Source organism: Streptomyces sp. 351MFTsu5.1 (assembly GCF_000383655.1).
GTDB classification, from domain to species: Bacteria; Actinomycetota; Actinomycetes; order Streptomycetales; family Streptomycetaceae; genus Streptomyces; species Streptomyces griseorubiginosus.
Genome location: NZ_KB911778.1, coordinates 340551 through 396868, shown reverse-complemented (window position 1 = coordinate 396868; position 56318 = coordinate 340551). Strand labels below are relative to the sequence as shown.

General features: G+C 72.1%; 48 protein-coding genes, 4 tRNA genes and 1 pseudogene (2 of these 53 cut by a window edge). 28 read left to right on the top strand and 25 right to left on the bottom strand.

What is annotated here, in order from left to right:
* Positions 1–2548: the 3' portion of an ATP-binding protein gene (locus H295_RS0111425; protein WP_020135494.1), read on the top strand. It extends 122 nt beyond the left edge of the window; 2548 of the gene's 2670 nt are visible here — the last part of the coding sequence; its start codon lies beyond the left edge, outside the window; its stop codon occupies positions 2546–2548.
* Positions 2549–2603: 55 nt separating this feature from the next.
* Here the strand turns inward: H295_RS0111425 and H295_RS0111420 are convergent, their stop codons facing one another.
* From H295_RS0111420 to H295_RS0111385, 8 genes are read right to left on the bottom strand one after another with little or no spacing between them, the layout of a single operon-like run.
* On the bottom strand, positions 2604–3395 hold the full coding sequence (locus tag H295_RS0111420) for an SDR family NAD(P)-dependent oxidoreductase (protein WP_020135493.1): 792 nt from the start codon (positions 3393–3395) through the stop codon (positions 2604–2606).
* Positions 3396–3444: 49 nt separating this feature from the next.
* Complete coding sequence (gene pcaD, locus H295_RS0111415; protein ID WP_020135492.1) at positions 3445–4584, bottom strand: 3-oxoadipate enol-lactonase; 1140 nt, start codon at positions 4582–4584, stop codon at positions 3445–3447.
* On the bottom strand, positions 4581–5912 hold the full coding sequence (pcaB, locus tag H295_RS0111410) for a 3-carboxy-cis,cis-muconate cycloisomerase (protein ID WP_020135491.1): 1332 nt from the start codon (positions 5910–5912) through the stop codon (positions 4581–4583). The genes pcaD and pcaB overlap by 4 nt, the downstream gene beginning before the upstream one ends.
* Positions 5909–6514: a protocatechuate 3,4-dioxygenase subunit alpha gene (gene pcaG, locus H295_RS0111405; RefSeq protein ID WP_020135490.1), complete on the bottom strand. Its 606-nt coding sequence runs from the start codon at positions 6512–6514 to the stop codon at positions 5909–5911. The genes pcaB and pcaG overlap by 4 nt, the downstream gene beginning before the upstream one ends.
* Positions 6515–6520: 6 nt before the next feature.
* Positions 6521–7294: a protocatechuate 3,4-dioxygenase subunit beta gene (gene pcaH / locus H295_RS0111400; RefSeq protein ID WP_020135489.1), complete on the bottom strand. Its 774-nt coding sequence runs from the start codon at positions 7292–7294 to the stop codon at positions 6521–6523.
* 18 nt (positions 7295–7312) lie between these two features.
* A complete protein-coding gene (locus tag H295_RS0111395) occupies positions 7313–8515 on the bottom strand; it encodes a thiolase family protein (protein WP_020135488.1) in 1203 nt (400 codons plus the stop codon).
* The gene (locus H295_RS0111390) at positions 8512–9156 is read right to left on the bottom strand and encodes a CoA transferase subunit B (RefSeq protein ID WP_020135487.1); all 645 of its coding nucleotides are present in this window, start codon (positions 9154–9156) and stop codon (positions 8512–8514) included. Before H295_RS0111390 ends, H295_RS0111395 begins: the two co-directional genes overlap by 4 nt.
* Positions 9156–9938, bottom strand: a complete 783-nt coding sequence (locus H295_RS0111385; RefSeq protein ID WP_020135486.1) for a CoA transferase subunit A — start codon at positions 9936–9938, stop codon at positions 9156–9158. The genes H295_RS0111390 and H295_RS0111385 overlap by 1 nt, the downstream gene beginning before the upstream one ends.
* A gap of 135 nt (positions 9939–10073) precedes the next feature.
* On the opposite strand from H295_RS0111385, the gene H295_RS0111380 reads away from it, so the two are divergent.
* The gene (locus H295_RS0111380; RefSeq protein ID WP_020135485.1) at positions 10074–10538 is read left to right on the top strand and encodes a MarR family winged helix-turn-helix transcriptional regulator; all 465 of its coding nucleotides are present in this window, start codon (positions 10074–10076) and stop codon (positions 10536–10538) included.
* A gap of 17 nt (positions 10539–10555) precedes the next feature.
* Here the strand turns inward: H295_RS0111380 and H295_RS0111375 are convergent, their stop codons facing one another.
* Positions 10556–11602, bottom strand: coding sequence for a DUF3048 domain-containing protein (locus tag H295_RS0111375; protein WP_051135537.1), 1047 nt, complete (start codon positions 11600–11602; stop codon positions 10556–10558).
* A gap of 229 nt (positions 11603–11831) precedes the next feature.
* Between H295_RS0111375 and H295_RS0111370 the strand changes: the two genes are divergently transcribed.
* Positions 11832–13022, top strand: a complete 1191-nt coding sequence (locus tag H295_RS0111370; RefSeq protein ID WP_020135483.1) for a zinc-dependent alcohol dehydrogenase — start codon at positions 11832–11834, stop codon at positions 13020–13022.
* A 42-nt stretch (positions 13023–13064) separates the two neighbouring features.
* Here the strand turns inward: H295_RS0111370 and H295_RS0111365 are convergent, their stop codons facing one another.
* Positions 13065–14126 carry an ATP-dependent DNA ligase gene (locus tag H295_RS0111365; RefSeq protein WP_020135482.1) on the bottom strand — a complete coding sequence of 354 codons (1062 nt, stop codon included), beginning with the start codon at positions 14124–14126 and terminating at the stop codon, positions 13065–13067.
* 74 nt (positions 14127–14200) lie between these two features.
* Here H295_RS0111365 and ligD point away from each other — a divergent pair, with 74 nt between their 5' ends.
* Entirely contained in the window at positions 14201–15226 is a 1026-nt protein-coding gene (gene ligD, locus H295_RS0111360) for a non-homologous end-joining DNA ligase (RefSeq protein ID WP_020135481.1), read from the top strand.
* Here the strand turns inward: ligD and H295_RS0111355 are convergent.
* Together H295_RS0111355 and H295_RS0111350 are read right to left on the bottom strand one after the other, a co-directional pair.
* Entirely contained in the window at positions 15213–17408 is a 2196-nt protein-coding gene (locus H295_RS0111355) for an OmpL47-type beta-barrel domain-containing protein (protein ID WP_020135480.1), read from the bottom strand. The genes ligD and H295_RS0111355 overlap by 14 nt on opposite strands.
* Complete coding sequence (locus H295_RS0111350) at positions 17408–19906, bottom strand: ThuA domain-containing protein (RefSeq protein WP_199788575.1); 2499 nt, start codon at positions 19904–19906, stop codon at positions 17408–17410. Before H295_RS0111350 ends, H295_RS0111355 begins: the two co-directional genes overlap by 1 nt.
* 189 nt (positions 19907–20095) lie before the next feature.
* Here H295_RS0111350 and H295_RS0111345 point away from each other — a divergent pair, with 189 nt between their 5' ends.
* The 3 genes from H295_RS0111345 (at position 20096) to H295_RS0111335 (ending at position 23159) form a co-directional block, all read left to right on the top strand.
* Positions 20096–21073: a multicopper oxidase domain-containing protein gene (locus tag H295_RS0111345; RefSeq protein ID WP_020135478.1), complete on the top strand. Its 978-nt coding sequence runs from the start codon at positions 20096–20098 to the stop codon at positions 21071–21073.
* A 14-nt stretch (positions 21074–21087) separates the two neighbouring features.
* Entirely contained in the window at positions 21088–22002 is a 915-nt protein-coding gene (locus H295_RS0111340; protein WP_028809261.1) for an ornithine cyclodeaminase family protein, read from the top strand.
* Positions 22003–22106: 104 nt separating this feature from the next.
* Positions 22107–23159, top strand: coding sequence for a LacI family DNA-binding transcriptional regulator (locus H295_RS0111335; protein WP_020135476.1), 1053 nt, complete (start codon positions 22107–22109; stop codon positions 23157–23159).
* Between the two features lie 15 nt (positions 23160–23174).
* Here H295_RS0111335 and H295_RS0111330 read toward each other — a convergent pair whose 3' ends face one another.
* Complete coding sequence (locus H295_RS0111330) at positions 23175–23969, bottom strand: VOC family protein (RefSeq protein ID WP_028809260.1); 795 nt, start codon at positions 23967–23969, stop codon at positions 23175–23177.
* Between the two features lie 168 nt (positions 23970–24137).
* Between H295_RS0111330 and H295_RS0111325 the strand changes: the two genes are divergently transcribed.
* From H295_RS0111325 to H295_RS0111300, 6 genes are all read left to right on the top strand, one after another.
* A complete protein-coding gene (locus tag H295_RS0111325) occupies positions 24138–24449 on the top strand; it encodes a WhiB family transcriptional regulator (protein ID WP_020135474.1) in 312 nt (103 codons plus the stop codon).
* 39 nt (positions 24450–24488) lie between these two features.
* Positions 24489–24562 (top strand) — tRNA-Ser (locus tag H295_RS0111320).
* A gap of 11 nt (positions 24563–24573) precedes the next feature.
* Positions 24574–24645: transfer RNA gene (locus H295_RS0111315), tRNA-Glu, on the top strand.
* A gap of 9 nt (positions 24646–24654) precedes the next feature.
* A tRNA-Ala gene (locus H295_RS0111310) sits at positions 24655–24726 on the top strand.
* 34 nt (positions 24727–24760) lie between these two features.
* A complete protein-coding gene (locus H295_RS0111305; RefSeq protein WP_020135473.1) occupies positions 24761–26080 on the top strand; it encodes an SDR family NAD(P)-dependent oxidoreductase in 1320 nt (439 codons plus the stop codon).
* Complete coding sequence (locus H295_RS0111300; RefSeq protein WP_199788574.1) at positions 26077–27288, top strand: ribonuclease inhibitor; 1212 nt, start codon at positions 26077–26079, stop codon at positions 27286–27288. The genes H295_RS0111305 and H295_RS0111300 overlap by 4 nt, the downstream gene beginning before the upstream one ends.
* Before the next feature lie 32 nt (positions 27289–27320).
* Here H295_RS0111300 and H295_RS0111295 read toward each other — a convergent pair whose 3' ends face one another.
* Positions 27321–29114 (bottom strand): AAA family ATPase, encoded by a 1794-nt coding sequence (locus H295_RS0111295; protein WP_020135471.1) that lies wholly within the window; start codon positions 29112–29114, stop codon positions 27321–27323.
* On the bottom strand, positions 29115–30518 hold the full coding sequence (locus H295_RS0111290; RefSeq protein ID WP_020135470.1) for a DUF2201 family putative metallopeptidase: 1404 nt from the start codon (positions 30516–30518) through the stop codon (positions 29115–29117). It abuts the gene before it with no gap.
* Between the two features lie 117 nt (positions 30519–30635).
* On the opposite strand from H295_RS0111290, the gene H295_RS0111285 reads away from it, so the two are divergent.
* A tRNA-Trp gene (locus tag H295_RS0111285) sits at positions 30636–30711 on the top strand.
* Positions 30712–30728: 17 nt separating this feature from the next.
* On the opposite strand, the gene H295_RS0111280 is transcribed toward H295_RS0111285, so the two are convergent.
* Positions 30729–31565 (bottom strand): hypothetical protein, encoded by an 837-nt coding sequence (locus H295_RS0111280; protein ID WP_020135469.1) that lies wholly within the window; start codon positions 31563–31565, stop codon positions 30729–30731.
* A gap of 85 nt (positions 31566–31650) precedes the next feature.
* Here H295_RS0111280 and H295_RS45385 point away from each other — a divergent pair.
* Positions 31651–31812: pseudogene (locus tag H295_RS45385) on the top strand (DUF1990 family protein); the annotation flags it as partial.
* Positions 31813–31923: 111 nt separating this feature from the next.
* Here the strand turns inward: H295_RS45385 and H295_RS0111275 are convergent.
* The 3 genes from H295_RS0111275 to H295_RS0111265 all read right to left on the bottom strand — a co-directional run bounded on the left by H295_RS0111275 (position 31924) and on the right by H295_RS0111265 (position 35828).
* On the bottom strand, positions 31924–32901 hold the full coding sequence (locus H295_RS0111275) for an acyl-ACP desaturase (RefSeq protein ID WP_020135468.1): 978 nt from the start codon (positions 32899–32901) through the stop codon (positions 31924–31926).
* Positions 32902–33107: 206 nt separating this feature from the next.
* Entirely contained in the window at positions 33108–33884 is a 777-nt protein-coding gene (gene ddaH / locus H295_RS0111270; protein ID WP_020135467.1) for a dimethylargininase, read from the bottom strand.
* Between the two features lie 321 nt (positions 33885–34205).
* The gene (locus tag H295_RS0111265; RefSeq protein WP_020135466.1) at positions 34206–35828 is read right to left on the bottom strand and encodes an ABC-F family ATP-binding cassette domain-containing protein; all 1623 of its coding nucleotides are present in this window, start codon (positions 35826–35828) and stop codon (positions 34206–34208) included.
* A 291-nt stretch (positions 35829–36119) separates the two neighbouring features.
* On the opposite strand from H295_RS0111265, the gene H295_RS0111260 reads away from it, so the two are divergent.
* On the top strand, positions 36120–36767 hold the full coding sequence (locus tag H295_RS0111260) for a GOLPH3/VPS74 family protein (RefSeq protein ID WP_020135465.1): 648 nt from the start codon (positions 36120–36122) through the stop codon (positions 36765–36767).
* A gap of 422 nt (positions 36768–37189) precedes the next feature.
* Here H295_RS0111260 and H295_RS0111255 read toward each other — a convergent pair whose 3' ends face one another.
* On the bottom strand, positions 37190–37606 hold the full coding sequence (locus tag H295_RS0111255) for an SsgA family sporulation/cell division regulator (RefSeq protein ID WP_020135464.1): 417 nt from the start codon (positions 37604–37606) through the stop codon (positions 37190–37192).
* A 253-nt stretch (positions 37607–37859) separates the two neighbouring features.
* Here H295_RS0111255 and H295_RS0111250 point away from each other — a divergent pair, with 253 nt between their 5' ends.
* From H295_RS0111250 to mmpA, 4 genes are all read left to right on the top strand, one after another.
* Positions 37860–38963: a WD40/YVTN/BNR-like repeat-containing protein gene (locus H295_RS0111250; protein WP_051135533.1), complete on the top strand. Its 1104-nt coding sequence runs from the start codon at positions 37860–37862 to the stop codon at positions 38961–38963.
* 50 nt (positions 38964–39013) lie between these two features.
* On the top strand, positions 39014–39343 hold the full coding sequence (locus H295_RS0111245) for a hypothetical protein (RefSeq protein ID WP_020135462.1): 330 nt from the start codon (positions 39014–39016) through the stop codon (positions 39341–39343).
* Between the two features lie 91 nt (positions 39344–39434).
* Positions 39435–40148 (top strand): endonuclease V, encoded by a 714-nt coding sequence (locus H295_RS0111240; protein ID WP_028809258.1) that lies wholly within the window; start codon positions 39435–39437, stop codon positions 40146–40148.
* Between the two features lie 87 nt (positions 40149–40235).
* The gene (mmpA, locus tag H295_RS47500) at positions 40236–40394 is read left to right on the top strand and encodes a morphogenic membrane protein MmpA (protein ID WP_167364504.1); all 159 of its coding nucleotides are present in this window, start codon (positions 40236–40238) and stop codon (positions 40392–40394) included.
* A 46-nt stretch (positions 40395–40440) separates the two neighbouring features.
* Here the strand turns inward: mmpA and H295_RS0111230 are convergent, their stop codons facing one another.
* Positions 40441–41619 carry a saccharopine dehydrogenase family protein gene (locus H295_RS0111230; protein WP_020135459.1) on the bottom strand — a complete coding sequence of 393 codons (1179 nt, stop codon included), beginning with the start codon at positions 41617–41619 and terminating at the stop codon, positions 40441–40443.
* A 235-nt stretch (positions 41620–41854) separates the two neighbouring features.
* Between H295_RS0111230 and H295_RS0111225 the strand changes: the two genes are divergently transcribed.
* The 6 genes from H295_RS0111225 to H295_RS0111200 all read left to right on the top strand — a co-directional run bounded on the left by H295_RS0111225 (position 41855) and on the right by H295_RS0111200 (position 50204).
* Positions 41855–42994 (top strand): CaiB/BaiF CoA transferase family protein, encoded by a 1140-nt coding sequence (locus H295_RS0111225; RefSeq protein ID WP_028809257.1) that lies wholly within the window; start codon positions 41855–41857, stop codon positions 42992–42994.
* A 22-nt stretch (positions 42995–43016) separates the two neighbouring features.
* The gene (locus H295_RS0111220; RefSeq protein ID WP_020135457.1) at positions 43017–44159 is read left to right on the top strand and encodes an acyl-CoA dehydrogenase family protein; all 1143 of its coding nucleotides are present in this window, start codon (positions 43017–43019) and stop codon (positions 44157–44159) included.
* A gap of 22 nt (positions 44160–44181) precedes the next feature.
* Positions 44182–45396 carry an acetyl-CoA C-acetyltransferase gene (locus H295_RS0111215; protein WP_020135456.1) on the top strand — a complete coding sequence of 405 codons (1215 nt, stop codon included), beginning with the start codon at positions 44182–44184 and terminating at the stop codon, positions 45394–45396.
* Positions 45397–45438: 42 nt separating this feature from the next.
* Positions 45439–47616 carry a 3-hydroxyacyl-CoA dehydrogenase NAD-binding domain-containing protein gene (locus H295_RS0111210; protein ID WP_020135455.1) on the top strand — a complete coding sequence of 726 codons (2178 nt, stop codon included), beginning with the start codon at positions 45439–45441 and terminating at the stop codon, positions 47614–47616.
* 161 nt (positions 47617–47777) lie between these two features.
* On the top strand, positions 47778–49406 hold the full coding sequence (locus H295_RS0111205; protein WP_020135454.1) for a thiamine pyrophosphate-binding protein: 1629 nt from the start codon (positions 47778–47780) through the stop codon (positions 49404–49406).
* 57 nt (positions 49407–49463) lie between these two features.
* Complete coding sequence (locus H295_RS0111200; RefSeq protein WP_028809256.1) at positions 49464–50204, top strand: IclR family transcriptional regulator; 741 nt, start codon at positions 49464–49466, stop codon at positions 50202–50204.
* 35 nt (positions 50205–50239) lie between these two features.
* On the opposite strand, the gene H295_RS0111195 is transcribed toward H295_RS0111200, so the two are convergent.
* Genes H295_RS0111195 through H295_RS0111185 form a run of 3 tightly spaced genes read right to left on the bottom strand, consistent with a single transcriptional unit; the run spans position 50240 to position 53842 of the window.
* Positions 50240–51712, bottom strand: coding sequence for a sugar ABC transporter ATP-binding protein (locus H295_RS0111195; RefSeq protein ID WP_020135452.1), 1473 nt, complete (start codon positions 51710–51712; stop codon positions 50240–50242).
* A gap of 1 nt (position 51713) precedes the next feature.
* Positions 51714–52775 (bottom strand): sugar ABC transporter substrate-binding protein, encoded by a 1062-nt coding sequence (locus H295_RS0111190; RefSeq protein ID WP_020135451.1) that lies wholly within the window; start codon positions 52773–52775, stop codon positions 51714–51716.
* 38 nt (positions 52776–52813) lie between these two features.
* Positions 52814–53842: an ABC transporter permease gene (locus H295_RS0111185; RefSeq protein WP_020135450.1), complete on the bottom strand. Its 1029-nt coding sequence runs from the start codon at positions 53840–53842 to the stop codon at positions 52814–52816.
* 158 nt (positions 53843–54000) lie between these two features.
* Here H295_RS0111185 and H295_RS0111180 point away from each other — a divergent pair, with 158 nt between their 5' ends.
* Positions 54001–54726 carry an SDR family NAD(P)-dependent oxidoreductase gene (locus H295_RS0111180; protein ID WP_020135449.1) on the top strand — a complete coding sequence of 242 codons (726 nt, stop codon included), beginning with the start codon at positions 54001–54003 and terminating at the stop codon, positions 54724–54726.
* On the opposite strand, the gene H295_RS0111175 is transcribed toward H295_RS0111180, so the two are convergent.
* Positions 54703–55422 carry a MerR family transcriptional regulator gene (locus H295_RS0111175; protein ID WP_020135448.1) on the bottom strand — a complete coding sequence of 240 codons (720 nt, stop codon included), beginning with the start codon at positions 55420–55422 and terminating at the stop codon, positions 54703–54705. The genes H295_RS0111180 and H295_RS0111175 overlap by 24 nt on opposite strands.
* A 218-nt stretch (positions 55423–55640) precedes the next feature.
* Between H295_RS0111175 and H295_RS0111170 the strand changes: the two genes are divergently transcribed.
* Positions 55641–56318, top strand: partial view of an amino acid permease gene (locus H295_RS0111170; RefSeq protein ID WP_020135447.1) — the start only. Its footprint extends 789 nt past the window's final position; only the first 678 of its 1467 coding nucleotides appear in the window; the start codon lies at positions 55641–55643; its stop codon lies off the right edge, out of view.

Genomic DNA, 56318 nt, shown 5'->3' with positions numbered 1-56318 from the left:
GCTGGTGATCCGCGGCGAGGCCGGCTTCGGCAAGACCGCCCTGCTGGCCGAGACCCGCAGGATCGCCGAGGCCCGCGGCTGCACCGTCTGGTCGGCCCGCGGCGGCGAGACCCTCAGGTCCGTCCCCTTCAACGTCGTACGCCAACTGCTCCAGCCCGCCCTCCTGTCGCTGATGCCCGAGGAGGCCCGCGAGTACCTCGGCGACTGGTACGACATCGCCGGCCCCGCCCTCGGCATCGCGGACCCGGGGGAGCGGCAGGCCGACCCGCAGGGCGTGTGCGACGGACTGGTCGCCGCGGTGCGCCGGCTGGCCCGCCGGGACTGGCCGCTGGTGCTGACGATCGACGACGCCCACTGGGCCGACCAGGAGACCCTGCGCTGGCTCGCCGCCTTCGCCGAGCGCCTCGACGACCTGTCCGTGCTGGTCGTGGTGGCCCGCCGCCCCGGTGACGCCGCCGGCGAGAGAGCCCGCCTCCTGGACGCGGTCGGCGCCACCGCCGACCGCCCCGTCACCAACCTGAGCGCCCTCACCCCGTCGGCAGCCGAGGGCCTCACCCGCGCCACCCTGGGCGAGCACGCCGACGCCCCGTTCTGCCGCGAGGTCTGGGCCGTCACCGGCGGCAACCCGTACGAGACCGTCGAACTCCTCGCCAAGGTCCGGGAGAGCGGGATGGAGCCGAGCGAGGACTCGGCGAGCGAACTGCGCGAGCTGAACCGCTCGGCCCGCGGCGGCGGACTCGTCGCCCGCCTGGAGGAACTCGGCATCGACGCCACCCGCTTCGCCTGGGCCGCCGCGATCCTCGGCACCGACATCTCCGTCGGTCTGGCGGCCCGGCTCGCCACCCTCAGTCCGCCGAAAGCCGCGCTCTGTGCCGAACTCCTGCGCAACGCCCGCATCCTCACCGCGGTCCAGGGCGAGGCCGGCGAGCTGGAGTTCGTCCACCCGCTGATCGCCACCGCCGTCTACGAGTCCATCCCCGACGCCCTGCGCACCGCCATGCACGGCATCGCCGCACAGCTCGTCACCGATTCCGGGCACGGCGCCGCGGCCGCCTCCCGGCACCTCCTCCAGGTCCACCCGGACGACGACGAGGAACTCGTCGAGCAGCTGCGCGAGGCAGCCCGCGAACACCTCGCCGTCGGCGCCCCGGACGCGGCCCGCCGCTGCCTGGAGCGCGCGCTGCTGGAACCCCCGCCGCCCGAGGTCCACGCGAGCGTGCTTTTCGAACTCGGCTGCGCCACCCTCCTGACCGCACCGGCCAAGACCATCGGCCACCTCCAGACCGCGCTCGCCATGCCCGGCCTGGAGGGCTCCGCCCGGGTCGACGCCGTCATCCGGCTCTCCCAGGCCCTCATGCACAACAACCAGCTGGAGGAGGCCGTCCGCACCGTCGAGGCGGAGGCCGCCCGGCACGAGGAGGGCCCGGCCCGGCTCCGTCTCCAGGCCGTGCAGTACACCTGGGAGAGCCTCTACCCGGGCGAGACCACCTCCCCGGGCCGCTCGGAGCGGCTCGCCGCCCTCGCCGCCACCTGCACCGGGCGGGACAACGCCGAGCGCGCCCTGCTCATCCTGCGCGGCTTCGACGCGATGGCCCACGGCGAGAGCGCCGAGGAGATCGCCGAGATCTGCGACCGCGCCCTGGTCAACGGCCGCCTCGCGCCCGGACTCGGCTGGACCGACACCGAGTGGGGCCTCGAACTGCCGCTGATGCTGGCCAGCGCGTACGCCTTCACGGACCGGCTGGACCGGGCCGAGACCCTGTTCTCCGACGCGCTGCGCACCTACGAGTCGGCCGGCTGGAGCGGCGGACATCTCGCGCTGGCCCACGCCTACGTCGGCCTCGGCCACCGCAGGCGCGGACGGCTGCGGGAGGCGGAGACGTCGCTGCGCGAGTCACTGCGGCTCGCCGAGCGGGTCGGGCGCGGACTGCCCCTGTACTGGTCGGCGACCTGCAACCTCGTCGACACGCTGCTCGCGCGCGGACATGTCGAGGAGGCCTGGGCGATCGCCGAGCAGTACGGGTTCGCGCCGCCCTATCCCTCCACGATCGTGCTGCCCGATCCGCGGTCCGTGCGCGGGCGGCTGCTGCTGGCGGTCGGCCGGACCAAGGAAGCCGTCAACGAACTGGAGGCCGCGGAGAAGGCGGCGCAGGTGCGGGGGCACTCCAACCCGGTCCTGGTGCCCTGGGCCGTCGACCTCGCCCGCGCTCTCGCCGTGGAGGATCCGGTGCGGGCGGCCCAACTGGTCAAGGAAGTCCGCCGGCATGCCGAGCGGCTCGGCACGGACACCGCCATAGGGGAGGCGCTGAGGTGTGCGGCCGCGCTGGAGACGGGGCAGCGGGCGGTGCGGCTCGCTGCGCAGGCTGTGGCGTATCTGGAGGCGTCGCCGTGTCAGTACGAGCATGCGGCAGCGCGGGTGGAGTACGGGATTCTGGCTCGGTCGGTGGCTGAGCTGAACCGTGGGGTGGCGTTGGCTCGGTCTTGTGGGGCGGACGGGTTGGTGACCCGGGCCCGGGAAGTGCTGGAAACGGGGCGGGGGTTGCGGTGATGGCGTCTGCGCGCCGGTGGGGGTCGGCCGCGCAGTTCCCCGCGCCCCTGGGGAGTTACAGCGCGAGGAGTTGATCCGTCAACGCCGTCAGACGCTTCTGCACCTCCCTGTCGTACGTCCCCTCGTGCGCCCGAGCCGGAGTCGTCCCGTCGAAGTAGCCACCCGACCCCACGTCCTTCGTGGCCAGAGCCAGCACCCCCGGCGCCCCGTCCGCCACCGTCGACCAAGGGGCCACCCCGCCCTCCCTGACCATCGCCGTGTCCATGAAGGTGGCCGGGTGGAGGACGTTCACCGAGACTCCCGTCCCCTTCAACTCCTCGGCCAGGGCGAAGGTATGGGCCGCCAGGGCGAACTTCGCGCGGCAGTAGGCGGCGAACCCGGCGTAGCCCCGGGTGAACTCGGGGTCGTCGAAGTCGAGTGGCTCCTGCCCCACCGAACCCACGTTGACGATCCGGGCCGGAGCGTTCGCCGTCAGGGTCGGCAGCACGGCCCGGGTCAACGCCACCGGTGCCAAGTAGTCGACCGCCAGGCGGAGTTCGTGGCCGTCGGCGCTCAGCTCCCGGCCCGAGCCCGATGAACCGGCGCCCACACCCGCGTTGTTGACCAGCACGTCGAGTCCGGGGCGGGCCTCGGCGACCCGTGCACCCAGGTCGCGCACCTCGGCCAGGGAGGCCAGGTCGGCCACGAACCCCTCGGCCTCGCCCTCCCGTCGCAGCTCCGCCACCAGGCTCTCCGTACCGGCCCGGTCGCGTCCGTGGGCCAGGACGACATGGCCGGCGCGGACCAGCTCGAAGGCGACGTAGCGGCCGAGACCCGAGGTGGCGCCGGTGATCAGGATGGTCGACATGCCCCCACGGTAGGCAGATGACAGCGCCTCGTGCCTGCCCCTGCCGGTGTCACCCTTCCGTTCCCGTCCCCGACTCGGCCTCCTCCGCCAGCACCCGCTGGGCCGTCGCGAACGCCGAGTTCGCCGCCGGCACCCCGCAGTACACGGCCGTCTGGAGCAGTACGGCCCCGATCTCGTCCGGCGTGAGCCCGTTGCGGCGGGCCGCGCGCACATGCATGGCCAGCTCGTCGTAGTGGCCGTGGGCGACCAGCGCGGTCAGCGTGATCATGCTGCGCTCGCGGCGGCTGAGCGTCGGGTCGGTCCAGATCTCACCCCACGCGTAGCGCGAGATGAAGTCCTGGAAGCGGGCGGTGAACGGGGTCTGGCGGGACTGCGCCCGGTCCACGTGGGTGTCCCCGAGGACCTCGCGCCGCACCTCCATGCCGCGCCGGGCGCCGCCGTCGAGGTGGGCCCGCAGGGCGGTGAGGACGGCCTCCGGGCACTGCGCCGGGGCCAGGTGGGAGGCGCCCGGCAGCTCGACGAGCGTGGCACCCCGCACCGCGTCGGCGATCTCCCGCAGGTGGGGCGGCGGGGTCGCCGGGTCCTCGCGGCCCGCGATCAGCAGGGTCGGGGCGGAGATCCCGGCCAGCCGGTCGCTCAGGTCGAAGGCGGCCAGCGCGTCACAGCAGGCCGCGTACGCCTGCGGGTCGGCCTCGGCGTGGTCCCGTACGAGCACCGGATCGGTGAAGTCACCGGCGAACCACCGGGCGTCGGCGCTCTCCAGCAGCCACTCCAGCCCCTCCCGCCGGACCCGCTCGGCCCGCTCCTGCCACGGCTTGGCGCCGTTGAAGTGCGCGGAGGAGCAGATGACCGCCAGTGACGCGATCCGTTCCGGGTGGTGCACGGCCAGGTGCAGTCCGACGGCACCGCCCAGGGACACCCCGGCGTACGCGAACCGCTCGATGCCCAGCGAGTCGGCGAGTTCCAGCACCAGGGCGGCGAGGTCGCCCACCGTGGCGCCGGGCCCGATCAGGTCGGCCGCCGAACCGCCGTGCCCGGGCAGGTCCCAGCGGACCACCCGGTGGGTGATGGACAGTTCGGGCGCCACCTTGTCCCACAGGGCGTACGACGTCCCGAGCGACGGCCCGAGCAGCAGCGGCGGCGCGGAAGCGGGGCCCTCGGCACGGTGGTTGAGGAGTTTGTCGGTCAACGTCGCTCCAGTGCGCGGTCGGTGAGGGCTCCGGCGGAGCCGGTGTAGCGGGCGGGGTCGGTGGGCTCCCCGAGGTCGACGTCCTTCAACTCGGGCTCCTGGGCGAGGAGTTCGCCCAGTGACCGACCCTCGGAGTAGGTCCGCCCGGCGAGTTCCGTCAGCAGTTCCCTGGCGCGGGCCCGGCCCAGCACGGCCGCCAGCTCGGCGGAGAGCCGCTCGGAGACGATCAACCCGTGGGTGAGGTCCAGGTGCCGGCGCATGGCGTCCGCGTTCACCCGCAGTCCCCCGGTGAGTTCGGCGGCGTCCCGGGCGCCGCCGCCGACCAGGCGCAGCAGATCCCTCAGCGGCTCCCACTCGGCGTGCCAGGCCCCGGCCGGCCGCTCGTCCTCGGCGGCCATCGAGCCGTACAGCGTCGCCGCGAGCTGGGGAGCGCGCCGGGCGGCGGCCGCGATCAGCGTGGCGCGGACGGGGTTCGCCTTGTGCGGCATGGCCGAGGAACCGCCGCCGCCGGCCTCGGCGACTTCGGCGATCTCGGTACGGCCCAGCACCAGCACATCGGCGGCGATCTTGCCCACGGCTCCGGCCGCGAAGGCCAGACACCCGGCGAGATCGGCGACCGGCGTGCGCAAGGTGTGCCAGGGCAGGAGGGGCGCCTCCAGGCCCAGTTCCCGGGCGTAAGCCGCCGTGAGGGCCACCGGATCCTGGACTCCGTACGCCGTGAAGGCCGCCAAGGTCCCGGCCGCACCGGCGAGTTGGGCAGGGAGACCGTCCCGTACCCCGATGATCCGGTCCCGTGCGTCCAGGACCAGCGAACGCCAGCCGGCCGCCTTCAGCCCGAACGTCGTCGGCACGGCGTGCTGGGTCAGCGTCCGGCCGGGCATGGCGGTGTCCCGGTGTTCGGCGGCGAGCCCGGCGAGGGCCCGCTGCACGCGGTCGAGGTCCGCCAGGACCAGGTCGAGGGTGCGGGCGGCCACCAGCATCAGGGCGGTGTCGAGGATGTCCTGGCTGGTCGCCCCCCGGTGCACGTACGGGCCGTACTCCTCGCCCACCGCCTTGGTGAGGTCGGCGACCAGAGGGATGACGGGGTTGCCGCCGGCCCGCGCACGGTCGGCGAGGGACCGCACGTCGAAGCGGTCCGCCTGGGCCGCGCCGGTCACCGCCTCGGCCGCCCCGGCCGGGGCGAGACCCAGCCGGGCCTGCACCCGGGTCAGCGCGGACTCCGCGTCCAGCAGCGCCTGGAGGAAGGCGCCGTCGGAGGTCGCGGCGTCGGCGGGGGAGCCTGCCCACCCGGGGGCGAGCAGACCGGTGTCCGGATCGGGAGAAGTCACTGGAACTCCAGGAAGACCGTCTCGCCTTCGCCCTGAAGGCGGATGTCGAAACGGTACGTCCCGTGACCGGTGTCGGCGGCGATCAGCGTGTCGCGGCGGTCCGCGTCCAGACGGGAGAGCAGCGGGTCGGCAGCCAGGGCCGCCTCGTCGCCCGGCAGGTAGATCCGGGTGAACAGGTGCACCAGCAGACCGCGTGCGAAGACGCAGACACTGAGGTGCGGGGCGCTGCCTCCGCGGGCACCGGGGCGCAGGGTGCGCGCGTACCAGTGTCCGTTGGCGTCGGTCTGGATCCGGCCCCAGCCGGTGAACTCCACGCCGTTGCGCCCGAGGTAGCCGCCGGTCGCCGGGTCGCGCCGGATCGAACCGTCGGTCGTCGGCAGGTTGCCGTCCGGGTCCGGGCCCCACAGCTCCACGAAGGCGTCCGGCAGCGGGTTGCCCTCGCCGTCGGTGATGTACCCCTGGACGGTGATGGTGTCCGGGTGGCCGACGGGCGCGATGTCACCGCCGCCCGGGAAGGGCAGCGCGTACCCGTAGAAGGGCCCGACGGTGTGCGAGGGGGTGGGCAGCACGCTCTCGGGCGAGCTGGTGTCGATCTTCGTCATGGCAGGTCAGCGTCCTTCCTCGACCCAGGTGGCGTGCGGCCCGTCCAGCACGATGTCCCAGTGGTAGCCCATCGAGAACTCCGGCACGGACAGGCTGTGGTCGTAGGTCGCCACCAGCCGCTGCCGTGCCGCGTCGTCCGTCACCGACTGGATGATCGGGTCGTACGGGAAGAGCGGGTCGCTCGGGAAGTACATCTGGGTCACCAGGCGCTGGGTGAACGCGGTCCCGAACATGGAGAAGTGGATGTGGGCGGGGCGCCAGGCGTTGACGTGGTTGCGCCACGGGTAGGGGCCGGGCTGGATGGTGGTGAAGCGGTAGAAGCCGGTGTCGTCGGTGAGGGTGCGGCCGACGCCGGTGAAGTTCGGGTCCAGCGGGGCGTCGTGCTGCTCGCGCTGGTGGGCGTAGCGCCCGGCGGAGTTCGCCTGCCAGATCTCGATCAGCTGCCCGCGCACGGGCCGTCCGTCGCGGTCCAGGAGCCGCCCGGACACGGTGATGCGTTCGCCGACGGGCTCCCCGCGGTGGTGCCGGGTCAGGTCGTTGTCGATCTCGGTGATGTCCCGCTCCCCGAAGGCGGGGGAGTGCAGCTCCACCAGTTCCGGGTCCTGGGTCACGTCGATGGTGACCGGCGGCTGCTTCGGATGGCGCAGCACCGAGGAGCGGTAGGGCGCGTAGTCGCGCCGCGGGTGATGCTCGACCGGCGCCCCGTCGGCGACCCGCTTCTCGTAGGCGGCGTGCTCGGCGGCGATTTCCTGGTCGATGTCGTGCTGGGTGAGAGTCATGGGGATTCCTGCGTTCCGTTAACGTTCGAGGACGAGAGCGAGACCCTGGCCGACACCGATGCACAGGGTGGCGACACCGACTCCGCCGCCCCTGCGGGCGAGTTGATGGGCGACCGTGCCGGCCAGCCGCGCGCCCGAGGCGCCGAGCGGATGCCCGAGCGCGATGGCGCCGCCCTGCGGGTTGAGGATCGCCGGGTCGAACTCGGGCCATTCGGCGACACATCCCAGCACCTGGGCGGCGAACGCCTCGTTCAGCTCCAGGACCGACAGGTCGTCAAATCCCTTGCCCGCCTTGGCGAGTGCCCGGTTGACCGCCTCGACGGGGGCGAGGCCGAAGTAGTGCGGGTCCAGTGCGTTGACGCCGGTCGCGGAGATCCGGGCCAGCGGCTCGCGACCGGTCGCGGCCAGGCCCTCGTCGTCGACGAGCAGCAGAGCGGCGGCGCCGTCGTTGAGCGGTGACGCGTTGCCCGCGGTCACCGTGCCCCCCTCCGTGCGGAACGACGGCTTGAGCTTCGCCATCGCCTCCAGCGACGCGTCCGGCCGTACGCATTCGTCGGCGCCGAAGACCACCGGCTCGCCCTTGCGCCGCGGGACGGACACCGGCGCCAGCTCGGCGTCGAACAGCCCCGCCGCCTGCGCCCGGGCCGCCTTCCGGTGCGAGGCCAGAGCGAACTCGTCCTGCTGCTCCCGGCTGATCTTGTGCTTGTCGGCGATCAGTTCGGCCGACTCGCCGAGCGGGATGGTCCACTGCGGCTCCATGGCCGGGTTGACCATGCGCCAGCCCAGCGTGGTCGAGTACAGCTCGGTGTGGGCGGCCGGGAACGGCTTGTCGGACTTGGGCAGCACATAGGGTGCCCGGGTCATCGACTCCACCCCGCCGGCGACGGCGATCGAGGCGTCCCCGACCGCGATGGCCCGGGCCGCCTGGATCACCGCTTCCAGGCCCGAGGCGCACAGGCGGTTGACGGTCACGCCCGGCACGGAGGTCGGCAGTCCGGCGAGCAGGGCGGCCATGCGGCCGACGTTGCGGTTCTCCTCGCCCGCCCCGTTGGCGTTGCCGAAGTAGACGTCCTCGATCCGGGACGGGTCCAGGTCGGGGGTGCGGGCCAGGAGTTCACGGATGGCGTGGGCGCCCAGGTCGTCCGGGCGCACCGAGGCGAGGCCTCCGTTGTAGCGGCCGACGGGAGTGCGGACCGCGTCGACGATGTAGACGTTCTTCACTTCAGGTCCTCCGCGACACTCAGCTTGGCGTCGGTCTTGGCGGTGATCTCCTCGACGGTGACCCCGGGTGCCGTCTCGACCAGCACCAGTCCGTCCTCGGTCACGTCCAGGACGCCGAGGTCGGTGATGATCCGGTCCACGCACCCCTTGCCGGTGAGCGGCAGCGCGCACTCGGTGAGGATCTTGGGCGAGCCGTCCTTGGCGGTGTGCGTCATCACCACGATGACCGTACGGGCGCCGTGCACCAGGTCCATCGCCCCGCCGATCCCGGTGATCAGCTTGCCGGGGATGGCCCAGTTGGCCAGGTCGCCCCGCTCGGACACCTGCATGGCGCCCAGCACGGCGACGTCGATGTGGCCGCCCCGGATCATCGAGAAGGACAGCGCCGAGTCGAAGAAGGAGGCCCCCGGCAGCACGGTGACGGTCTCCTTGCCCGCGTTGATCAGATCGGGGTCGACCTGGTCCTCGGTGGGGTAGGGGCCGGTGCCCAGGATGCCGTTCTCGGACTCCAGGATCACCTCCACGCCCGGCGGGAGGTAGTTCGGGATCAGTGTCGGCAGGCCGATGCCGAGGTTGACGTACTGGCCGTCCTGGAGCTCGCGTGCGGCTCGCGCGGCCATCTCCTGCCGGGTCCAGGCCATCAGTCGTTCACCGTGCCTCGTGCCGGAGCCGCGGAGACCGTCCGCTGCTCGATCCGCTTGTCCGTGGCCTGTTCCGGGGTCAGGGCCACCACCCGCTGCACGAAGATCCCGGGCAGGTGCACCGCGTCCGGGTCGATCTCGCCGGGCTCCACGAGTTCCTCGACCTCGGCGATGGTCACCTTGCCCGCCATCGCCGCGAGGGGGTTGAAGTTGCGGGTGGACTTGTTGAAGACCAGGTTGCCGTGCCGGTCACCCTTCGCCGCCCGCACGAGGGCGAAGTCGGTGCGGATCCCGCGCTCCAGGACGTACTCGGTGCCGTCGAACTCGCGCACCTCCTTCGGCGGGGAGGCCAGCGCGACCCCGCCGGAGCCGTCGTAACGCCAGGGGAGCCCGCCGTCGGCGACCTGGGTGCCGACCCCGGCCGGGGTGAAGAACGCGGGGATGCCGGCGCCGCCCGCCCGCAGCCGCTCGGCGAGCGTGCCCTGCGGGATCATCTCGACCTCCAGCTCACCGGCCAGGTACTGGCGGGCGAACTCCTTGTTGGCGCCGATGTAGGAGCCGGTCACCCGGGCGATCCGTCCGGCCGCGAGCAGGACGGCGAGGCCCGACTCCATGGCCCCGCAGTTGTTGGAGACCACCGACAACGAGCCGGTGCCCTGCGCGTACAGGGCCTGGATGAGCACGTTCGGCACACCGCTCAGCCCGAAACCGCCCACCGCGAGCGACGCGCCCTCCGGCACATCGGCCACCGCCTCGGCGGCGGTGGCGACCACCTTGTCCATCCGCGTAGCCCATCTCTCGAAGTGCTCAGTGCACTGAGTATTTCAGCGAGGTTTCTCTTAAGCTGCCACTGTGGCAGCCTGGCGTCAAGGCTCACTACTCTTCAGTGCACGAACCAATACGACTCGGGAGCGCACATGGCCGCGGTGGACCTCACCACCCACCCCGGGCACCTCGCCCGGCGGCTCCAGCAGGCGCACTACCTGCTGTGGAACACGATGGTCTCCGAGGAGATCACCTCGCCGCAGTTCGCGGTCCTGAACGCACTCGTCGCCGAACCGGGCCTCGACCAGCGCACGGTGGGGGAGCGGGTGAGCCTCGACCGGTCGACCATCGCCGAGGTCGTCAGCCGGCTGGGCCGCCGCGGGCTGCTCGACAAGGTCCGCGACCCCCAGGACGGCCGCCGCTTCCTGCTGCGCCTGACCGAGGACGGGGTGCGCACCCACCGCAGGCTGGCCGTGCGCACGGCCCGGATGAACCAGGTCTTCCTGGCCCCCCTCTCCGCCGACGAGCAGAGCCTGTTCTTCGAGCTGATCCGCCGGGTCTCGGACGCGGCCGAAGGGCTCCGCAATCCGGCGGAACCGCTGGTCGGACAAGCCTGATCGCATCGCGGCTCCGCTCAGGACGCCTTCGCGAACACGACCCACACCTGGCCCTCGGCGAAGTTCATCGGCGAGCCGTCCTTCGTCGTGAACCGCGTGCCGTCCGACGCCTTCGCCCGCTGCCAGTTCACGTCCCAGGCGCGGCCGTCGCGCAGCACCTTCGCCTTTCCCGAGCCGACCGTCACCGTGTACGGCGTGTTGTTGCCGAGGAAGTCGTGGAAGGAGGACTTGCGGACTTTCACGTACTGCACCACGACCGTCGCCGGGGCCAGCCGCTTCCCGTCGGTCATCACGTCCGGGACGCCGTCCAGGGAGACCAGCCAGCGCTCCCGGTTCGCGGACCAGGTGAAGGTGAAGCGGGCGGCCGGGAAGCGGACCGTCTCCGAGGTGTCCTTCGTGCCGCCGGCGGGCGCGGGACCGTAGCGGAACCCGGTGGTCAGCGCGTCCGGGCCCGGCGTGGTGGGCATCAGACGCTGCGGGCGCAGGTAGAGGTTGTGCGGGACGGCCCGGCCGGCGCCGCGGAAGTAGGCCTCGGACGCCTTCTCGGGGGTGCGGGCGTCCAGCGGCGCCCGGTTGATCAGGGGCATCAGCTTGCCCTGCGCGCCGGAGAAGGTGAGCGTCGGGTCGTGGAACTGCCGCAGCAGCTCCAGGTCGGACTCGCGGGCGCTGCGCACCGGGCCGACGGCCTTCGGCAGCCTGGTCGCGTACACCGCCATGAGCCGGCTGAGCCCGCCCTCGACCTGCTCGGCGTAGACGATGTCCGCGGAGTCGAGGCCGGTCTGCGGCCGCGCCGCCCGCACGTTGTCGATCTTCACGGCGAGCAGGGACGGGGCCTGCCGGGCCGGTTCCGACGAGGTCGGCGCCGAGGGGCTCGGGGCCGAGGTGTCCAGCTGTCCCCGCCCGTCGTCGGCCGGGACGCGGGGCTTGCCCTGGTGTGTGCAGCCTGCGACGAACAGACCTGCCGCGGCCAGCAGGGCCGCCGCCGTACGGGCGCGTCTCGCACGCGCCCCGGATCTGCTGCCCGCCGTGTCCGCCGTACCCGTGTTCTCCGCCGTCCCCGTCATGCCCACCGCTCCCGCCGTACGCGCCAGGCCCGCCATACGCACCCGCCTCGTGTCATTGATTGTGCGCTTATAAGTTCTTTGATGGCCATACCCGTCTGATTTTGATCGGGCGCGCCCGATGGGCCGATCGGTCCCCGATCGCGGTTCGGCGGCGCACCCCACGGGTACCCGGGGCGCCGACCCCAGGACCGACACGCGCTGTACGAGGTGACGGAGGGAGAGCCGGGCGATGAAGGCTGTGACCTGGCAGGGCAAGCGGGACGTACGGGTGGAAGAGGTGCCCGATCCCAGAATCAAGGAACCGACGGACGCCGTCATCCGCATCACCTCCACCGGGCTGTGCGGCTCCGACCTGCATCTCTACGAGGTGCTCACCCCGTTCATGACCCCGGGCGACATCCTCGGGCACGAACCCATGGGCATCGTCGAGGAGGTCGGCGCCGGGGTGCCCGACCTCGCGGCGGGCGACCGCGTCGTCGTGCCCTTCCAGATCGCCTGCGGCAACTGCTGGATGTGCATGACCGGGCTGCCCACCCAGTGCGAGACCACCCAGGTCACCAGCGAGGGCATGGGCGCCGCCCTGTTCGGCTACACCCGCCTGTACGGCGCGGTGCCGGGCGCCCAGGCCGAGTACCTGCGCGTCCCGCAGGCGCAGTTCGGGCCCATCAAGGTCCCCGAGGGCCCGCCGGACGACCGCTTCGTCTACCTCTCCGACGTGCTGCCGACCGCCTGGCAGGCCGTCGCCTACGCCGACGTCCCCGAGGGCGGCAGTGTGGCGGTCCTCGGACTCGGGCCCATCGGCGACATGGCCTGCCGGGTCGCCCAGGTGCGCGGCGCCGGGCGCGTCTTCGGCGTGGACCTGGTGACCGAACGGCTGCGCAGGGCACGCGCGCGCGGTGTGGAGACGTACGACCTCAGGAGCTTCGACAACGAGAAGGAGCTGGTCCAGGCGATCCGCGACGAGACCGACGGGCGCGGTCCCGACGCCGTGATCGACGCGGTCGGCACCGAGGCCCACGGCAGTGCGGCCGCCCGGCTCGCCCAGAACGCCTCGGCCCTGCTGCCGAGGCGGATCAGCGGACCCTTCGCCGAGCGGTTCAGCATCGACCGGCTCGCCGCCCTGCACACCGCGATCGAGCTGGTGCGGCGCGGCGGCACCCTCTCCCTGACCGGCGTCTACGGCGGCATGGCCGACCCCCTGCCCATGCTCACCATGTTCGACAAGCAGATCCAGATCCGTATGGGCCAGGCCAACGTCCGGCGCTGGAGCGACGAGATCATCCCGTATCTGACCGACGAGGACCCGCTCGGCGTCGACGACTTCGCGACCCATCGCGTGCCGCTGTCCGACGCCCCGCGCGCGTACGAGATGTTCCAGAAGAAGCAGGACGGCACGGTCAAGGTGCTGATGACGCCCTGACCTCTGCCGACCTCTTGCCGGCGATCCGGGTGCCGGCCCCGGTCAGCGCAGGATCTCGTCCAGGTCGTAGCGCACCGGCTCCTCCAGCTGCGCGTAGGTGCAGCTCTCGGGGGTCCGGTCGGGCCGCCAGCGGCGGAAGCGCGCGGTGTGGCGGAAGCGTGCGCCGTTCTCCATGTGGTCGTACGCCACCTCCGCCACCCGCTCCGGCCTGAGCGGCACCCAGGACAGGTCCTTCTTGCCCGACCAGCGGCTCGGCGCCCCGGGCAGCCGGGCGCTCTCGTGGGCGGCCTCCTCGGCCCAGGCCGCCCACGGATGGCCGCTCGCGTCCGGCATTCGCAGCGGCTCCAGCTCGTCGATCAGCTCGGCACGCCGCTTCATCGGGAAGGCCGCCGACACACCCACATGCTGGAGCCTGCCCCGGTCGTCGTGGAGGCCGAGCAGCAGGGAGCCCACGATCGGACCGCTCTTGTGGAGCCGGTAACCCGCCACCACCACGTCCGCGGTGCGCTCGTGCTTGATCTTGAACATGGCGCGCTCGTCCTGGAGATAGCGCCCGGTGAGCGGCTTGGCGACGACCCCGTCCAGACCCGCGCCCTCGTACTCCTCGAACCACCGCTGTGCCACCCCGATGTCGGTCGTCGCGGGCGCGAGGTGCACCGGCGCCGTCACCTCGGACAGGGCGGTCGTGAGCAGCTTCCTGCGCTCGGCCAGCGGCACGTCCAGCAGGGACTCGTCCTGGAGCGCCAGCAGGTCGAAGGCGACGAAGGAGGCCGGGGTCCGCTCGGCCAGCGTCCGCACCCGTGAGTCCGCCGGGTGGATCCGCTCGGTCAGCGCGTCGAAGTCGAGGCGGCCCTCCCGCGCGATCACGATCTCCCCGTCCATCACACAGCGCTCCGGCAGCCGCTCCCGCAGGGCCTCCACCAGCTCGGGAAAGTACCTGGTCAGCGGCTTTCCGGTACGGCTGCCCAGCTCGACCTCGGCCCCGTCCCGGAACACGATCGCCCGGAACCCGTCCCACTTCGCCTCGTAGTGCATGTCCGGCGGGATCTTCGCCACCGACTTGGCGAGCATGGGCTTCACGGGGGGCATCACCGGCAGATCCATGGCTCCGATTCTGCTGGGAGGGGATGCTTTTCGCCTGATATGCACACTGTGCCCCGTGGGCCTACGGTGGCCGCATGGGTGACGCGGTGGAACTGGAGGCGGGCGGCCGGACGGTACGGCTGTCCAGCCCGGACAAGATCTTCTTCCCGGAGCGCGGCTTCACCAAGCTGGACCTGGCCCGCTACTACCAGGCGGTCGCCCCCGGCATCCTGCGCGCCCTGCGCAACCGTCCCACCACCCTGGAGCGCTACCCGGACGGGGTGACCGGCGAGAACTTCTTCCAGAAGCGGGCGCCCAAGAACATGCCCGACTGGATCCCCACCGCCCACATCACCTTCCCGAGCGGCCGCAGTGCCGACGAGATGTGCCCCACCGAGGAGGCCGCCGTGCTGTGGGCCGCCCAGTTCGGCACGCTCACCTTCCACCCCTGGCCGGTCCGCCGCGACGACGTCGACAGCCCCGACGAACTGCGCATCGACCTCGACCCGCAGCCCGGCACCGACTACGACGACGCCGTGCGCGCCGCCCATGAACTGCGGGCGGTGCTGGAGGAGTTCGGAGGTCTGCGCGGCTGGCCCAAGACCTCCGGCGGACGCGGCCTGCACGTCTTCGTGCCCATCGAACCGCGCTGGACCTTCACGCAGGTACGGCGGGCGGCGATCGCGGTCGGCCGGGAGATGGAACGCCGGATGCCGGACCACGTGACCATCAAGTGGTGGAAGGAGGAGCGCGGCGAGCGCATCTTCCTCGACTACAACCAGACGGCCCGCGACCGCACGATCGCCTCCGCCTATTCCGTACGCCCGCGCCCGCACGCCCCGGTCTCCGCTCCCCTGCGCTGGGAGGAGGTCGGCGAGGCGCACCCCCGGGACTTCGACCTCGCGACCATGCCCGCGCGCTTCGCCGAACTCGGCGACGTGCACGCGGACATGGACGATCACGCGTTCTCCCTGGAGCCCCTGCTCGAACTCGCCCGCAAGGACGAGCACGACCACGGCCTCGGCGATCTGCCGTACCCGCCCGAGTATCCGAAGATGCCGGGGGAGCCCAAGCGGGTACAGCCGAGCCGGGCCAGGAAGCCCGGTTCTACAACTCCTTGATCCTGACGTCCCGGTACGACACCACGTCCGTCGTGCTGTGGACCTGGAGGCCGATGTAGCCGGAGGCGAACCGCCGCCCGTCCGTGCCCGGGTCGTCCGAGCGGGCCGGGTAGAAGTCCTGACCGCCGAAGTTGTCAAACTCGTTGATCAGCACGCCGTTGCGGAAGACCGAGTAGTGCTGGTCGACCACCCGGATCTCGTAGTCGTTCCAGGTGCCCTTCTGGGTGACGCCGGCGCCGGCGAGGCCGACACGGTCGAAGCCGTAGACCGAGCCGGTCTTGTACATGTCGCCGTCGGGGCGGTCGAAGACCTGCACCTCGTGGCCGTACTTGATCGCCGCCCACTCCGGCCTGGGCTCCTCCGGGTGGTCGTGGACCCACGGGAACCGCACGAACACACCGGAGTTGGCGTTGCCGGTGCCCGGGGCGTCGTCCCGCCACTGGAGCTTGAGCGAGAAGTCGCCGTACGTGCGCTCCGGGAACCAGAGCATGCCGAGGCCGTCCCTGGTGGTCCCGGACGTGATCGAGCCGTCGCCGTTCGGCGCGAAGGAACCTCCGCCCACCTGCTGCCACTTGGCGAACGAGGCCGCGCTGCCGTCGAGGATCGTGCGATAGCCCTCGGTCTGGCCCGGCCTGCCGATGCCGGACTCACGGGCCGCCGCGTCGATGGCGTCGTACTCGCGCGCGTCGAGCACCCCCTCCCGGAAGAGCCTGTCCAGGACGGTCTTCACATGCTTGAGGAACAGGGCGTGGGAGGTCCACTCCTTCTCGTCCTCGATCAACTCGTTGATCCGGCACCGGCTGTTGGTGATCCGGTTCGGCACCCCCGAGTCGACCGCGCCGACGATCACCGTCAACCGCTCGTCGAGTTCCGGGCAGTTGGGCGCCGGGACCTGACTGGACACCACCGTGAACGTCACCGTGCGCGCGGCCGAGGTGTTGCCCGCCTTGTCCGTCGCACGGTACGCGAGGGTGTGGGTGCCCGCCCGGTCGACGACCACGGGAGCCGTGTACGCCAGATAGGGTCCGGCGTCGATCGAGTACGCGATGCCGGCCACACCCGAACCGCCCGTGTCGGTGGCGCTCACGGTCACCTTCGCGTTGCCCACGTAGGCCCCGTCGGAGTTCCGCGTGCCGTCCACGGTCACACCGGTCACCGGCGGGACGGTGTCCTGCGGGGCCGCCGCGACCACCGTGAAGGCGACGCTCTTCTCGGCGGCCACGTTGCCCGCCTTGTCGGTCGCCCGGTACCGCACGGTGTGCGAGCCGACCTGATGCACCATCACGGGCATCGTGTACGGCTGCCAGGCCCCGTTGTTCACCGCGTACTCGACGGTGTCGACCCCGGACCCGGTGTCGGACGCCGAGACGGTCACCGTGGCCATGTCGATGTACGTGCCGTCGGGGTTCTTCTCACCGCTCACCGTCGCCGAGGTGTCCGGCGGAACGCTGTCGTCGGACGGCGGCGGCACCACCGTGAAGGCGGCGCTCTGCTCGGCGGAGACATTGCCCGCCTTGTCGACGGCCCGGTAGCGCACCTTGTGGTCGCCGGCCTGGCCGACGACGACCGGGGCGGTGTACGGCTGCCAGGCACCCGTGTCCCCGATCGCGTACTCGATCCGGTCGACGCCGGATCCGCCGGCCTCGTCGGTGGCGGTGAGGGCCACGCTCGCCGAACCGACGTACTGGCCCTGCGCGTTCTGTGTGCCGGTCACCCGGGCCGCGGCGGTCGGCGCGGTGGTGTCCTGGCCGGTGCCCTCGCTCACCACCAGGATGCCCTGCATCTGGCCGTGGCCCGGGATCGTGCAGTGGTAGAAGTAACGGCCCGGGGTGAGCGTGACCTCGGCGGTGTGACGGCCTCCCGTGTCGTCGTTCGGGTTGGCGAGGATGTTGAGCTGGACGTCGTCGTTGAACTCGGGATCGCTGGTCACGAAGGTCAGCGTGTGCGGCATCCCGGTGGTGTTGCCGGTGGCCGTGCTGTTCTCGAAGACGATCGTGGCCGTACCGGCGACGGCCGTCGTCGGCGCGGAGGTGTACTTGGTGATGTCGTCGCCGGCGGTCCAGGTCAGGGTCTGGGCCGCGGCCGCCGGAGCCTGCCGGGGCTGTGCCGTGGACGTCGCCTGGAGGCCCAGCATCATCAGCAGGGCGGCCAACAGGACGGTCAGAGCTCTTCGGTGGCGCATTACTGCCCTCCCCTCACGAGCTGTCCGGCGACCGGGGTTGGCCCGCCGCCCTGGTAAGTGATCCTCCACAGCGCCGACTTGGCGTCCGAGGTGAAGAAGCCGCGCCCGTAGTCGAGGACGTACAGAGCCCCGTCAGGACCGAACTTCCAGTCCATGAGGTTCTTGATGCCGTCGTTGCCGATCGGCACGATCTTCTTGAGCGACTCGGAGTGGACCGGGAGTCCGCCCTCGCCGTGGGTCCTCGGGTCCGTGATCACCGCGTTGCGCGGCTGGTCGGCGTCGTAGAAGTCGCCGACGAACCACTTGCCGTCCCAGTAGGAGGGCCACTTGACGGTGCTGGTCGCCGCGGCGGTGTCGTAGCGGTAGACCGGGCCGTTCATCGCGGCCTGGCCGCCGCCCTTGAGCCAGGGCAGCAGGTACGTGGCCTCCTCCTGCTTGTACGAGGGGATGCCGTTCGCGTCCCGCGGATAGTCCGGGGCGCCGCCCTGCGGCGAGTACCAGATGTTGTTGCCGGTGACCGGCGGCAGGTTCACCAGACCGTCGTTGTTGGGCGACTCGTTCTTCGGGTGGTCGCAGTCGTACCAGCCCAGCGGCTGGTCGGGGTTGGGCAGGTTGCGGTCCCGGTAGGGCTGCTTGTTGCCCATGCAGTACGGCCAGCCCCGGTTGCTCGCCCTGGTGATGACGGCGAAGGTGTCGTACTTGGCCGGGCCCCAGGTCGTCGAGGGCGCCCCCGCGTCCGGACCGACCCACCCCGCGTAGAGGACGTCGGTCTTCTTGTCGACGAAGATCCGGGCCGGGTTCCTGACCCCCATCACATAGATCTCACCGCGCGTCTTGCCACCGCCCTCGGCGGTCTCCTTGCCGGTGAAGAGGTTTCCCTCGGGGAGGGTGTACGTCCCGTCGGCCTCCGGATGGATGCGCAGGATCTTGCCGTTGAGGTTGTTGGTGTTGCCCGCGGTGCGGCGCGCGTCCGCGAAGGAGACGCCCTTGTAGTTCGGCTGCGGGTTGTTGCCGGAGTAACCCCCGCTGAAACCACTGGAGTTGTTGTCGCCGGTCGCGATGTACAGGTTGCCTTTCGAGTCCCAGGACATCCCGCCGCCCGCATGGCAGCAACTGTGCACCTGGACCGGCCACTTGAGCAGCACCTTCTCGCTGTTCAGGTCGAGCCGGTTCGTCGCGAGGTCGAGGGTGAAGCGGGAGACCCGCCGCTCGGCCATCTGGGTGTCGCGGTTGAGCCGGGAGTGCGGGGTGTAGTGCAGATACACCCAGCCGTTCTCCTCGAACCGCGGGTCGAGCTCGATCCCGAGCAACCCCTCCTCCACCTTGACCAGTTCGTCGCCGCCGCCCTTGTTGCCGAAGACGGTCAGCGCGCCCGCGAGGGTGACCTTCCCGGTCGCCGGGTCGTAGACGTGGATCTCGCCCGTGCCCTTGCCGATGTCGGGGTTGTTCCAGTCGGTGATCACCGGCTGGGAGGAGTCGGCGCCGCCCCGGCCGATGTAGAGCACCCGCCCGTCGGGCGCGGTCACCAGTCCGTGCGGTTCGCCGATCTGGTCGTTGTGGCCCGGCTGGTTGGGCCGGGTGAGGCGCTCCGCCTTGTAGTTGGCGTTGATGGTCGCCTTGCAGTCGGCCCGGACGAGCCGTGAGGTCCACAGCAGCGCGCCGCGCAGATGGGTGCGGAAGTCGGTCTCGTCGTACGACGACACCGTGCCGCCCATGCCGGTGTAGAAGGACCGGCCGCCGTCGTAGTCCCGGCACCAGCTCACCGGATGGTCCCAGCCGTTGGCGCCGGTGCCGGGCCGGTACGTCGACTCGCGCACCCGGGCGACGGTGTGCACGTCGCCGGACGGGTTCTTCACCCAGTTGAACCACTGGTCGGGGCGCTTCCACTGCACCGGCAGGTCCTTGGTCGCCGGGTGCTGCCGGTCGCCGACCTCGACGGTGGCCCGCTGGACGGCCGTCGGGCTCGTGGGGGCCGGCCGGGCGCCGACGAGTCCGGTGAACCAGTCGGAGTACGGCTCCGCCCGGGCCGCGTCATGGATGCCGACGAAGCCACCGCCCGCCTCCATGTAGGCCTCGAGACCCGCTTCCTGGTCCGGGTCGAGGACATCGCCGCCGCCGGTCAGGAAGACGATCGCGTTGTAGCCGCTCAGCGCCCTCTCGTCGGTGAAGACCCTGGCGTCGTCCGTGGCCTCGGTCTCGAACCGCTGGTCCGCCGGGCCCGAGAGCCCGATCCGTTCGACGGCCGCGATCCCCGCGTTGACCACCGGCGACTCCTCGCCGCCGGCCGCGGAGCCGTAGAAGACCAGCACCCGCACCGCCCCGCCGCCCGGGGGCGAGGTGATGGACATCGTTGTCGCCGTCGGTTCGGGCGGCGGAGCCGCCCCCGCGGCGGGGCCGGACAACAGCCCGGCGGCGACGACCCCGGCGGTCACGATCGCCCCACGGGCCCGTCTTCTCGTCGTTCCTCCGCTTCTCGCGCTCAACCCTCGTAAGTGCATGGGCACCTCCTCGGTCGCAGCAACAGCGCCATGGAAGCTAGACCGCTTCGCCCCGCTCGCCAATACCTATGACCGGGATCGCATCAACTTTGTCCTGAGTGTGGATAAACGGCTGGCGGGCCGGTACCGTCTCACAGGTTCATCACAGGTACTGCTCCGTCAAACCCTTACCACGGTGGGGAGTTCCGCATGGGCGCACTGGACAGACGTGGCTTCAACCGGCGGGTGCTGCTCGGTGGCGCGGCGGTCGCGACATCGTTGTCACTCGCACCGGAGGCGCACAGTGACGCAGGTCCGGCGCTCGCGCCCCCGGGCGGCGAGGTCAGGCGGATCAAGCTGTACGCCGAGCGGCTCCCCGACGGGCAGATGGGCTACGGCTTTGAGAAGGGCAGGGCGACCGTCCCCGGACCGCTCATCGAGCTCAACGAGGGCGACACCCTGCACATCGACTTCGAGAACACCATGGACGTCCGGGCGAGCCTGCACGTCCACGGCCTGGACTACGAAGTCTCCAGCGACGGAACGGCGTTGAACCACAGCGACGTCGAGCCGGGCGGCACCCGCACCTACACCTGGCGCACTCATCTGCCGGGCCGCCGCAGCGACGGCACCTGGCGGGCGGGCAGCGCGGGCTACTGGCACTACCACGACCACGTGGTCGGCACGGAGCACGGCACCGGCGGCATCCGCAAGGGCCTCTACGGCCCGGTGGTCGTCCGCCGCAAGGGCGATGTCCTCCCGGACGCCACCCACACGATCGTCTTCAACGACATGCTCATCAACAACAAGCCCGCGCACTCGGGGCCCGACTTCGAGGCCACGGTGGGCGACCGGGTCGAGTTCGTGATGATCACGCACGGCGAGTACTACCACACCTTCCATATGCACGGTCACCGCTGGGCGGACAACCGCACCGGCATGCTCACCGGCCCCGACGACCCGAGCCAGGTCATCGACAACAAGATCGTGGGACCGGCGGACTCCTTCGGCTTCCAGGTGATCGCGGGGGAGGGGGTCGGGGCGGGCGCGTGGATGTACCACTGCCACGTCCAGAGCCACTCCGACATGGGCATGGTCGGACTGTTCCTGGTGAAGAAGACGGACGGCACGATCCCCGGCTACGAGCCGCACGAGCACACCGGGCAGCGGGCCGAGCACCACCACTGACCGATCATGGGCGGGTGACCCTACTTCTCACTCGCACGGATCTGGAGACGGTGCTGGATCCGGCGACCTGCCTCGACGCCCTGCGGGACGGCTTCAGCACCGCGGACAGCGTGCCGATCGCGGGGCAACGGGTGCGCACGGACCTCCCGTTCCCCGGCACGGCGACCGTGCTGATCCCGGGCCTGCTGCCCCGCGTTCCCGCCTACACGGTGAAGGTCAACGCCAAGTTCCCCGGTGCCCGGCCCGCCCTGCGCGGGGTGATCTGCCTGCACAGCGGCACCGACGGCGAACTGCTGGCGCTGCTGGACTCGGCGACCGTCACGGCGTGGCGGACGGGGCTCGCGGCGGCCCTGGGCACCCATCTGCTGGCCGGACAGGGCGAAGCCGTCGGAGTGATCGGGGCGGGCGCACAGGCCGAGCTGATGGTGCAGGGCCTTGCGGCGCTACGGCCCCGCGGAGCCCTCGTCGTCCACGACACGTCCGCCGACCGGGCCGCCGAGTTCGCCGCGCGGCACGGGGGCCGGGTGCTGTCCTCCGCCGCGGAGGTGGCCGGGGCCGCCGGCATCGTCCTGACGGCGACCTGGTCCCGGGAACCGCTGCTGCACCTGGACGACACCGGGCCGGGCCGGCACGTCACCAGCCTGGGCGTGGACGAGCCGGGCAAGGCGGAACTGGCACCCGATCTGCTGGACGCGGCCCTCCTGGTCGTGGACGACCGCGAACTGGCCGCCGGGGTCGGTGTGTTGAGGGAGGCCGATGCGACCCTGGGTGAGGTCGTGCGCGGTGAGCATCCCGGCCGGACCGCCGACACGGACCTCACGGTCTACGCCCCCGTCGGCATGCCCTGGCAGGACCTCGCGCTGGCCTGGACGGCGTACGGGCGCGCCCAGCAGGAGGGGGTCGGCCACCGGGTGGACCTGCTGGCCTGAAGCCTGTTGCGGAGGGGACCGGCCCGGCTCGTGGCGAGAGCGCTCTCAATGGAGTCCTCCCGCAGGGCTATCCTGATCGGCACCCCGCCGACGAGGAGCCCGAAGTGAACGACACCGCGCCACGTCCCACTCTGGAGGCCGTGGCCGCCCGGGCCGGGGTCTCGCGGGCCACGGTGTCCCGGGTGGTGAACGGCGGCGACGGGGTCAGGGAGCCGCTCGTCGAACGGGTGCGCAGGGCCGTCGAGGAACTCGGTTACGTGCCCAACCAGGCGGCCCGAAGCCTCGTCACCCGGCGGCACCACGCCGTCGCGGTCGTCGTCGCCGAACCGGAGAGCCGGGTCTTCGCCGACCCCTTCTTCGCCCTGCAGCTCAGAGGGATCAGCAAGGAGCTGACTTCCCACGACAACCAGCTCGTCCTGCTGCTCACCGAGGGCCGTGACGACCACGCGCGCGTGGCGCGCTACCTGGCCGGCGGGCACGTCGACGGCGCGCTCGTCTTCTCCCTCCACCTCGACGACCCGCTGCCCGGGCTGATCCAACGGGCCGGTGTCCCCACGGTGTTCGGCGGGCGCCCCGGCTGGAGCGACGGCACGGCGGACGTCGTCTACGTCGACAGCGACAACCGCGGCGGCGCCCGGGACGCCGTACGGCATCTGCTCGGCCTCGGCCGCACCCGCGTGGCCCACATCACCGGCGCCCTCGACCAGACCTCCGCGGTGGACCGGCTAGACGGCTACCGGGACGTCATGGGGGACGCCGGCCAGGATCTCGTCGCGCCGGGCGACTTCACCCCGGCCGGCGGGGAGCGGGCGATGCGGCAGCTCCTCGACCGGTGCCCCGGCCTGGACGCGGTGTTCGCCGCCAACGACCTCACCGCCTCCGGCGCCCTGCGCGTGCTGCGCGAACGCGGGCGCCGGGTGCCCGAGGACGTGGCCCTGATCGGCTTCGACGACATGCTGCCGGTCGCCGAGCAGACCGATCCGCCCCTGACCACGGTGCGTCAGGACATAGAGGAGATGGGGCGGTTGATGGCCCGCCTGCTGCTGAGAGGTCTCGACCCCTCACCGGCAACCGCACCTGCGGGCGCGGCACCGGCGGGCGCCGCACCGGCCGGTGTCGTGCTCCCGACCACGCTGGTGCGGCGCGCCTCGGCGTGAGATGTGGTGTGACCCCTAGGAGGACGTCTGCGGCTCGCTCTTGATCACTGCGAAGCGGGCGCCGTAGGGGTCGGCCAGCTTGGCGATCCTGCCGACACCCGGCACGGTCGTGGCCGGCAGCCGGACGCTGCCGCCCAGCTCCTGTGCCTTCGCGACCGTCGCGTCCGTGTCCACGACCTCGAAGTACGGCATCCAGTACGCCCCGTCCCGGGCCTCCAGAGGGTCGTCGACGAGCGGGACGATACCGCCGAACATGCTGTCCTCGCTCTGGCCGTCAGGCAGGACCGTCGTGTAGGTGCCGCCGGGGAACTCGACCGCGTAGGTCTCCAGACCGAGCGCCGCGCGGTAGAAGTAGGCGGCCATCGGCAGGTCGGCGGTGTACAGCTCGACCCAGCACAGGGTGCCGGGCACCTGGGTGATGTCCAGGCCCTTGTTCCGGCCGGGCTGCCAGATGCCGAAAGGCACACCGGCCTTGTCGGCGAGGATCGCCATGCGGCCCTGGTCCATCACGTCCATGGGCGGCATCAGCACCGAGCCGTGCGCCTCCTCGGCCGCCTTCGCGGTGGCGTCCGCGTCCGGGGTCTGGAAGTACACGGTCCAGGAGGGCGGCCCCTGGTCCGGGGCGGTCTGCATACCGCCGGCCGCGGTCCGGCCGTCGAGCTGGAAGAAGCCGTACCCGCCGGCCTCGGGCGGGCCCGGCCGGAACTCCCAGCCGAACAGCCCGCCGTAGAAGGACGTGGCACCGTCGATGTCCGGGGTGCCGAGGTCGAGCCAGTTCGGAGCGCCGGTGACATAACGGGTCGTGAGCATCATTGCCCTCCTCTGACGGGGTCCCGTTGCCTGCACTGCCGAGTCTGGCACCGCCCACTGACAATCGCCGCCGGGATGCCGGGACGGGCCGGGTCCGAAGCGAACCGGTCCAGCGCGCCGCCGTGCGTCCGGGGGCCGGGGCGAGGAGCATCGAGGCGGCCCGCGGCCATGAACGGCGTCGTTGATCCCGCGTTGATCGAACGTTTTTCGCTGTCCGGCACGATCTCGGCCATGCACACAGACACCATCAGCCCGGGCGGCCTCGACTGGCAGACGCAGGCGCTGTGCGCGCAGACCGGGGCGGATTTCTTCTTTCCGGAGCCGGGCAGCTCGGTACGGGAGGCGAAGCGCATCTGCGGCATGTGCGAGATGCGCCCGGCCTGCCTCGAGTACGCCCTGGCCAACGACGAGCGCTTCGGCGTCTGGGGAGGCCTCTCCGAGAAGGAGCGGCTCGACATCAGGCGGCTGGAAAACCGATGAGCCGACCGGCGGGCAGTACGGCTAGGATCCCGGAGCGCACCCGGGCGTAGCGCAGAGGCAGGCGCACCGCCTTGCTCAGGCGAAACACGTCGGTTCGAATCCGACCCCCGGGCTGCGTCCGCGGGGCCCTGTAGAGCAGAGGCAGACTCGCCGCCCTCTCAAGGCGGATACGCCGGTTCGAATCCGGCCGGGGCCCATGGCACAGGGGTCGGTAGCGCAGAGGCAGGCGCGCCTTCATGGCATGAAGGGAACGTCGGTTCGAATCCGACCCGGCCCACGGCAGGACACCAACGGGGCGGGGGCGCAGGGACATGATCGACGAGGACGAGCTGGCCGCCTTCCACCGCACGGTCGGCAGACTGCGCGAGCTGCCCGTCGACGACCCGGTACGGCTCCGCGCCGAGCAGGTCGCCGCGTCCTTCGCCCGCGACGGACGGCTGCGGCGGCGCAAGGCGCGCGGCGCCGAGACGGCCGCCGCCGACGCCACCGCCATGGCGGCCACCGCGACCGGTGCCCCCGACCGGCGCGAGGACGCGCCGCTGGCCCTCTCCGGCGACGCGGGCGTCTTCCACAAGCCGCGCAGTTGCTATGTCTGCAAGACGTCCTATCGACAGGTCGACGCCTTCTACCACCGCCTCTGCCCCCGCTGCGCCGCCGACAACACCGCCCGTCGCCGTCTGAGCACCGACCTCGCGGGCCGCCGCGCGCTGCTCACCGGCGGGCGCGTGAAGATCGGCTTCCAGCTGGCCCTGATGATGCTCCGGGACGGCGCCGAACTGCTCGTGACCAGCCGCTTCCCGCACGACACCGTGCGTCGCTTCCGGGCCGAGCCGGGCAGCGCGCGCTGGCTCGACCGGCTCACCGTGATCGCCGTCGACCTGCGCGACCCGCGCCAGGTGCTCGGACTGTGCGAGGAACTGTGCCGGGAGGGCCGCCCCCTGGACATCCTCGTCAACAACGCCGCGCAGACGGTACGCCGACCGCCCGAGTCGTACGCCCTCCTCGCCGCCGGGGAGCGGGACGCGCTGCCCGAAGGGGCGCGACGGGCACCCGGCTTCACCTCGACGCGCATGCTGGAGAGCGGCGCGGCCGCCCTGCCCGTCGCGCTGCGCGAGGCCGACGAGGCCGGGCTGCTGCCCGACCCGTCCCCGGAGAACTCCTGGTCGGCCCGGCTCGGCGCGCTCGACCCGGCCGAGGTCCTGGAGACCCAGCTCGTCAACGCGCTCGCCCCGGCGCTCCTCTGCGACCGTCTGCTGCCCCTGCTGCTCGCCTCCCCGCACCCGCGCCGGTACGTCGTCAACGTGACCGCCGTGGAGGGACGGTTCGCCGTCCGCAACAAGATGCCCGGACACCCGCACACCAACATGGCCAAGGCCGCCCTCAACATGCTCACCCGCACGAGCGCCGCCGAACTCGCCGTGCGGGGAGTGCACATGTGCGCCGTCGACACCGGCTGGATCACCGACGAGAACCCGGCGCCGAAGAAGGAGCGGATGGCCCGCGCCGGGTTCCGCACGCCGCTGGACATCGTGGACGGGGCGGCACGGGTGTACGACCCCATCGTGCGCGGCGAGGCGGGCGACCCCGTGTCGGGCGTGTTCCTGAAGGACTACCAGGAGGCGGAGTGGTGAGCGCGGACGCCGGGGGACCCTTCGCGGGAGTACCGCACGGACCCTTCGCGGGAGTACCGCATGTCGTGCCACGGCCGGTCGCCGAACTCGCCCCGCTGCTCGACTGGTTGCGGTCCGGCCGCCCGGCGGGGGAGCGGCTCGACTTCGTGGCGGGTACGGCGCTGCCCGACGGCCGCCTCGACCTGTGCAAGCAGTCCCTGGGCGCCGAGGGTGCCGCGCTGGTCGCCGACGCGCTGTCCCAGGGGCCTTCCCCGGTACGGCACCTGCTGCTGGGGACCGACGCGCTGGGCGACGACGGAGCCGCCGCGGTGGCCGGGGCGGGCACCGCCGTCGAGACGCTGTACCTCGGCTGCAACGGCGTCACCGAGGGCGGCGCCTGCCGGATCGCCGACCAGTTGCGGGCCTCGCCGCAGGTCGTCACGGGGGTCTGGCTCAAGCGCAACCCGCTCGGCGGCGGAGGCGGCCGGGCGGCCGCCGAACTCATCGACGCCGCACGCTCGTTGCGGACCCTGGACCTCGTCCAGACCGGACTCGACGCCACCGGGGCCGCCGTCCTCGCCGACGCGCTGTCGGCCGCGGCGGACAACGGCCGACGGATCGAGCGGCTGTTCGTCGGCGGCAACCCGCTGGGCGAGGCGGGGGCGGGAGCGCTCGCCGAGGTGATCGCGTCGGGCGCGGTCGGCGAACTGTACGTGTCCGCGGCCGGGTTGAGCGATGCCGGCGCTCTCCGGCTCGCGGTCGCGCTGGAACGGGCGCCGCACGGCCGGCTCACCCGTCTGTCCGTCGCGAGCAACGGCATCGGCCCCTCGGCGGCGGCCCGGCTGGTCGCCGCGGCGACGGCAGCAGGCGTGGAGTTGCTGGACCTCGGCCGGGTACGGGCGGCGGCCGTGCTCGGCGCTCAGGACAACCACGTGGACCTGACGGCCGCCGAGACGATCGCGGACGTCCTCGCCAGTACCGCCGGACACCGGCTCACCCACCTCGTCCTCACCCACACCGGCCTGCGCAGCCGCGAGGCCCACCGTCTCCTGGACACCGCACCGCGCGCCACCACGGCCACCCGCTTCGTCCTGGGCGAGGGCATCGCCGCCAGCGTCAAACGCCGTCTCGCCGCCCACAGCGCCCACCTCCCGCCCCCGTCGGTACCGGCGGACGTGGCGGCCGTACGCAGCGTGCACCGGACCCCGCCGACGCAGGCCGCCGACTGACGACCGGCAGCCGGCGGTGGGCCCACGCCCGATCACCGGGCCATCGCCATGAACACCTCCGTCCAGAAGCGCTGTTGCTGCGCCGACGCGCCCACCAGGTAGGTCGCCCGCAGCTTCGCCGGCAGCAGGGCGACCAGGCGGGTCACGGCCGCGCGGTGCTTGCGCAGCTGGGACAGCTCCGCGTTGGCGAGGATCTGGTGGACGGTGTCGCTGTCGTCACCGCCCTCCGAGGAGTGGCCGGCGGCGCGGCGCAGCCGGGCCTCCCAGGCGTCGAGGTCCCGCGCCAGCTCGCGCAGACCGGTGACCGGGCGGCCCCGGAAGCGGTCGATCAGCGCGGTGAGCGGGACGGGCGCGTACTCGCCGTCGCCTAGATAGACGGTGCCCATCTCCAGCGGCAGCCCGCGCCGGTGCAGCTTGATCAGCCGCTCCAGCGTCCGCTTGGTGATCCAGGCCCGTCCCTCGTCGTCGATGTCGTGCTTCCACCACTCCAGGACGGTCTCGGCGTCCGGGCCGTACCGGGCCAGCAGCCACTCGTTGGCCGGTATGTCCCCGGGCTCGACCTGGAGCGAGGCCGTGAACCGGGTCGCCTGCGCGATGTTGTTCCGGGACACGAGCATCTTGCGGCCCAGATGGTACGGCGGGTTCTGCACCGCGACCTGTGCCCGCAGGTTCTCGATCCGCCGCCCCGCCAGCGACCACTCCTGTGTGATCTCCATGAGCTTGGCGAACGCGGCCTTGTCCTTGGGCCGGTTGTACTCGTCCCACACGATCGCCTTGGGCTCGGGCCCGGTGAACTTCGCCGCCAGCAGGTTGTCGAGGGTGCCGTCGGCGGACGGGATCGGAGCGCACAGGTCCTCGACGTTCGTCACCGGCAGCGAGAAGTACAGCGGCTCCCGGCCCAGGGCCGCCCGCACGGTCTCGCGCACCAGCTCCGTCTTTCCGCAGCCCGGCGGGCCCTGGAGCAGCACCGTCCAGCGGCCCCGCAGCGCGGCCCGCAGCACCTGCCGGACCGGGTCGGGGATCGTCGAGGGGTTGGACACGCCGAGGAGCGCGGCGATCCGGTCCAGGATCTCGGCGGTGCGGTTCTGTCCCGGCCTGCCGTCCGGACCCGGCTCGGCCAGCCGCAGCCGCTCCCCGTCGACCAACGGCAGCCCCCAGCGCAGCGGAAAGCCCTCCCGAGCGTTCGCCAGCACATGGTCCAGGGTGCGCGGGGACAGCAGTTCGCGCAGGGCGGGGGAGAGCGACGCCCACAGCGAGAACACCGGAGTCAGGTCCCACGGGCGGTACTTGGCGGCCAGGTGCCGCCGCCACGCGGTGTCGTTCGCCGTGATCCGCAACGTCACCATGCGGTCGAGGAGCGCCAGGTCGCTGCGGCGGGCCGAGGTCTCGGCCAGCGACTCGTTGTCCGTGAGGAAGACGCCGACGCAGCCCAGCGCCCGCAGGTCGTGCTCCCCGAGCGTCCAGTTGCAGGCGATCTGCATCAGCTGCGACTGGATCGTCTCGCCCGCCTGGAGGGAGTCGTCGATGAGCAGCACGAACGGCCGTCCCGGCTTCAGCTGGCTCATCACCAGCTGGCGCAGGACCAGTTCACCGGTGTGCGGGTCGCGCACGGGTGCGTTGACCAGCAGGTCGTCCGGCGTCAGGTTGGCCGCCGGGACGTACACCAGTGTGGCGTCCGGGTGGGCCCGGCCGATGTGCGAGAAGAACGTCGCCGTCTTGCCGATGCCGTGCTCGCCGAAGATCTGCCCCGTCTGCCCCATGTCGATCATCGCGTCGATGAACGACTCGAGGCGCGATGTCGTCAACTGCTCGGTGTCCGTGGTCATTTACCGTGATCCTGTGGTGACGCGATGGCAGTCCATCGCCGGTGTGTGGGTCTCGGGCCATTCGCTGCCGCCCTCCGTGATCAGCCAGATCCATTTGTCCGGCTCGGCGGGCGTGACGGGCGGGGCGTATCCGTCGGTGAGCACCACGACGGCGTCGGGGGTGACGTCGCAACGCCGCCCGCCGACCTCCGTACGGCCCTCCACGTAGTCGGCGACGACCTGGAAGCTGGTGCCGCCACCGCCGTAGACCCGCTCGCCCGGCTTGAACGGCATCACCACGGCGTCGAAGGAGAGCCAGTGCGCCTCGACCCCGTCGATCCGGCCCACCAGCCGGGTGAGCCACCGGATCACGTGGTCCGGCATGGAGCCCGAGGTGTCGTACGCGACGACGAGCACCTTCTCCCGTACCGGACCGCGCCGCGAGAGCATCGGGTCCTGGCCCAGGGCGGCGAGCAGCGCTCCCCGCTTCTTCGGGTACACCAGCCGCTCGCCGTCGCGCAGTCTGGAGCCGAGCACGTCGACCAGCCAGCGCTGCCACCAGTCGACCGTACGCGTGCGCGTGGTCTCGCCGCGCAGGGCGCCCGCGCCCAGGCTGCCCCAGATCCGCGCGGCCCGGGCGTTGCCGTCCTCGGTGCGGTCCATCAGGTCGAGCAGCTCCCGCTCCGCGCCCGCGTGCCCCCGCCGGGCCGCCAGCAGGGAGTTCAGCAGCGCCGAGGAGGTCACCGCGTCGACGGTCTCCTGGTCGGCCGGGACGCCTCCGTCCCGCAGGTGCACGCACAGCCGCCGCTCCGGGACGGGCGGCCTGTGCATGCGCTTCAGCTCGCCGTACACCCGCATGTCCGTCTCGGTGAACACCTCGTAGGGCACCGGCTCCAGTCCGTGTGCCGTCAGGTCCCGGACGTAGACGTCGTGGACCTCGCGCGGGTCGACCCCCGTGGGGCGGCCGGCCAGCAGGGGCAGCCTCGTGCGGCCCAGCCGGACCAGCGCCACATGGTTGACGGACACCTCGCAGGCCAGCTCGAACACCGGGTCGGCGCGCAGCTCCGGGTCGGTGAACAGATGCCGGTGCACGAGGTGCCGCGCCTCGTGGAACAGCACGAACTTGACGCCGTCCAGGCCGAGGCCGACGAAGAAGTCCGGGTTGTAGAGCAGCAGGCAGGAGCCGTCGCCCGAGGCCACCACGGCCGCGGTGTCGATCGCGGTCGTGGGGATCTGGTGGTGGCACTTGGCGTACAGCCAGGACGCCACCGCCGACTCGGTGAGCCCGAAGTCCAGCAGCGCGGCCTCCTTCAGCCGCCGCGCCTCCTCGACCACCCCCGCGTCCGCCGGGCGGTACCGCTCCAGCGCCCGGCGGTCGGCCAGGTCGACCACCGGGACACGCCGCCCCCGCTCTCCGTACGCCATGCCGAGCCCCCCGTACCGAATTCCCCCGTGCCTCATTGGTAGCAGCGCCCACTGACAACGGGCCAGCGCATTACGGCCACCGGCGTCGGACCCGCGCACTAGGCTCGGGGACCAAGGGCGGGGCCGTAGCGCAGAGGCAGTCGCACCGGTCTCCAAAACTGGATCACGCTGGTTCGAATCCAGCCGCCCCGCCCCCCTTGCCCGGCAGGGTCAGGCGATCGCGCCCGCCGTCATGATCAGCTCCGGCGCGGTCCCGTGGAAGGTGTCCAGGAGCTGCGCGAGCACCGCCCAGGCCTCCTCGCGGTCGCCCAGGTGCTCGCGCACCAGGGGGCGCAGGGCGTTCTCGGCGTCGCGTACGCGCGCGGGGAACAGCGCGGGGCCCAGGGACAGCACGTTCAGCACCTGCGCGGCGGGTCCGTGCGCGGTCGCGTACTCGCCGGACCCGGCCAGGACTCCTGCCTTGCGGACGCGGTGGGTGAACTTGGGGTGGCTGCCGAACTGCGCGCGCAGCGCGGGCGGGCAGTCGGGGCGTACGGACAGGGCCCAGCGGGCGTAGCCGGGCAGGGGCCGCTCGCGGTCGGCCGCGGTGACCGTCCGCCAGTCGTCGGGTCCCAGCACCATGGAAGCGGCGTTTCTGGCCGGCTCCATGGCGGTCGCGGCCCGCAGCGCGCCGACGAGTCCCAGCGCCACGACGGGGTGCGGCACCGGAGGTTCCACCGCGTGCTTGCGCAGGACGGTGTCCACGCGCAGGGGGCCCGCGCGGCCGGGGCCGAACGGCATGCCCCGCAGCACCGCCCGCCGCATCGGCTCGTCCGCTGAACGGTGTCCGTACACCGCCGCGTTGAGCTCGGGGTCGTCCTCCTCCAGGATCCACACCAGCACGGAGGACGGGACCGGGGTCAGCTTCAGGGCCGCCTGCGCGGCCCCGCGCCGGTTGCCGCCCGGCCGCGGCGCGCCGATCCGCCGCCGTATCCGTACGGCGGAGTCGGCGCCGATCAGGTCCAGCAGGAAGCCGACGGCCCGCTGATCCGTGCTGCTGTCACGCATGACCGCATGATGTCGCAGGCGACGCGCGCCCCGCACCGGAAATACGGGGGGCCGGTGGCTCATGTCGTGGCCGGCCACGTCCAGCCACCGCGCGCCGGGCGTCGGCACAGACGCCACGGCCGACCAGGCGGTCCCGGACGTGGACCTGACGGTCACCCTGGCGGGCGTTATCAAGGCCCCCTGCCGGGTGGTCTGGACGGTCGGGGAACACCGCCGCGCGGGCTGGGCCTACGGCACCCTTGCCGGCGGCCTTCCGGAAGACGTCGTGGCCCTCGCCCATGCGCGTGCGGACGTGCAGGGGACGGAAGCCGGGCCGGCAAGGCCGGCACCGGATGCCCAACGGGTGGCCGGGGCGGTGTCAGGCCCCCGCGCGGGCCGCCATCCGCGCCTTGCGCGCCGCGAGCTTCTCGTCGAACTTGAGGGCCTCGGCGTCCAGTCCGCCCATGAACAGACCGAGTTCTTCCTGCGCCTGCTGCCCCTCGGGGCCGAGGCCGTCGATCTCCATGACCTTCAGGAAGCGCAGCACGGGCTGGAGCACGTCGTCGTGGTGGATGCGCATGTTGTAGATCTCGCCGATCGCCATCTGCGCGGCGGCCCGCTCGAAGCCGGGCATGCCGTGACCGGGCATCCGGAAGTTCACGATGACGTCGCGCACCGCCATCATCGTCAGGTCGGGCGCCAGCTCGAAGGCCGCCTTGAGCAGGTTCCGGTAGAAGACCATGTGCAGGTTCTCGTCGGTCGCGATGCGCGCCAGCATGCGGTCGCAGACCGGGTCCCCGGACTGGTGGCCGGTGTTGCGGTGCGAGACACGGGTCGCGAGCTCCTGGAAGGCCACGTAGGCGACCGAGTGCAGCATCGAGTGGCGGTTGTCCGACTCGAAGCCCTCGCTCATGTGGGCCATCCGGAACTGCTCCAGCTTGTCCGGGTCCACCGCGCGGGAGGTGAGCAGGTAGTCGCGCATCACGATGCCGTGCCGGCCCTCCTCGGCGGTCCAGCGGTGCACCCAGGTGCCCCAGGCGCCGTCCCGGCCGAAGAGCGAGGCGATCTCGTGGTGGTAGCTGGGCAGGTTGTCCTCGGTGAGGAGGTTCACCACCAGGGCGATCCGGCCGATCTCGGTGACCTTGGACTGCTCCTTGCCCCAGGCCTCGCCGTCCTCGAAGAAACCGGGGAAGTTGCGGCCGTCGCTCCACGGCACGTACTCGTGCGGCATCCAGTCCTTGGTGACCTTCAGATGCCGGTTGAGCTCCGTCTCGACCACTTCCTCCAGCGCGTACAGCAGCCGCGCGTCGGTCCAGGCGGAGGACGGGCTGCCGAGATGAGGGGAAGTGATCGTCACAGGTGCTCCAGGGGGACACGGCGAATACGTCTGGGAGCCGGCGAGCGGTGCCGGGAACCTACGGAATCGTAGGCTACGAAACCGTAGGTTACGAGACCGTAGGTTAAGGATGCCGTAAAGATCCCTGATCAGCAGTGTTCCCCGGTCATGACAAGGTGCTCCGGGAAGCGCAGGTCCGGGGCCGTCCGGGTGAGACTCTCACCCGATCAGACGTACAGGTCCCGCAGTCGGACCGAGAGGCATGTCACACATCCTTCGAGCTTCTCGAACTCGCTGATGTCCACCACCACGGGCTCGAAGCCGAGGTCGGTGAACAGGTCCGCGGTCTTCGGCGCGCTCGCCGCCATGAGCAGCTTGGGGCCGCCGAGCAGGACGACATGGGAGCCGGCCTCCTCGGGCACGGACAGGAAGCGCGGGAAGAGCGAGGGCCGGTCCACCTTCGGGATGTGGCCGATGACGGTCCCGTCGGGCAGCGCTGTGACCGCCGACTTCAGATGCAGCACCTTGCTCACCGGTACGACGACCACCTGGGCCCCGAGCGGCTCGAAGGCGGCCCGCAGCTGCTGGACGCCGGCCGCGTTGGTGCGCCCGCCGCGGCCGACGTAGATCGTGTCGCCGACCTTGAGGACGTCACCGCCGTCCAGGGTGCCCGGCTCCCAGATCCAGTTCACCGAGCAGCCGAGGCGGGCCACGGCCTCCTCGACGCCGACCGTCTCCTCGCGCCGGGACTCGGCGCCCGAGCGGGCGATCAGGGCGACGTTCTTGTACACGACCACCGTGTCCTCCACGAACACCGAGTCCGGGCAGTCCTCCTCCGGGGCCACCTCCACGGTCTCCCAGCCGTGGGTGCGCAGGGCCTCGACGTACGCCTCCCACTGTTCGAGCGCGAGGCCGACGTCGACCTTCACCGGCTCGATGTGCGTCACCAGGCCTTCGGCGAGACGCGGACCGGGGCGGCGGACGAGGGCCTTCTTGCTGGGCACGAGGGAAACTCCGTATCGGCGGGACAGGGCGGCGCCCGTGACGGGCGCCGGTCAGCCATCATGCAGCGCCGGTCCGTGTCGACAAAACCCCCCTTGTCAGGCTGTGGCCCTCCTGAGACGCGCCAGGCCCACGCATCCCACCGCGCCGCACACGCGCGTGCCGCCTCATGGGCCTCCGGCAGCAGCTGCACGACCGTCCCCGTCGCCCGCCGGAGGCTCCGTCCGGCATCCCGGAAACCGTCGCGGACGCCACCGGAGCCCGCGGCGGGCGCCGCGCCGGAGACCGGGGGCGGTGCCCGACCGCGGGCTCCGGTGGTGGCGCTACGCCAGGGACTCCAGGTCGTCCGGAGTGATCTCGCGGAGTTCGCCGTCCAGCAGCAGCCAGCGTGTGATGCCGATGGACTCCAGGAACGGCAGGTCGTGGCTGGCCACCACCAGGGCGCCCTCGTACGACTCCAGGGCCGTGGTCAGCTGTCGCACGCTCGCCATGTCGAGGTTGTTCGTCGGCTCGTCGAGCATGAGCAGCTGGGGTGCCGGCTCGGCCAGCATCAGCGCCGCCAGGGCTGCCCGGAAGCGTTCGCCGCCGGACAGCGTGGACGCCTGCTGGTCGGCCCGCGCGCCCCGGAACAGGAAGCGGGCGAGACGGGCCCGCACCCGGTTGTTGGTGGCACCCGGCGCGAACCGGGCCACGTTCTCCGCGACCGACAGCTCACCGTCGAGGACGTCGAGCCGCTGGGGCAGGAAACGGAGCGGGACCTGGGCCGTCGCCTCGCCCGACACCGGCTCCAGCTCCCCGGCGATCGTGCGCAGCAGCGTCGTCTTGCCCGAACCGTTGCGCCCGATCAGCGCCACCCGCTCGGGTCCCCGCAGGTCGAGGCCGCCCTGCACCCGTGCGCCGTAGGCGAGTTCGAGGTCCATGAGGGTCAGCACCGTACGGCCCGGCGGCACGGCCGTGTACGGCAGGTCGACGCGGATCTCGTCGTCGTCCCGTACCGCCTCCACCGCCTCGTCGAGCCGTTTCTTCGCCTCCGAGAGCCGCTCCTCGTGCATGATGCGGTGCTTGCCGGCGGACTCCTGCGCCGCCCGCTTGCGCGCCCCCATGACGATCTTCGGCTCGCGCTTCTGCTCGAACATCTTCTGGCCGTACCGCCTGCGGCGGGCCAGCTTGACCTGCGCGTCGGCCAGTTCGCGCTTCTGCTTGCGGAAGTCGGACTCGGCGACCCGCACCATCCGCTCCGCCGCGTCCTGTTCGACGGCGAGGGCGTCCTCGTAGGCGGAGTGGTTCCCGCCGTACCAGGTGACCTCCCCGGCGCGCAGATCGGCGATCTGGTCGACCAGGTCGAGGAGTTCACGGTCGTGACTGACCACGACCATGACCCCCGGCCAGGAGGCGACGGCCGAGTACAGCCGCCTGCGGGCGTACAGGTCGAGGTTGTTGGTCGGTTCGTCGAGGAGCAGGACGTCCGGGCGGCGCAGCAGCAGTGCGGCCAGGCGCAGCAGCACCGACTCGCCGCCCGAGACCTCGCCGATCGTGCGGTCCAACCCGATGTGCCCGAGGCCGAGTTCGCCGAGGGTGACCAGGGCGCGCTCCTCGACGTCCCAGTCGTCGCCGACCGTCTCGAAGTGCTCCTCGGCCACGTCGCCGGCCTCGATGGCATGCAGGGCTGCGCGCCGCGCGGCGATGCCGAGCGCCTCGTCGACCTTGAGGCCGGTGTCCAGCGTGACGTTCTGCGGGAGGTAGCCCACCTCGCCCGCGACGCGTACGGCGCCGTCGGCCGGGGCGAGTTCACCGGCGATCAGCTTCAGCAGGGTTGATTTTCCTGACCCGTTGACGCCGACGAGGCCGGTGCGGCCGGGGCCGAAGGCGATGTCCAGGCCCTCGAAGACGGACGTGCCGTCGGGCCAGGCGAAAGCGAGCGAGGTGCCGGTGATGGAAGCAGACATACGAGTCTCCGCGGTTGCTCGAAGCGAGAAGGGGCAATCGCGTATCGAGACACCTGCGACCGGCGGGGGACGAGGGAAACCGGGGGGCGTGGAAGGGGCCCTGCTCGTCGGGAACGGCTCGTGTGCCGAGGTCGCACGCAGCGCACACACCTCAGGTGTGTGACACGGTGTCTCAGGACCTCAGACGAGCAACGTCCTTCTCCGATCGACGGCAACAGAAGCGTTCTACACCGTATGAGGCGGCCGCAGGGCTGTCAACGAATTAACCGAACCCACGCTCAGGAGGCCCCCGTGTCCGACGGCTCGCTCTCGCTGCCGGCCCGTCTCTACCTGCTGGCCTGGGACACCTCGAAGTCCGAGGCCACCGGTACCGCGCAGGTCCCTCAGCTGGTCCGGGCCGGTGCCCTCACCGAGCTCGCCCAGCGCGGTCTGCTCCTCGACGAGGACGGCATCGCGACCCCGGTCGACATGGACGCCGAGACCGGGGACCCCGTCCTGGACGGGCTCCTCGAACTGGTCCGGGAATCGCGTCCGCACCGGTGGCGCGGCTGGGTGACGCTGCACTCCCGGTTCACCCTGGACGCCGTACGGGAGCAGCTCACCGCGGGCGGATATCTGCGGGCCCGGAAGAAGCGGGCCCTCGGACTGTTCCCCACGGTCGACCACGACCTGGCACGACCGGCCGCGGTGGAGGCGCTCCAGGAGGAGGCGCGGGAGATCCTGCGCGGGCAGACCGCCGAACCGTCCGCCCGGGACGCGGCCCTCGGCGCTCTCGCGGCCGCCGCCGATCTGCGCACCCTGCTGCCGCGCAAGGACCGTCACGACGTCCACGTCGAGGAACTGATCGACCGCAGCGGGCCGGTGGCACCTGTGCTGCGCAAGCTCGTCCACGAGGTACGGGGAGCGGTGACGGCGGCGACGGTCGCCACGCGCGCGTGACGGGGGTTCGGGCGGTGCGGTGACGGCGACTCCACGTCTCCCCACGCAGCCCGTCCGGGACCGGCCGAGGGAGCCCACGGGCGCGGTCGGCAGGTTCGCCGCAGGAGGCGAGCAGGACCGCGGCCGGATCGTCCGGGGGGACGGGTACGGCTCTGCCGGCCGCCAGGGCCTCGTGGTCCAGGGAGTACCGGCGCAACGGCTGTCCGGGCCGGTGGGCACTGACGAAGACGGTGGCCTCGGCCGGCCCGTGGGACGGGCAGTGCACCTCTGCCGGCAGTCCTTGGCCGGCGAAGGCCGCGTGGAAGCGGTCGGCGGTTTCGGGCCGCACGGGTTCGCTGCCGTTGACGAGCACGGCGACCCGGTCCAGACCGAGGCCGGCCTTGTCCTCGTCGGAGACGACGCTCGCGCAGTGTCGGAAGGCGTCAGAACGCGTCGCGCATCAGTTCCGCGAGGTCGTGGTCGAGGTCGAGCTGGAGGTGCTCGAGACCGCTCGGCACGAGGTCGTTGGTCGCCTCGAGGAACCGGCGCAGCTCGCCCGTGCGGACATGCACGACGGCGGTGCCCTCGGGGGCGTGGAACTCGAGCACGGTGCGGTCGTAGCCGTACGGGCGCACCCGGACGTCGCCGTGGCCCTCGGGCTCGTCCAGACCCGTGGTGAGCAGGTCGCGGCTGAAGGTCCAGCAGACCTCGACGCCCTCCAGGGTGGCCGGGGCGGGGAAGGTCATACGGACGGCGAACGGGTCGCAGCGGTCGTAGTGCAGTGTGGCGGGAATGCTCGGCATCCGCGGTGCCGCGGCGACGAGACGGGCCTCTACGGGCTGCTCGATGACGGTGGACAACGCCTTGCTCCCTTGTGACGGCTGATGGGGCTCTAGGAGGGTGGGACGGGCAATGGAAGAGACGTCGGAATCGGCCGATCCGTGTACACGAGAATCGAGTGACCTCTGTCACCGTCGTCACGCCGTCGTGTGATCCCGCCCTTCTCCCGTGCCCCCGGAGACACTTGTGACACCTCGCGCACCGGTCGGCGTGCGGCCGAGGGCATGTGGACGGCGCCGGGAGCGTGCACTAGCTTCGCCCGCCATGAGGCGCATGGGGAACACGCGAGGCAAGAGACCTGTGGGACTGACCATCCGGACCGTCACCGCGGGCGCGGCCTGCGCGGCGGCGCTGGCCGCCGTGACCGCCGTACCGGCCCAGGCGTACGGCCCCGACGGCCGTACACCGCACTGGGAACTGAGGGACAGCGGCGCCCCCGGTGTGCGGTTCCGGGGCCTTTCGGCCGTCAGCCGGGACACCGCCTGGGTGGCCGGAACACAGGGCACGGTGCTGCGCACCACCGACGGCGGGGCGAGCTGGCGAAACGTCTCACCGGCGGGGGCGTCCGACCTCCAGTTCCGGGACGTCGAGGCCTTCGACGCGCGCAGGGCCGTGGTGCTGGCCATCGGTGAGGGCGAGGCGTCCCGGGTGTACCGGACCGAGGACGGCGGAGCGACCTGGACCGAGTCCTTCCGCAACACCGACGCCAACGCCTTCTACGACTGCCTCACCTTCTTCGACCGCCGCCACGGGCTGGCGATGAGCGACCCGGTGGACGGGAAGTTCCGCATCCTGTCGACGGCCGACGGCGGCCACTCCTGGAAGGTGCTGCCGAACAAGGGCATGCCGGCCGCGCTCGACGGCGAGGCGGGCTTCGCGGCGAGCGGTCAGTGCCTGGTGAGCTCGGGCCCGCGCGATGTCTGGCTGGCCACCGGCGGAGGCGCACGCGCGCGTGTACTGCACTCCGGCGACCGCGGCCTGACCTGGACGGCCTCCGACACCCCGATCCCCGGCGGTGCCGCGGCCAAGGGCGTCTTCGCCCTCGCCTTCCGGGACCGCGCGCACGGCCTCGCGGTCGGCGGCGACTACAACGCCGACCAGCCGTCCCCGCGCGCGGGCGCCCGCACCACCGACGTCGGCCGCTCCTGGCAGCCCGCGGCCACCCCACCGGCCGCCTACCGCTCCGGCGTCGCCTGGCTCCCGCACAGCCGCACCGCCGCCCTCGCGGTCGGCCCCACCGGCACCGACCTCACCACGGACGGCGGCCGGACCTGGCGGACCGTGGACACCGGCTCCTACGACACCGTGGACTGCACGGTCGACGGGGGCTGCTGGGCCTCGGGCGAGAAGGGACGGGTGGCCCGACTGGAGCACTGAGCGGCGGAATGCGGGTACCCGGTCGCCGACGGCGAAAGGAGTGATCCCCCATGCCGGCCGGTTCGAATTCCAAGCGCGAGCGCCAGTACGAACACATCAGGAAGAGTGCCGAGGACCGGGGCGAGAGCACCGGACGGGCCAAGGAGATCGCGGCCCGCACGGTCAACAAGGAACGCGCCCGCTCCGGTGAGTCCAAGACCGCGAGCCGCACCTCCACGCAGGACATGTCGTCCGGCGAGCGGGGCGGCCGGCGGTCCGGCAAGGGCTCCCAGGGCCCGACCTACGACCAGCTCTACGAGGAGGCCAGGCGCAGGGGCGTCAAGGGCCGTTCGGACATGAACAAGACCCAGCTCCAGCGGGCCCTCGGCAACAAGGGCTGACCTTGCGGAACCCCCGGCCTCCTCGGCCGGGGGTCTTCCGGTACGGCTCCGGCACCACCCTGCGCCGCCGAGCCGTACGCTCGTCCCCACCATGAAGACGATGGACATCCCCGCGGGCCGGCCCGCGACCGAGGAACAGGCCCGCGCGATCCAGGACGAGTTGAGGACGAGGACGATCCTCGACGAACCGGGCCCACCGCCCGGCACCGGACTTGTGACCGGCGTCGACGTGGCCTACGACGACGAGCGGGACGTGGTGGCGGCGGCTGCCGTGGTGCTGGACGCGGCGACCCTGGAGGTCGTGGCCGAGCGGACCGCCGTGGGCCGGATCTCCTTCCCGTACGTCCCCGGCCTGCTCGCCTTCCGCGAGATCCCCACCGTCCTCGCGGCCCTCGCCACCCTGCCCTGCCCGCCCGGCCTGGTCGTCTGCGACGGCTACGGCCTCGCCCACCCCCGCCGCTTCGGCCTCGCGAGCCACCTCGGCGTCCTCACCGGCCTGCCGACGATCGGCGTCGCCAAGAACCCGTTCACCTTCTCCTACGACGATCCCGGGCCCCGGCGCGGCGCGTGGACGCCGCTGCTGGCGGGCGACGAGGAGGTCGGCCGGGCCCTGCGCACCCGCGAGGCGGTGAAGCCGGTCTTCGTCTCGGTCGGCCACCGCGTGAGCCTCGACAACGCGTGCGCCCACACCCTCGCGCTCACCCCGGCCTACCGGCTCCCGGAGACCACCCGCAGGGCGGACGCGCTGTGCCGGCGGGCGCTGCGGGAGGCGACGTCCCGTCAGGGGGCCCGAGAGGGTGCCTAGTACGTCGCCTGAGTACGTCGTCTGAGTACGTCGTCTGAGTATCTGTACGGATGCGCGGGCCCCGGTGCGGTCGGCAGGCTGTCCCGCATGACGACGCACCGCATGACCCAGCGTTCCCCCAAGCCCCTCGCCGACCCCAACCGGCCCGTCGAGCGCGCCGTGACCGCCGCACTGGTCCTCGGCGTCCTCGCGGGGCTCGGCTGGATCGCCGGGATGATCTACACGGTGGCGGGCTGGTCCCTCTGAGGCCCTGCCACCCGGCCCGAGGCCGCCCGCACCGCCTGCGGCCCTCTCACTTGGCCGACGCCACCCGGAAGGTGATCCCGGCCGCCTGGAGCCGCTCGATCAGCGCGTCTCCCATCGCCACCGCCGTGGTGACCTGACCGGACGTCTTTGGCAGGTCGTCGAAGGCCAGGGACAGCGCGGACTCGGCGAACATCCTGGCCGTCTCGTCGTAGCCCGGGTCGCCGCCCCTGACCTCGGTGTACACCCGCCGGCCGCCGCCCTCGCCGACGAACCGCACCGAGAACCAGCTCTTCGCCCGCTTCTCCGGGCTCGGTCCGTCACCCGGCCTGACCCGGCCCGACAGCCAGCGCCGCGCCGGCGGCACCTGGGCCGCCGCGAACAGCGCGCCGACGGCCGCGACGCCGCCCACCGCGACCGGCAGTCGCCGTACGGCCGCGTAGTGCCGGTAGCGGAAGTCCGGGCCGTAACGCTCCAGCGCCTTCGCCGAACGCCGGACGATCTGCGCGTCGATGGTAGGCAACGGCAGGGCCCAGGCGCCGACCTCCGGGGCGTAGCGCGGGGTGCCGGCCGGTGCGGCGGCCCGCCGGCCCACCAGGCGCGGCTCGTGCCGGGCCCGGTCCCGGGCGGCGGCGATCATCTGCCGGCCGCGCCCGAACTGGTTGAGGGCCGAGGCGAAGGTCCCGCCGGAGAACATGGCGTCCGCGGTCACGAACCCGTCGACGGTGAGCGGCACGCCCTCCGGCAGCTGCCGGACCGTGAACCAGACCCCCAGGTCGTGGGGGACCGAGTCGAAGCCGGCCGCGTGCACCATCCGCGCGCCCGTCTCACGCGCGCGTGCGTCGTGCCGGACGTACATCAGGTCCACGAACTCCGGCTCCCCGCACAGGTCGAGATAGTCCGTACCCGCGTCCGCGCAGGCGGCGACGAGCTCCTCGCCGTACGTCAGATAGGGCCCCACCGTGGTGGCCACCACGCGCGCGTGCCCGGCGAGCGCGCGCAGCGAGTCCGGGTCGGACACGTCGGCGGTGAGGATCTCGGCCTCGGTGCCCGCGGGCAGCCGCTCGCGCAGCGCCCGCAACTTCTCCTCGCTGCGGCCGGCGATGGCCCAGCGCAGATCCTTCGGGCCGTGCGCGGCGAGGTACTCCGCGGTGAGCGTCCCCGCGAAGCTCGTCGCTCCGAAGAGCACGATGTCGTAGGGACGGTCCGACCTCTTCAGCCTGCTCATGACACTCCTGGATCCGCCGCACGCGCCGTTGTCGGTGGCCGAGGCTAGCGTGAGTAGTGCGGAGCCCGACGACGAGCCCGGAGGCAGGACGGTGGCCGTGCGCAGCAATGCCCTCAAAAAGCGGGAGAAGCCGACAATTGGCTAAGCGCTTGCTCGTTCAGGTCTTGTGTCCACGTGGGGCGCGTTCCTAGCATCACTGGTGTTACATCAGTTGTGTCATACCGATGGGGGCTGGATGACTACGGCGACGACGCCCGGGCGGCACGGCCCGCTCACCGGTGTGCGCGTGATCGAGCTGGCCGGTATCGGCCCCGGCCCGTTCGCCGCCATGCTCCTGGCCGACCTCGGCGCCGACGTTGTCCAGGTCTGTCGCCCCGGCGGCAGCGCCCTCTCGATCGACCCCGCCTTCGACATCACCAACCGCAACAAGCGGTCCGTGGTCGTCGACCTCAAGGCCCCCGACGGTCCCGCGCGTGTACTCGACCTCGCCGCCCGGGCCGACATCCTCGTCGAGGGCAACCGCCCCGGCGTCGCCGAGCGGCTCGGCGTCGGCCCCGGGGACTGCCACGCCCGCAACCCCGCCCTCGTCTACGGCCGCATGACCGGCTGGGGCCAGGACGGCCCGCTGGCCCAGCGCGCCGGGCACGACATCGCGTACATCGCCCTCACCGGCACCCTCGGCCTCATCGGCGAACCCGGCCGCCCACCGGCCGTCCCCGCCAACCTCCTCGGCGACTACGCGGGCGGCGCCCTGTACCTCGTCGTGGGCGTTCTCGCCGCCCTGCACCACGCGCGCGCGACCGGCACCGGCCAGGTCGTCGACGCCGCCATCGTGGACGGCACCTCCCACCTCGCCGCGATGCTGCACGGCATGACCGCGGCCGGCGGCTGGCAGGACCGGCGCGGCGCCAACCTCCTCGACGGCGGCTGCCCGTACTACGGCACCTACGAGACCGCCGACGGCAGGTACATGGCGGTGGGCGCCCTGGAGCCGCAGTTCTACGACCGCTTCCTGGACCTGCTGGGCCTGCCGGACTTCGCCGACGCCCGCAAGGACTGGACCCGCTGGGGCGAACTGCGCGAGGCGGTCGCCGCCCGCTTCGCGTCCCGGACCCGGGACGAGTGGACGGCCGTCTTCGAGGGCACCGACGCGTGCGTGGCCCCCGTCCTGTCCCTGCGCGAGGCCCCGCACCACCCCCACCTCGCCGCCCGCGGCACCTTCACCGACCACGACGGCATCACCCAGCCCGCGCCCGCGCCCCGTTTCTCCGCGACCCCCACGGCCGTACGCACCGGGCCCGCCCGGCCGGGCGCCGACACCGCCGCGGTGGCCCGCGACTGGGACGTACCGGATCTCGTGAAAGGCGCCGAATGACGGCCCGAACGGAAGGCCCCCGATGAAGCGGCAGCTCTTCGCCCCCGAGCACGACGCGTTCCGCGCGACCGTGCGCGCCTTCCTGGCCAGGGAGGTCCTGCCGTACTACGAGCAGTGGGAGAAGGACGGCGTCGTCTCCCGCGAGGCCTGGCGCGCGGCCGGCAAGCAGGGCCTGCTGGGGCTCGCCGTGCCCGAGGAGTACGGCGGTGGCGGCACCCCCGACTTCCGCTACAGCGCGGTCCTCGCCGAGGAGTTCACCCGCGCGGGCACCCCCGGACTCGCCCTGGGCCTGCACAACGACATCATCGGCCCCTACCTCACCTCGCTCGCCACCGACGAGCAGAAGCGCCGCTGGCTGCCCGGCTTCTGCGACGGCTCCCTGATCACCGCCATCGCCATGACCGAACCCGGCGCGGGCTCCGACCTCCAGGGCATCCGCACACACGCGGAGGACCGGGGCGACCACTGGCTGCTGAACGGCTCCAAGACGTTCATCTCCAACGGCATCCTGGCCGACCTCGTGATCGTCGTCGCGAAGACCACCCCCGAGGGCGGGGCCCGGGGACTGTCCCTCCTGGTCGTCGAGCGCGGCAGCGAGGGCTTCGAGCGCGGCCGCAACCTCGACAAGATCGGCCAGAAGGCCCAGGACACCGCCGAACTGTTCTTCCACGACGTGCGCGTGCCCAAGGAGAACCTCCTGGGTGAGCACAACGGCGCCTTCGTGCACCTGATGACCAACCTCGCCCAGGAGCGCCTGAGCATCGCCGTCGCCGCGATCGCCGCCGCCGAACACCTCCTGGAGATCACCACCGCGTACGTCAAGGAGCGCGAGGCCTTCGGGCGGCCGCTCGCCACCAAGCAGCACATACGGTTCGAGGTGGCCGAGATGGCCACCGAGTGCGCCGTCACCCGCACGTTCCTCGACCGCTGCATTGAGGATCACTCGGTCGGGCAGCTCGACGCCGTCCACGCCTCCATGGCCAAGTGGTGGGCGACCGAGCTCCAGAAGCGCGTCGCCGACCGCTGTCTGCAACTGCACGGCGGCTACGGCTACATGAGCGAGTACCCGGTCGCGCGGGCCTTCACCGACGGCCGGATCCAGACCATCTACGGCGGTACGACCGAGATCATGAAAGAGATCATCGGCCGTTCCCTGCTGAGCTGACCCTCATTCGAAAGGCTTCCCCGTGAGCACCGAAGCGTACGTGTACGACGCGATCCGCACCCCGCGCGGCCGCGGCAAGGCGAACGGCGCCCTGCACGGCACCAAGCCCATCGACCTGGTCGTCGGACTCATCCACGAGATCCGCGCCCGCTTCCCCGGCCTGGACCCGGCCGCGGTCGACGACATCGTCCTCGGCGTCGTCGGCCCGGTCGGCGACCAGGGCTCCGACATCGCCCGGATCGCCGCGATCGCCGCCGGGCTGCCCGACACGGTCGCCGGCGTGCAGGAGAACCGCTTCTGTGCGTCCGGCCTCGAAGCCGTCAACATGGCCGCCGCCAAGGTGCGTTCGGGCTGGGAGGACCTGGTCCTCGCGGGCGGCGTCGAGTCCATGTCCCGGGTGCCGATGGCCTCCGACGGCGGCGCCTGGTTCAACGACCCCATGACCAACCTCGCCGTCAACTTCGTGCCGCAGGGCATCGGCGCCGACCTCATCGCCACCATCGAGGGATTCTCCCGGCGTGACGTCGACGAGTACGCCGCACTCAGCCAGGAGCGGGCCGCCACCGCCTGGAAGGAGGGCCGCTTCGACCGGTCCGTCGTCCCCGTGAAGGACCGCGCGGGCCTGACCGTCCTCGACCACGACGAGCACCTGCGCCCCGGCACCACCGCCGACTCCCTGGCGGGGCTCAAGCCGTCCTTCGCGGACATCGGCGACCTGGGCGGCTTCGACGCCGTGGCCCTCCAGAAGTACCACTGGGTGGAGAAGATCGACCACGTCCACCACGCGGGCAACTCCTCCGGCATCGTGGACGGCGCCTCGCTCGTCGCGATCGGCTCCCGGGAGGTCGGCGAGCGCTACGGCCTGCGCCCCCGCGCGCGGATCGTCTCCGCGGCCGTCTCCGGCTCCGAACCCACCATCATGCTCACGGGTCCCGCGCCCGCCACCCGCAAGGCCCTCGCCAAGGCCGGCCTGACCATCGACGACATCGACCTGGTCGAGATCAACGAGGCCTTCGCGGCGGTCGTCCTGCGCTTCGTCAAGGACATGGGTCTCCCGCTGGACAAGGTCAACGTCAACGGCGGCGCGATCGCCCTCGGCCACCCGCTCGGCGCGACCGGCGCGATGATCCTGGGCAGCCTCATCGACGAACTGGAGCGCCAGGACAAGCGATACGGCCTCGCCACCCTCTGCGTCGGCGGCGGCATGGGTATCGCGACGATCGTCGAACGCATCTGACCCCCGCCCACGGATACGACGGATCACACGGAGCACTTCCACATGAGCACTCAGTCCACGACCATCCGCTGGGAACAGGACCGCACCGGCGTCGTCACCCTCGTCATCGACGACCCGAACCAGTCCGCCAACACCATGAACCAGGCGTTCCGCGACTCCCTCGCGGTGATCACCGACCGCCTGGAGGCCGAGAAGGACACCATCCGCGGTGTCATCATCACCTCCGCCAAGAAGACCTTCTTCGCCGGCGGCGACCTGCGCGACCTGATCCGGGTCACCCCCGAGACCGCGCAGGAGCTCTTCGACGGCGGTCTCGCGATCAAGCGCAACCTGCGCCGCATCGAGACCCTGGGCAAGCCGGTGGTCGCCGCGATCAACGGCGCGGCCCTGGGCGGCGGTTACGAGATCGCGCTCGCCTGCCACCACCGCATCGCCCTGGACGCCCCCGGCTCCAAGATCGGCTGCCCCGAGGTCACCCTCGGCCTCCTCCCCGGCGGCGGCGGAGTCGTCCGTACGGTCCGCCTCCTCGGCATCGCCGACGCCCTGCTGAAGGTCCTCCTCCAGGGCACCCAGTACGCCCCGCAGCGAGCCCTCCAGAACGGCCTGGTCGACGACGTCGCGAGCACCCAGGACGAACTCCTCGCCAAGGCCCGCGCCTTCATCGAGGCCAACCCCGAGTCCCGGCAGCCCTGGGACAAGCCCGGCTACCGCATCCCCGGCGGCACCCCCGCCAACCCGAAGTTCGCGGCCAACCTGCCCGCCTTCCCTGCGAGCCTGCGCAAGCAGACCAACGGCGCCCCCTACCCGGCCCCGCGCAACATCCTCGCGGCCGCCGTGGAAGGCGCCCAGGTCGACTTCGAGACCGCGCAGGTCATCGAGGCGCGCTACTTCGTCGAACTGGCGGCGGGGCAGACGTCCAAGAACATGATCCAGGCGTTCTTCTTCGACCTCCAGGCGGTCAACTCCGGCGCCAACCGCCCCCAGGGCATCGAGCCCCGCCAGGTCCGCAAGGTGGCCGTGCTCGGCGCGGGCATGATGGGCGCGGGCATCGCCTACTCGTGCGCCCGCGCGGGCATCCAGGTCGTCCTGAAGGACGTGACTCCGGAGGCGGCGGCCAAGGGCAAGGCCTACTCCGAGAAGCTCTGCGCCAAGGCGGTCTCCCGCGGCCGTACGACCCAGGAGAAGGCGGACGCGCTGCTGGCCCGCATCACCCCCACCGCCGACCCCCAGGACCTGGCCGGCTGCGACGCGGTCATCGAGGCCGTCTTCGAGGACACGGCGCTCAAGCACAAGGTGTTCCAGGAGATCCAGCACATCGTCGAGCCGGACGCGCTGCTGTGCTCCAACACCTCGACGCTGCCGATCACCGCGCTCGCCGAGGGCGTGGAGCGCCAGAACGACTTCATCGGACTGCACTTCTTCTCACCGGTCGACAAGATGCCCCTGGTCGAGATCATCAAGGGCGAGCGGACGGGGGAGGAGGCGCTGGCCCGCGCCTTCGACCTGGTCCGTCAGATCAGGAAGACGCCGATCGTCGTGAACGACTCGCGCGGCTTCTTCACCTCCCGCGTGATCGGCCACTTCCTCAACGAGGGCGTCGCGATGGTCGGCGAGGGCATCGAGCCCGCGTCGGTCGAGCAGGCGGCGGCGCAGGCGGGCTACCCGGCGAAGGTCCTCTCCCTGATGGACGAGCTGACACTTACCCTCCCGCGCAAGATCCGCAAGGAGACCCGGCAGGCGGTGGAGGAGTCCGGCGGCACCTGGACGCCCCACCCCGCGGAGGCGGTCATCGACCGCATGGTCGACGAGTTCGGCCGCACGGGCCGCAGCGGAGGCGGCGGCTTCTACGACTACGACGACGACGGCAAGCGCGTCGCCCTCTGGCCGGGCCTGCGCGAGCACTTCACACGGGCGGGCTCGGAGATCCCCTTCAGGGACATGCAGGAACGCATGCTCTTCTCCGAAGCCCTGGACACGGTCAGGCTCCTGGAGGAGGGCGTGCTGACCTCGGTCGCCGACGCCAACATCGGTTCCGTCTTCGGCATCGGCTTCCCGGGCTGGACCGGCGGCGTCCTCCAGTACATCAACGGCTACGAGGGTGGCCTGCCGGGCTTCGTGGCACGCGCGCGTGAACTGGCGGACCGGTACGGGGAGCGCTTCACGCCACCGGCACTGCTGGTCGAGAAGGCGGAGAAGGGGGAGCGGTTCGGGGACGCGTGACATCGACGCGCCGCACGCCGGGCGGGGCCGCAGGAGACTCCGGCCCCGCCGGCGTGCGAGACCGTACCGCTGAGCGACACGGTCCCCTTGCCGCCCCGCCCCGGCTCCCCGACGCTGACGTGCGAGCCGCTCACACCTCCCGCCCCCCACGAGGAGCCCCCATGGGTCAGCGTCCCGCCCTCGCCGTCCTGGACATCCTCCGAGACGAGGGCGTGGACCGCGTCTTCGGCAATCCGGGCACCACGGAACTCCCCTTCCTGGCCGCACTGGCACAGACCGACAACGCGCCCGAGTACGTCCTCGGAGTCCACGAGGGCTCCGTGGTGGCCATGGCCGACGGCTACGCCCGGGCCACCCGCCGCCCCGCCTTCGTCAGCCTCCACATCGCGGCCGGACTGGCCAACGGCCTCATCGGCCTCCTCAACGCCCGCCGCTCCCGCACCCCGCTGGTCGTCACGGCGGGCCAGCAGGACCGCCGCCACCTCCAGCAGGACCCCATGCTCTCCGGCGACGTCATCGGCCTCGCCACCCCCGCCGTGAAGGCGGCCTACGACGTCCAGCACGCCCGGGACCTCCCCCTCGCCCTGCGCCGGGCCTTCGCCCTGGCCCGGCGTCCGCCCGCGGGACCGGTGTTCCTGTCCCTCCCCATGGACCTCCTCCAGGAGGAGACGGAGCTGGAGATCCCGGCCCGCACCCCCGCACCCCCGCAGGGCCCGGCCCCCGGCATCGAACGCGCCGCGGCCCTTCTGGGAGCGGCCGCCCGCCCGGTGATCGTCGCCGGCGACGGCGTGGCCCGCGAGGACGCCCTGGGCGCACTGGTCCGCACGGCCGAGAGCTGCGGGGCCACCGTCCATCACCAGCCCATGGCGGACGCCCTCGACTTCCCCACCACCCACCCCCTGTACGCAGGCATGCTCCCGCCCCGCCACGACGAGATCCGCACCGCCCTCGCCCCGTACGACACGGTCCTGATCGCCGGCGCCCACGCCTTCACCCCCCACCACTACACCCCGGGCCCCGCCCTGCCGCCCGGCCTCACCGTCCTCCAGCTCGACTCCGACCCCGACGAGATCGGCCGCAACTTCCCCGCCGACACCGGCCTCGTGGGCGCCCTCGCCCCGTCCCTGCACCGGCTGGCGGACCTGCTCCGCGACCAGGTGCCCGAGCACACCGTGAAGGCCCGCATCCTGCGCGCGGGCGAGCGGCACACCGCCGAACGCGATCGCGCCGAGGCCGCGGCCCGAGCCGCCTGGTCCGCGGCGCCCCTCGCCCCGTTGGCAGCCGCCCACGCCGTGGCGAGCGGCCTCCCGGCCGACGCCGCCGTCGTCGAGGAGGCCATCACCGTCGGTCTCCTGCTGCGCCGGCACCTACGGCTGGAGAAGCCCGGCAGCTACACCCACACCGTCGGCGGCGGCCTGGGCTGGGGCATCGGCGCCGCCGTGGGCCGTTCCCTCGCCGAACCCGGCCGCCCGGTCGTGGCCGTCCTGGGCGACGGCAGCACCCTCTTCGGCCTGCAGGGCCTGTGGAGCGCCGCCCGCCAGAACACCCCCGTCCTGTTCGTGGTGATGAACAACGGCGTCTACCGCACCCTCCAGGACACCTACCGGGCCATGGGCATCGACGGCACCTGCCCCGGCACCGAACTGGGCCCGCTGGACTTCACCCGGGCGGCCCGCTTCTTCGGTGTCGAGGCGGTACGCGCCGAAAGCGCCGCCCAGGTGCGCGACCTGGTGGCCGGAGCGGGCAGCCTCTCCGGGCCGCTCCTCGTCGACGTACCGGTGCAGGGATAGCGCAGTCACCGCACCCCACGTCTTGTCACCCGGCCCACGCGGCCCGATCATCGGTCCATGACGGACGGACCACCGCCCAAGTCGGTGCTCGCCCGCGGGGCCGCGCTGCTGCGGGCCTGCGGGGAGTCCGACACCGCGATCTCCCTCGCCCAACTCGCCCTGCGCACCGGTCTGCCGAAGCCCACCGCGCACCGGCTGATCGGAGAGCTGGTCAGGCTCGGTCTTGTCGAGCGGACCCCCGAGGGCGACTACCGCGTGGGGCTCGCCCTGTTCGTGCTGGGCCAGTCGGCACCGTCCGTGCGCGAACTGCGGGACGCGGCACTGCCGTACCTCGGCGATCTGCACGAGGCGACCCGGGAGAACGTGCACCTGGCCGTCCCGGACGGCGCCGACACCCTGTTCCTGGAGAAGGTCACCGGCCGCCGCGCCACCCCGATCGTCTCCCGCACCGGAGGCCGGCTGCCCGCCCACTGCACCGCCACCGGCAAGGTGTTCCTCGCCCTCGACCCCCGCCCACCGGGCCGCGCGCTGCTCCGGCTGACCCCGCGCACCCTGGTCCTGCCCGGCCAGCTAGCCCGCGACCTCGCCCGCACCCGGGCCCGCGGCTACGGCGTCAACCTGGAGGAGGCCGAGATCGGCGTCTCCGCGGTCGCCGCCCCCGTCTACGCCGGGGGCCCGGGTTCCCGCCCGGTCGCCGCGATCTCCGTCACCGGCGGCACCCGACGGCTCGACATGAACCGCACGGGGGAGCGGGTGTGCGCGGCGGCAAGGGCACTGACCAGGGCCTTGTCGGCCTGAACGGACCGTGCCCCGGTCCGGCACCCGCGGGCCGGTCACCCCGAGGGGGAGACCCCCTGCTGCATGGCCACCGCCAGCGCATGCTCCGTCAGCCGCTCCCCGTGCACCTCACCGGCCAGCCGCCCCCGGACGAACACCAGCACCCGGTCGCACACCTCGGTCAGCTCCGCGAGATCCGTGGACGCCAGCAGTACGGCCGCCCCGCCCGCCGCCAACTCCCCGACGACCCGGTGCATTTCGGTCCGTACGCCGACATCGACGCCCCGGGTCGGATCGTCGAGGACCACGATCGTCGGTTCCGTCGCCAGCCACTTGGCGAACACGACCTTCTGCTGGTTGCCGCCGGACAGCCGCGCCACCGGGTCGTACGGGCCGCCCCGCAGCCGCAACCGTCTCGTCAAGTCCTCTGTGTCCCGCACGAGTTCGGATCGCGACGGCATGTGACCGCCCCGGCCGAGCGCCAGCCAGCTCACCGAGGTGGTGTTCTCCCACACCGTGCGGTCCAGCATCAGCCCGTACCGTTTCCGGTCGCTCGGCACGAAGGCCACGCCCGCCCGGACCGCGGCCCGCAACGAGCGCGGCCGCCCGCGCCCGCCGATGTCCACCCGGCCCGCGGAGACCTCCGCGCGCCCGCACACCACCGCCAACGCGTCGAGATGGCCCGCCCCTTGCAGCCCGGCGACCCCGGCCACCTCACCCGCCCGCACGGTGAAGGTCACGTCGGCCAGCCGCCCCGGCACGCTCACCCCGGACAGCACCACCGGCGGCGGCAGGTCCAAGGCCGCCGCTCGCGTGCGTCGCGCCGGCTGCTCGGGCCGCCCGCCCAGCATGGCCGTCACCAGCTCGGGCACGTCCACGTCCGCGCGGCGCGCCCCCGCGAGAGCGACCCGCCCGTCCCGGAGCACGGTCACGCGCTGCGCGATCCGCATGACCTCCTCCAGGAAGTGGGTGACGTAGAGGACGGCGATCCCCCGCGCGGTGAGCGTGCGCAGCACCCTTTCCAGGCGTTCGACGGCGGGGGCCGGGAGCGCGGAGGTCGGCTCGTCCAGGACCAGCAGCCGCGGCTGCCGCAGCAGCGCTCGCGCGATCTCCGTCAACTGCTGGTCCGCGAGGGGGAGTTCGCCGAGCTCGGTGCCGGGATCCACCTCCAGTCCCAGCTCCGCCAGGACCGGCCGGGCGGCCCGGTCCATGGCGCCCCGGTCGAGCAGCCCCAGGCGACGCGGCGGGCCGTGGGGGAAGAGGTTCTCGCGGACGCTGAGGTCGGGGAAGAGGCTGAGCTCCTGGGACACGGTGGCGATCCGGGTGCCCTCGGCGGTCCGTATCTCCCCGTCGTCCGGGGCGAGCGACCCGGACAGGATCCGCACCAGCGTGGACTTGCCCGCCCCGTTCTCGCCGACCAGCGCGTGCACCTCGCCGCCGCGCAGCCGGATGCCGGCTCCGTCCAACGCCCTTGTCGCGCCGTATGACCTGACCAGGTTCCGGGCCACCAGGATGTCGCCGTACGTCATCTCAGCGGGCGTCCTTCAGCGGCTTCAACTGGGCCTCCTGGTCCCCGAGGAGCTTGTCGATCGTCGGCTTGTACCAGTCGTAGGCCGCCTTCGCGGACTTCTGCCGGGCGATGATCCCGGCCACGTTGGAGGAGTCGACGATCCCGCCGGGGGAGAGGAACCAGCCGTCGGGCAGCTTGCCGTCCTTCTCCCGCACCGCCTCGATCAGCATCGCGGTGGACAGATAGCCCTTGAGGAAGTGCTGCGGGTCGATGGTGACGAAGTTCGAGCCGTCCGCGACCGCGTCCAGGGTCTTGGGGTCGACGTCGAAGCCGGCGGTCAGCCATGTGCCGTGCTCCGCCTTCTTGATCTTCGCGAGGTTGTAGCTGTCCGCGTCGCCCACGCCGAGGAACGCGAGCGCTTTCGGGTGCGCATTGACCTGCGCAGACCAACTGCTGTAGTTCTGCCCGGGATCGCTGTACGTCTGGAAGGGGCCGACGATCTTCACGTCCGGCGCCTCCTTCGCGAAGGTGTCGGAGATCCCCTTCGCCCGGTTGTCCAGCACCGGCGTCCCGGGGTTCGGCACACCGATGGCGACCTCGCCCTTCGGGTCGTCGCCGAGCCGCTTCAGCGCCTCCTTCGCCATCAACTCGCCCAGCGCGTAGTTGTCGTTGCCGACGTAGAAGCCGACCTTGGAGCCGTCGGTGGGGGAGGTGTCCAGGGCGACGACCGGGATGCCCCGGTCGACGGCCTGCGCCGCGGGCCGGGTGAAGATCGGCGGGTCGAGGTTCTCCAGGACGATGCCGTCCTTGGCCCGGGCGGTCAGGTTCTGGAACAGCTGCACCTCGGCAGGCCCGTCCGTGTTCGGTGGTCCCACGGCCTTGAAGTCGACGTCTCCCGCGTGGCTCGCGGCGCTCTGTGCGCCGAGCACCATCTCGTGGGCGAAGTTGAGGGAGATGTTGGCGACGGCGATGCCCATCTGCAGCTTCCCGCCCTTGCCCGGGTCGCTGTCGCCGCAGCCTGCGGCACCGAGCAGCAGCAGCGCGCCGAGGGCTGCGGGCACCGTACGGAATCGGGGATGCATCACGGCCTCCAACGGCTCGGGTGTGCCTCGGGCTCTGCTCACTTGCGACGGCGTCCGGTACGGCGCAGCGCGCTGTCGGCCGCGACCGCGACGAGGATGACCCCGCCGGTCGCGAACGACGTCCAGTTGATGGGGACTTCGAAGAACACGAGCCCGGCGGCGACGACCGACAGGATCATCGCCCCGGCCACCGCGCCGACCACCGAGCCCCGGCCGCCGGCCAGCGGGGTGCCGCCGATGATGCAGGCGGCGATGGCCTGGAGCTCGTAGCCCTGGCCCAGGGTCGGGTCGCCGGCGCCGTAGAAGGCGAGAGCGAGCGCGGCCGCGCACGCCGTGGTCAGTCCGGACAGGGCGAGGGCCTGGACCCGGGTGCGGACGACCGGGATACCACTGAACAGGGCCGCGTCCGGGTTGGAGCCGATCGCCCGCACCCGGGCCCCGAACCGGGTGCGGGCGAGCACCACGGCCAGCACCACGACCACCGCGAGCAGCACCCACAGCGCGAACGGCACCCCGCCGGGATCCCCGCCGGCGAAGGTGAAGAACGAGTCGTCCAGCGGCAGATCGGTGATCTGCTTGCCGTCGGCGAGGGCGAGCCCGACTCCCCGGAAGAGCAGGAGCGTGCCCAGGGTCACGATGAACGACGGCAGTGCCAGGACCGTCGTGACCACCGCGTTGAACACCCCCGCGGCGATGCCGGTGACCAGCACCACCGGCACGGCCAGCCAGGGCGCCGTCCCGTCCCGGATCAGCAGCGCCCCGACGACCAGGCACATCGCGTAACTGCCGCCCACCGACAGGTCGACCTCGCGCATGGCGAGCGCGAAGACCATCCCGCACGCCATCAGCGAGATGTAGACCGAGTTGTGGGCCGTCGACAGCAGGTTGCCGGTGTCGAGGAAGTCCGGGTACGGGATGCCGATCCCGGCGATCAACAGCCCGAGGACCAGCAGGACACCGAGTTCGTCCCGCACCAGGCGACGCGGCAGCGTACGCGAGCGGCGCGGCCCGCCGCCCTGTTCGCGGGCGCGCTCGGCGTCGTCCACGGCACGCTCGGTCTCGGTCATCGGGCACGGCTCCCGTAACAGGCGGCTGCCGGCATCGCCCCGGTGGCTGTCGGCATCGACCCGCAGCGTCGAGCCCACGGCCCCGGGCGGCAACAGGGGCGTTCCAGCGAGTGGAATGCGTTCTTGCCCAGCGGCCGGCGGGTCATCACACTCGGCGCATGAAGACGCGTACCGCCCTGGTGACCGGAGCGGCGCAGGGCCTCGGGCAGGAGTTCGCCGTCGCGCTCGCCGGGCGCGGCTACCGGGTCGCGGGGCTCGACCTGGAGCCGCAGCCGCAGACCGCCGCACGGGTCCCGGACTACGTCGAGCTGGTCGGGGACGCCGGCGATCCCGGGACCGTGGAGAAGGGACTGCGACGGATCGTCGACGAGTGCGGCGCCCTGCATGTGGTGGTGAACAACGCGGGTGTCTACCCGGCCAAGCCGTTCGAGGAGACGACCCTCGAGGACTGGCGCCGGGTCATGCGGGTCAACCTGGAGGCGCCGTTCCTGGTGACCCGCGCCGCGCTGCCGTATCTCAGGGCGGCGGGGTGGGGCCGTATCGTCAACATCGCCTCCGCGGCCGTCCTCACGGCACCGCCGACGATGGTTCCGTACGTCGCCTCGAAGATGGGCCTGATCGGCTTCACCCGCTCGCTCGCCGCGGCCGTCGCGTCCTACGGCATCACGGTCAACGCCATCGCGCCCAGCATGGTCCGCACCGCGACGGCCGAGCGGACGGTGGGCGCGGACGGCGGCTTCGAGCAGGTGCGTTCCGGGCAGGCCGTCGAGCGGACCCAGGAACCGGCCGACCTGGTCTCGACCCTGCTGTACGTCGTCGACGAGGGCAGCGACTTCCTGACCGGGCAGACCCTCAACGTGTCAGGGGGTTCGTCCTACCTCTGACGTCCACTCCCGCAGCTCCTCCTTCAGGGACCTCTGAAAGGCCGTCAACAGGGCCTGCACGACCAGGGGTTCCATGTGCGCGGACAGCGACTTCACGTCCTGCGCGGCGCGTTGGGCCACCTCGCCCCGGAACAGCTGCGACAACTCGTGCGCGGCGGCCCGGGAGTGCTCGATGAGCACCTTCCGCGAGGCGAGGATCGCCTCCTGGGACAGCGGCACGTCGAGCAGTGCGACGCCGAGCCGGAGCAGGCCCAGGTCGACGCGGTAGCCGTCGCCGTCCCGCCGTACGACGTCCATCGCGGCGAGCCGTTCCAGGTCGTCGTCGCTCAGCGCCCGCCCCGCCCGCCGCCCGAGCTCCTCGCGCGTCACCCGCTCCACGACCTCCGGGGCCCAGGAGGCCACCACGGCCCGGTGGATCGCCAGGTCGTGGGCGCTCAGGCCGGCCGGGAGCTGCTGCAGGTACCGCTCGATCGCCGTCAGCGTCATCCCCCGGTGCTGGAGCTCCTCGATCAGCGCGAGACGCGCCAGGTGCTCACGGCCGTAGTGACCGACCCGGCGCGGACCGATCACCGGCGGCGGCAGCAGCCCCCGGGTGCCGTAGAAGCGGACGGTGCGGACCGTGACCCCCGCCCGCGCGGCCAGCTCGTCGACGGTGAAGGTCTGCTCCTCGGCACCGGGGGAGGGGTCGGTCGTCATGTGCAGCAGTATCGCTGTCTCACCACTGCTGTGACACCCGGTCGGGGGACCCTTTCCGATCATGTCGGCCGCCGACCGCTGTGACGACCGCCACCGCGTGAGGAGTCGTTTCATGGGCATGCGACCCCTCGCCTGTGCCTGTCACCAGGAGGTACGGGCCGACGCACGTCCGGAACCCGAGCGAGGCCCGCCGGGGCGCACCAGAGAGTGGATCCACCGTGAGCAAGGACGCCGTGCACTCGGCACAGGCCGCCTCCCGCACCGACGTGGCCCAGGTGCCCGCCGACGCGGGCGACGCCGGCTACAGCAAGGACCTCAAGGCCCGCCACGTCAACATGATCGCCATCGGCGGCGCGATCGGCACCGGCCTCTTCCTGGGCGCCGGAGGGCGCCTCCACACCGCGGGCCCGGCGCTGGCGCTGGCCTACCTGGTGTGCGGCGCGTTCGCCTTCTTCGTCGTCCGGGCCCTGGGCGAGCTGGTCCTGTACCGCCCCTCCTCGGGCTCCTTCGTGTCGTACGCGCGCGAGTTCCTCGGCGAGAAGGGCGCGTACGTCGCCGGCTGGATGTACTTCCTGAACTGGTCGACGACCGGCATCGCCGACATCACCGCGATCGCGCTCTACACGCACTACTGGAGCCTGTTCACCGACATCCCGCAGTGGACGCTGGCCCTGATCGCGCTCGCCGTGGTCCTCGCCGTGAACCTGATCTCGGTGAAGATCTTCGGCGAGATGGAGTTCTGGTTCGCGATCATCAAGGTCGCCACGCTGGTCGGCTTCATGCTGATCGGCATCTTCCTGCTGGCCACCCGGCACGAGGTGGGCGGCGGCACACCCGGCCCGAGCGTGATCACCGACAACGGCGGGGTCGTCCCGCACGGTGTGATGCCGGTCGTC

What these genes read in the sequence shown, in the direction of transcription:
- H295_RS0111220 (WP_020135457.1), top strand. Translation starts at nt 43,017, where the DNA reads ATGAAGCGGCAGCTCTTCGCCCCCGAGCACGACGCGTTCCGCGCGACC.
- H295_RS0111420 (WP_020135493.1), bottom strand. Translation starts at nt 3,395, where the DNA reads ATGTCGACCATCCTGATCACCGGCGCCACCTCGGGTCTCGGCCGCTAC.
- H295_RS0111390 (WP_020135487.1), bottom strand. Translation starts at nt 9,156, where the DNA reads ATGGCCTGGACCCGGCAGGAGATGGCCGCGCGAGCCGCACGCGAGCTC.
- H295_RS0111230 (WP_020135459.1), bottom strand. Translation starts at nt 41,619, where the DNA reads ATGAGCAGGCTGAAGAGGTCGGACCGTCCCTACGACATCGTGCTCTTC.
- H295_RS0111190 (WP_020135451.1), bottom strand. Translation starts at nt 52,775, where the DNA reads ATGCATCCCCGATTCCGTACGGTGCCCGCAGCCCTCGGCGCGCTGCTG.
- H295_RS0111200 (WP_028809256.1), top strand. Translation starts at nt 49,464, where the DNA reads ATGACGGACGGACCACCGCCCAAGTCGGTGCTCGCCCGCGGGGCCGCG.
- H295_RS0111205 (WP_020135454.1), top strand. Translation starts at nt 47,778, where the DNA reads ATGGGTCAGCGTCCCGCCCTCGCCGTCCTGGACATCCTCCGAGACGAG.
- H295_RS0111175 (WP_020135448.1), bottom strand. Translation starts at nt 55,422, where the DNA reads ATGACGACCGACCCCTCCCCCGGTGCCGAGGAGCAGACCTTCACCGTC.
- H295_RS0111250 (WP_051135533.1), top strand. Translation starts at nt 37,860, where the DNA reads ATGGGGAACACGCGAGGCAAGAGACCTGTGGGACTGACCATCCGGACC.
- H295_RS0111375 (WP_051135537.1), bottom strand. Translation starts at nt 11,602, where the DNA reads ATGACGGGGACGGCGGAGAACACGGGTACGGCGGACACGGCGGGCAGC.
- H295_RS0111210 (WP_020135455.1), top strand. Translation starts at nt 45,439, where the DNA reads ATGAGCACTCAGTCCACGACCATCCGCTGGGAACAGGACCGCACCGGC.
- H295_RS0111365 (WP_020135482.1), bottom strand. Translation starts at nt 14,126, where the DNA reads ATGGATCTGCCGGTGATGCCCCCCGTGAAGCCCATGCTCGCCAAGTCG.
- H295_RS0111195 (WP_020135452.1), bottom strand. Translation starts at nt 51,712, where the DNA reads ATGACGTACGGCGACATCCTGGTGGCCCGGAACCTGGTCAGGTCATAC.
- ligD (WP_020135481.1), top strand. Translation starts at nt 14,201, where the DNA reads ATGGGTGACGCGGTGGAACTGGAGGCGGGCGGCCGGACGGTACGGCTG.
- H295_RS0111350 (WP_199788575.1), bottom strand. Translation starts at nt 19,906, where the DNA reads ATGCACTTACGAGGGTTGAGCGCGAGAAGCGGAGGAACGACGAGAAGA.
- H295_RS0111330 (WP_028809260.1), bottom strand. Translation starts at nt 23,969, where the DNA reads ATGCTCACGACCCGTTATGTCACCGGCGCTCCGAACTGGCTCGACCTC.
- H295_RS0111295 (WP_020135471.1), bottom strand. Translation starts at nt 29,114, where the DNA reads ATGACCACGGACACCGAGCAGTTGACGACATCGCGCCTCGAGTCGTTC.
- mmpA (WP_167364504.1), top strand. Translation starts at nt 40,236, where the DNA reads ATGACGACGCACCGCATGACCCAGCGTTCCCCCAAGCCCCTCGCCGAC.
- H295_RS0111245 (WP_020135462.1), top strand. Translation starts at nt 39,014, where the DNA reads ATGCCGGCCGGTTCGAATTCCAAGCGCGAGCGCCAGTACGAACACATC.
- H295_RS0111240 (WP_028809258.1), top strand. Translation starts at nt 39,435, where the DNA reads ATGAAGACGATGGACATCCCCGCGGGCCGGCCCGCGACCGAGGAACAG.
- H295_RS0111380 (WP_020135485.1), top strand. Translation starts at nt 10,074, where the DNA reads ATGGCCGCGGTGGACCTCACCACCCACCCCGGGCACCTCGCCCGGCGG.
- pcaG (WP_020135490.1), bottom strand. Translation starts at nt 6,514, where the DNA reads ATGACGAAGATCGACACCAGCTCGCCCGAGAGCGTGCTGCCCACCCCC.
- H295_RS0111345 (WP_020135478.1), top strand. Translation starts at nt 20,096, where the DNA reads ATGGGCGCACTGGACAGACGTGGCTTCAACCGGCGGGTGCTGCTCGGT.
- H295_RS0111265 (WP_020135466.1), bottom strand. Translation starts at nt 35,828, where the DNA reads ATGTCTGCTTCCATCACCGGCACCTCGCTCGCTTTCGCCTGGCCCGAC.
- H295_RS0111290 (WP_020135470.1), bottom strand. Translation starts at nt 30,518, where the DNA reads ATGGCGTACGGAGAGCGGGGGCGGCGTGTCCCGGTGGTCGACCTGGCC.
- H295_RS0111305 (WP_020135473.1), top strand. Translation starts at nt 24,761, where the DNA reads ATGATCGACGAGGACGAGCTGGCCGCCTTCCACCGCACGGTCGGCAGA.
- H295_RS0111355 (WP_020135480.1), bottom strand. Translation starts at nt 17,408, where the DNA reads ATGCGCCACCGAAGAGCTCTGACCGTCCTGTTGGCCGCCCTGCTGATG.
- H295_RS0111225 (WP_028809257.1), top strand. Translation starts at nt 41,855, where the DNA reads ATGACTACGGCGACGACGCCCGGGCGGCACGGCCCGCTCACCGGTGTG.
- H295_RS0111325 (WP_020135474.1), top strand. Translation starts at nt 24,138, where the DNA reads ATGAACGGCGTCGTTGATCCCGCGTTGATCGAACGTTTTTCGCTGTCC.
- H295_RS0111280 (WP_020135469.1), bottom strand. Translation starts at nt 31,565, where the DNA reads ATGCGTGACAGCAGCACGGATCAGCGGGCCGTCGGCTTCCTGCTGGAC.
- H295_RS0111185 (WP_020135450.1), bottom strand. Translation starts at nt 53,842, where the DNA reads ATGACCGAGACCGAGCGTGCCGTGGACGACGCCGAGCGCGCCCGCGAA.
- H295_RS0111370 (WP_020135483.1), top strand. Translation starts at nt 11,832, where the DNA reads ATGAAGGCTGTGACCTGGCAGGGCAAGCGGGACGTACGGGTGGAAGAG.
- H295_RS0111385 (WP_020135486.1), bottom strand. Translation starts at nt 9,938, where the DNA reads ATGGACAAGGTGGTCGCCACCGCCGCCGAGGCGGTGGCCGATGTGCCG.
- pcaH (WP_020135489.1), bottom strand. Translation starts at nt 7,294, where the DNA reads ATGACTCTCACCCAGCACGACATCGACCAGGAAATCGCCGCCGAGCAC.
- H295_RS0111180 (WP_020135449.1), top strand. Translation starts at nt 54,001, where the DNA reads ATGAAGACGCGTACCGCCCTGGTGACCGGAGCGGCGCAGGGCCTCGGG.